51 protein-coding genes and 1 pseudogene (1 of these 52 only partly in view) are annotated in these 57,671 nt (G+C 63.0%); 31 read left to right on the top strand and 21 right to left on the bottom strand.

Annotation, left to right across the window (positions count from 1 at the left end):
- A protein-coding gene (locus KJQ96_RS13560) for an ABC transporter substrate-binding protein (RefSeq protein ID WP_249734021.1) crosses the window boundary here: on the bottom strand, positions 1-1,065 show its 5' portion. The gene continues 549 nt to the left of window position 1, outside the view; only the first 1,065 of its 1,614 coding nucleotides appear in the window; the start codon lies at positions 1,063-1,065; the stop codon falls past the left edge of the window.
- Between the two features lie 204 nt (positions 1,066-1,269).
- Here KJQ96_RS13560 and KJQ96_RS13555 point away from each other — a divergent pair, with 204 nt between their 5' ends.
- From KJQ96_RS13555 to KJQ96_RS13525, 7 genes are all read left to right on the top strand, one after another.
- Positions 1,270-2,928 carry an ABC transporter substrate-binding protein gene (locus KJQ96_RS13555; protein ID WP_213287078.1) on the top strand — a complete coding sequence of 553 codons (1,659 nt, stop codon included), beginning with the start codon at positions 1,270-1,272 and terminating at the stop codon, positions 2,926-2,928.
- Between the two features lie 214 nt (positions 2,929-3,142).
- Positions 3,143-4,096, top strand: coding sequence for an ABC transporter permease (locus KJQ96_RS13550; RefSeq protein WP_213287077.1), 954 nt, complete (start codon positions 3,143-3,145; stop codon positions 4,094-4,096).
- A gap of 101 nt (positions 4,097-4,197) precedes the next feature.
- Entirely contained in the window at positions 4,198-5,076 is an 879-nt protein-coding gene (locus tag KJQ96_RS13545) for an ABC transporter permease (protein ID WP_035728661.1), read from the top strand.
- A gap of 3 nt (positions 5,077-5,079) precedes the next feature.
- A complete protein-coding gene (locus KJQ96_RS13540) occupies positions 5,080-6,171 on the top strand; it encodes an ABC transporter ATP-binding protein (protein WP_213287076.1) in 1,092 nt (363 codons plus the stop codon).
- Positions 6,168-6,365 carry a hypothetical protein gene (locus KJQ96_RS13535; RefSeq protein ID WP_213287075.1) on the top strand — a complete coding sequence of 66 codons (198 nt, stop codon included), beginning with the start codon at positions 6,168-6,170 and terminating at the stop codon, positions 6,363-6,365. Before KJQ96_RS13540 ends, KJQ96_RS13535 begins: the two co-directional genes overlap by 4 nt.
- Positions 6,362-7,774, top strand: coding sequence for an amidase (locus KJQ96_RS13530; RefSeq protein ID WP_213287074.1), 1,413 nt, complete (start codon positions 6,362-6,364; stop codon positions 7,772-7,774). The genes KJQ96_RS13535 and KJQ96_RS13530 overlap by 4 nt, the downstream gene beginning before the upstream one ends.
- Entirely contained in the window at positions 7,771-8,751 is a 981-nt protein-coding gene (locus KJQ96_RS13525) for an ABC transporter ATP-binding protein (RefSeq protein WP_213287073.1), read from the top strand. Before KJQ96_RS13530 ends, KJQ96_RS13525 begins: the two co-directional genes overlap by 4 nt.
- Before the next feature lie 31 nt (positions 8,752-8,782).
- Here the strand turns inward: KJQ96_RS13525 and KJQ96_RS13520 are convergent, their stop codons facing one another.
- A complete protein-coding gene (locus KJQ96_RS13520; protein ID WP_213287072.1) occupies positions 8,783-9,109 on the bottom strand; it encodes a hypothetical protein in 327 nt (108 codons plus the stop codon).
- A 53-nt stretch (positions 9,110-9,162) separates the two neighbouring features.
- Here KJQ96_RS13520 and KJQ96_RS13515 point away from each other — a divergent pair, with 53 nt between their 5' ends.
- The 3 genes from KJQ96_RS13515 to KJQ96_RS13505 all read left to right on the top strand — a co-directional run bounded on the left by KJQ96_RS13515 (position 9,163) and on the right by KJQ96_RS13505 (position 12,975).
- A complete protein-coding gene (locus KJQ96_RS13515; RefSeq protein ID WP_213248718.1) occupies positions 9,163-9,432 on the top strand; it encodes a GlsB/YeaQ/YmgE family stress response membrane protein in 270 nt (89 codons plus the stop codon).
- A 493-nt stretch (positions 9,433-9,925) separates the two neighbouring features.
- Positions 9,926-11,671 carry a type I secretion system permease/ATPase gene (locus tag KJQ96_RS13510; protein WP_213287071.1) on the top strand — a complete coding sequence of 582 codons (1,746 nt, stop codon included), beginning with the start codon at positions 9,926-9,928 and terminating at the stop codon, positions 11,669-11,671.
- The gene (locus tag KJQ96_RS13505) at positions 11,668-12,975 is read left to right on the top strand and encodes an HlyD family type I secretion periplasmic adaptor subunit (RefSeq protein WP_213287070.1); all 1,308 of its coding nucleotides are present in this window, start codon (positions 11,668-11,670) and stop codon (positions 12,973-12,975) included. The genes KJQ96_RS13510 and KJQ96_RS13505 overlap by 4 nt, the downstream gene beginning before the upstream one ends.
- Positions 12,976-13,029: 54 nt before the next feature.
- On the opposite strand, the gene KJQ96_RS13500 is transcribed toward KJQ96_RS13505, so the two are convergent.
- A complete protein-coding gene (locus tag KJQ96_RS13500; RefSeq protein WP_213287069.1) occupies positions 13,030-13,512 on the bottom strand; it encodes a CinA family protein in 483 nt (160 codons plus the stop codon).
- A 140-nt stretch (positions 13,513-13,652) separates the two neighbouring features.
- Here KJQ96_RS13500 and KJQ96_RS13495 point away from each other — a divergent pair, with 140 nt between their 5' ends.
- The 8 genes from KJQ96_RS13495 (at position 13,653) to KJQ96_RS13460 (ending at position 20,547) form a co-directional block, all read left to right on the top strand.
- On the top strand, positions 13,653-14,732 hold the full coding sequence (locus KJQ96_RS13495; protein WP_213287068.1) for an amidohydrolase family protein: 1,080 nt from the start codon (positions 13,653-13,655) through the stop codon (positions 14,730-14,732).
- Entirely contained in the window at positions 14,729-15,832 is a 1,104-nt protein-coding gene (locus KJQ96_RS13490) for an amidohydrolase family protein (RefSeq protein ID WP_213287067.1), read from the top strand. The genes KJQ96_RS13495 and KJQ96_RS13490 overlap by 4 nt, the downstream gene beginning before the upstream one ends.
- Positions 15,832-16,245, top strand: a complete 414-nt coding sequence (locus KJQ96_RS13485) for a Rieske (2Fe-2S) protein (protein WP_213287066.1) — start codon at positions 15,832-15,834, stop codon at positions 16,243-16,245. Before KJQ96_RS13490 ends, KJQ96_RS13485 begins: the two co-directional genes overlap by 1 nt.
- Before the next feature lie 472 nt (positions 16,246-16,717).
- A complete protein-coding gene (locus tag KJQ96_RS13480; protein WP_213287065.1) occupies positions 16,718-16,870 on the top strand; it encodes a hypothetical protein in 153 nt (50 codons plus the stop codon).
- Positions 16,870-17,859 carry a C4-dicarboxylate TRAP transporter substrate-binding protein gene (locus KJQ96_RS13475; RefSeq protein ID WP_213287064.1) on the top strand — a complete coding sequence of 330 codons (990 nt, stop codon included), beginning with the start codon at positions 16,870-16,872 and terminating at the stop codon, positions 17,857-17,859. The genes KJQ96_RS13480 and KJQ96_RS13475 overlap by 1 nt, the downstream gene beginning before the upstream one ends.
- A 10-nt stretch (positions 17,860-17,869) precedes the next feature.
- Entirely contained in the window at positions 17,870-18,364 is a 495-nt protein-coding gene (locus tag KJQ96_RS13470) for a TRAP transporter small permease (RefSeq protein WP_213287063.1), read from the top strand.
- Positions 18,365-18,380: 16 nt separating this feature from the next.
- Positions 18,381-19,673, top strand: coding sequence for a TRAP transporter large permease (locus KJQ96_RS13465; protein WP_213287062.1), 1,293 nt, complete (start codon positions 18,381-18,383; stop codon positions 19,671-19,673).
- A gap of 283 nt (positions 19,674-19,956) precedes the next feature.
- Entirely contained in the window at positions 19,957-20,547 is a 591-nt protein-coding gene (locus KJQ96_RS13460; protein ID WP_213287061.1) for a DedA family protein, read from the top strand.
- A gap of 47 nt (positions 20,548-20,594) precedes the next feature.
- Here KJQ96_RS13460 and KJQ96_RS13455 read toward each other — a convergent pair whose 3' ends face one another.
- The 7 genes from KJQ96_RS13455 to KJQ96_RS13425 all read right to left on the bottom strand — a co-directional run bounded on the left by KJQ96_RS13455 (position 20,595) and on the right by KJQ96_RS13425 (position 30,437).
- Positions 20,595-22,571, bottom strand: coding sequence for a glycosyltransferase (locus tag KJQ96_RS13455; protein ID WP_213287142.1), 1,977 nt, complete (start codon positions 22,569-22,571; stop codon positions 20,595-20,597).
- Positions 22,571-23,779 (bottom strand): hypothetical protein, encoded by a 1,209-nt coding sequence (locus KJQ96_RS13450; protein ID WP_213287060.1) that lies wholly within the window; start codon positions 23,777-23,779, stop codon positions 22,571-22,573. The genes KJQ96_RS13455 and KJQ96_RS13450 overlap by 1 nt, the downstream gene beginning before the upstream one ends.
- A 14-nt stretch (positions 23,780-23,793) precedes the next feature.
- The gene (locus tag KJQ96_RS13445; protein ID WP_249734019.1) at positions 23,794-25,266 is read right to left on the bottom strand and encodes an HlyD family secretion protein; all 1,473 of its coding nucleotides are present in this window, start codon (positions 25,264-25,266) and stop codon (positions 23,794-23,796) included.
- Between the two features lie 346 nt (positions 25,267-25,612).
- On the bottom strand, positions 25,613-26,728 hold the full coding sequence (gene tcuB / locus KJQ96_RS13440) for a tricarballylate utilization 4Fe-4S protein TcuB (RefSeq protein WP_213287059.1): 1,116 nt from the start codon (positions 26,726-26,728) through the stop codon (positions 25,613-25,615).
- A 32-nt stretch (positions 26,729-26,760) separates the two neighbouring features.
- The gene (locus KJQ96_RS13435) at positions 26,761-27,792 is read right to left on the bottom strand and encodes an esterase (protein WP_213287058.1); all 1,032 of its coding nucleotides are present in this window, start codon (positions 27,790-27,792) and stop codon (positions 26,761-26,763) included.
- A 157-nt stretch (positions 27,793-27,949) separates the two neighbouring features.
- Positions 27,950-29,341 (bottom strand): FAD-dependent tricarballylate dehydrogenase TcuA, encoded by a 1,392-nt coding sequence (gene tcuA / locus KJQ96_RS13430; RefSeq protein ID WP_305829449.1) that lies wholly within the window; start codon positions 29,339-29,341, stop codon positions 27,950-27,952.
- Between the two features lie 196 nt (positions 29,342-29,537).
- Positions 29,538-30,437 (bottom strand): transcriptional regulator GcvA, encoded by a 900-nt coding sequence (locus KJQ96_RS13425; RefSeq protein WP_213287056.1) that lies wholly within the window; start codon positions 30,435-30,437, stop codon positions 29,538-29,540.
- A gap of 114 nt (positions 30,438-30,551) precedes the next feature.
- On the opposite strand from KJQ96_RS13425, the gene KJQ96_RS13420 reads away from it, so the two are divergent.
- Both KJQ96_RS13420 and KJQ96_RS13415 read left to right on the top strand, forming a co-directional pair.
- Positions 30,552-30,755, top strand: a complete 204-nt coding sequence (locus tag KJQ96_RS13420) for a DUF1127 domain-containing protein (protein ID WP_213287055.1) — start codon at positions 30,552-30,554, stop codon at positions 30,753-30,755.
- A 71-nt stretch (positions 30,756-30,826) separates the two neighbouring features.
- Positions 30,827-31,459: a GNAT family N-acetyltransferase gene (locus KJQ96_RS13415; RefSeq protein ID WP_213287054.1), complete on the top strand. Its 633-nt coding sequence runs from the start codon at positions 30,827-30,829 to the stop codon at positions 31,457-31,459.
- Between the two features lie 62 nt (positions 31,460-31,521).
- Here KJQ96_RS13415 and KJQ96_RS13410 read toward each other — a convergent pair whose 3' ends face one another.
- Positions 31,522-32,352 (bottom strand): enoyl-CoA hydratase, encoded by an 831-nt coding sequence (locus KJQ96_RS13410; protein ID WP_213287053.1) that lies wholly within the window; start codon positions 32,350-32,352, stop codon positions 31,522-31,524.
- 146 nt (positions 32,353-32,498) lie between these two features.
- Complete coding sequence (locus tag KJQ96_RS13405; RefSeq protein ID WP_213287052.1) at positions 32,499-33,200, bottom strand: SDR family NAD(P)-dependent oxidoreductase; 702 nt, start codon at positions 33,198-33,200, stop codon at positions 32,499-32,501.
- Positions 33,201-33,371: 171 nt separating this feature from the next.
- Between KJQ96_RS13405 and KJQ96_RS13400 the strand changes: the two genes are divergently transcribed.
- Positions 33,372-35,141 (top strand): acyl-CoA dehydrogenase family protein, encoded by a 1,770-nt coding sequence (locus tag KJQ96_RS13400; protein ID WP_375293164.1) that lies wholly within the window; start codon positions 33,372-33,374, stop codon positions 35,139-35,141.
- A gap of 51 nt (positions 35,142-35,192) precedes the next feature.
- Positions 35,193-36,281, top strand: coding sequence for a Zn-dependent alcohol dehydrogenase (locus KJQ96_RS13395; RefSeq protein ID WP_213287050.1), 1,089 nt, complete (start codon positions 35,193-35,195; stop codon positions 36,279-36,281).
- 158 nt (positions 36,282-36,439) lie between these two features.
- On the opposite strand, the gene KJQ96_RS13390 is transcribed toward KJQ96_RS13395, so the two are convergent.
- The 5 genes from KJQ96_RS13390 to KJQ96_RS13370 all read right to left on the bottom strand — a co-directional run bounded on the left by KJQ96_RS13390 (position 36,440) and on the right by KJQ96_RS13370 (position 42,776).
- Positions 36,440-36,793, bottom strand: coding sequence for a nuclear transport factor 2 family protein (locus KJQ96_RS13390; protein ID WP_213287049.1), 354 nt, complete (start codon positions 36,791-36,793; stop codon positions 36,440-36,442).
- Between the two features lie 150 nt (positions 36,794-36,943).
- Entirely contained in the window at positions 36,944-38,416 is a 1,473-nt protein-coding gene (locus KJQ96_RS13385; RefSeq protein ID WP_213287048.1) for an amidase, read from the bottom strand.
- A gap of 107 nt (positions 38,417-38,523) precedes the next feature.
- Entirely contained in the window at positions 38,524-39,705 is a 1,182-nt protein-coding gene (locus KJQ96_RS13380) for an alpha/beta fold hydrolase (protein ID WP_213287047.1), read from the bottom strand.
- 166 nt (positions 39,706-39,871) lie between these two features.
- Positions 39,872-41,410 (bottom strand): acyl-CoA synthetase, encoded by a 1,539-nt coding sequence (locus KJQ96_RS13375; protein WP_213287046.1) that lies wholly within the window; start codon positions 41,408-41,410, stop codon positions 39,872-39,874.
- A 193-nt stretch (positions 41,411-41,603) separates the two neighbouring features.
- A complete protein-coding gene (locus tag KJQ96_RS13370) occupies positions 41,604-42,776 on the bottom strand; it encodes an acetyl-CoA C-acetyltransferase (RefSeq protein ID WP_213287045.1) in 1,173 nt (390 codons plus the stop codon).
- Between the two features lie 160 nt (positions 42,777-42,936).
- Between KJQ96_RS13370 and KJQ96_RS13365 the strand changes: the two genes are divergently transcribed.
- The 7 genes from KJQ96_RS13365 to KJQ96_RS13335 all read left to right on the top strand — a co-directional run bounded on the left by KJQ96_RS13365 (position 42,937) and on the right by KJQ96_RS13335 (position 51,450).
- Positions 42,937-43,599 (top strand): TetR family transcriptional regulator, encoded by a 663-nt coding sequence (locus KJQ96_RS13365; RefSeq protein ID WP_213287044.1) that lies wholly within the window; start codon positions 42,937-42,939, stop codon positions 43,597-43,599.
- Between the two features lie 76 nt (positions 43,600-43,675).
- Positions 43,676-44,434, top strand: coding sequence for an SDR family NAD(P)-dependent oxidoreductase (locus tag KJQ96_RS13360; protein WP_065747553.1), 759 nt, complete (start codon positions 43,676-43,678; stop codon positions 44,432-44,434).
- A gap of 305 nt (positions 44,435-44,739) precedes the next feature.
- Entirely contained in the window at positions 44,740-46,611 is a 1,872-nt protein-coding gene (locus KJQ96_RS13355; protein ID WP_213287043.1) for an AMP-binding protein, read from the top strand.
- Positions 46,612-46,783: 172 nt separating this feature from the next.
- Positions 46,784-47,911, top strand: coding sequence for an acyl-CoA dehydrogenase family protein (locus KJQ96_RS13350; protein ID WP_213287042.1), 1,128 nt, complete (start codon positions 46,784-46,786; stop codon positions 47,909-47,911).
- 115 nt (positions 47,912-48,026) lie between these two features.
- Complete coding sequence (locus tag KJQ96_RS13345) at positions 48,027-49,274, top strand: acyl-CoA dehydrogenase (RefSeq protein ID WP_213287041.1); 1,248 nt, start codon at positions 48,027-48,029, stop codon at positions 49,272-49,274.
- A gap of 107 nt (positions 49,275-49,381) precedes the next feature.
- The gene (locus KJQ96_RS13340; RefSeq protein ID WP_213287040.1) at positions 49,382-50,629 is read left to right on the top strand and encodes an acyl-CoA dehydrogenase; all 1,248 of its coding nucleotides are present in this window, start codon (positions 49,382-49,384) and stop codon (positions 50,627-50,629) included.
- A 107-nt stretch (positions 50,630-50,736) separates the two neighbouring features.
- Positions 50,737-51,450 (top strand): nitroreductase, encoded by a 714-nt coding sequence (locus KJQ96_RS13335; protein ID WP_213287039.1) that lies wholly within the window; start codon positions 50,737-50,739, stop codon positions 51,448-51,450.
- Positions 51,451-51,626: 176 nt separating this feature from the next.
- Here KJQ96_RS13335 and KJQ96_RS13330 read toward each other — a convergent pair whose 3' ends face one another.
- The 3 genes from KJQ96_RS13330 to KJQ96_RS13320 form a co-directional block, all read right to left on the bottom strand.
- Positions 51,627-53,261, bottom strand: coding sequence for a hypothetical protein (locus KJQ96_RS13330; protein ID WP_213287038.1), 1,635 nt, complete (start codon positions 53,259-53,261; stop codon positions 51,627-51,629).
- Positions 53,262-53,490: 229 nt separating this feature from the next.
- Positions 53,491-53,751 (bottom strand): hypothetical protein, encoded by a 261-nt coding sequence (locus tag KJQ96_RS13325; RefSeq protein ID WP_213287140.1) that lies wholly within the window; start codon positions 53,749-53,751, stop codon positions 53,491-53,493.
- Positions 53,752-54,013: 262 nt separating this feature from the next.
- On the bottom strand, positions 54,014-54,790 hold the full coding sequence (locus tag KJQ96_RS13320) for an enoyl-CoA hydratase/isomerase family protein (protein ID WP_213287037.1): 777 nt from the start codon (positions 54,788-54,790) through the stop codon (positions 54,014-54,016).
- Between the two features lie 250 nt (positions 54,791-55,040).
- Here KJQ96_RS13320 and KJQ96_RS13315 point away from each other — a divergent pair, with 250 nt between their 5' ends.
- On the top strand, positions 55,041-55,706 hold the full coding sequence (locus KJQ96_RS13315; RefSeq protein WP_028351732.1) for a Crp/Fnr family transcriptional regulator: 666 nt from the start codon (positions 55,041-55,043) through the stop codon (positions 55,704-55,706).
- 17 nt (positions 55,707-55,723) lie between these two features.
- Entirely contained in the window at positions 55,724-56,602 is an 879-nt protein-coding gene (locus KJQ96_RS13310) for a DUF6537 domain-containing protein (RefSeq protein WP_213287036.1), read from the top strand.
- A gap of 140 nt (positions 56,603-56,742) precedes the next feature.
- Here the strand turns inward: KJQ96_RS13310 and KJQ96_RS13305 are convergent.
- A pseudogene (locus KJQ96_RS13305) lies at positions 56,743-57,397 on the bottom strand (TAXI family TRAP transporter solute-binding subunit); the annotation flags it as partial.
- Positions 57,398-57,671 lie beyond the last annotated feature (274 nt).

The raw sequence follows: 57,671 nt of genomic DNA, 5'->3' as shown, positions 1-57,671 counted from the left end.
CTTCGCCGCCGCGACATCATATTTGAGCTCGAAGGACGGCTTGCCGAACCACGGGCTCGACGGGTCGACCTGGCCCTTGGCGGGTTTCGCCAGACCGTTCATCAGCCCGACCACCGCCTCGCGGTCGATCGCGAGGTTGAGCGCCTTGCGCAGGCGGATGTCGGTCCAGGGCGAGCCGGGCAACACGCTCAAATGATAATTCCAGACATGCGGCGTGACGTTGTCGACGATCTTCATGCCGGCGGACTTGAGCTGCGGCACCGCGTCGGGCGCCGGGGTCTCGATCAAATCGACCTGGCCGGCCAATAGCGCGTTGGTGCGCGTCAGCGCTTCCGGCATCGGGATCAGCACGATCTTGTCGGCCTTCGGAAGCCGCTTCTTGTCCCAATAGTCGGCATTCCTGGTCAGCTCGGCGAGTTCGCGCGGCACGAGTTTTGTCAGTTTGAACGGCCCGGTGCCGGAAGGCTGGCTGGCGAACTTGTCCCAATCCTTGCCAAGCTTTTCATATTGCGCCGGGCTGGAAACCAGAAACCACAGCATCTGGTACGGAAAGAAGGAGTCGACCGTCTTGGTCGTAATCTCGATGGTGGCGTCGTCGATCTTGGCGTAGCTCGCGACCGAGGGCAGGCGGGTCTTCACCTGCGCGCTCTGCCGCTTGTCGAACTGCGGTGCCTTGTCGTTGAGCACCTTGTCCAGATTCCAGATCACCGCGTCGGCATTGAATTCGCTGCCGTCGTGAAACTTGACGCCCTTGCGAAGCGAGAAGCGCCATTTCTTCTTGTCGCTCTCATCGACCTTCCATTCGGTCGCAAGCCCCGGCACCAGTTTGCCGGGCCGGTCGGCGACGTCCATCTCCCACGCGACCAGCGGATCGTAGATCGTATAGGCGGAAAACTGATAGGCGCCGGCGCCGCGGTCGGGCTGGCCAGTGGTCAGCGGGATGTCCGCCATGGAAATGCCGTAGCGCACAACGGTCTCGGCCTGCGCCGAAATCGTTGAGATGCCAAGAGCTAAACCCACGGCCAGAGTTGCGGCAGGAAGAAGCATCGAATTTCGGGTGCGCATGAATTAGGCTCCATCGGGCGAGGTTTGGAGCTGAAAATGCAAGCTTGGTGCCAGCTTAGGCATTGGACTTGACTTGCATGCGCGCTTCACAAGGAGTTGTGCAGTCAAACGCATAGTCCGGAGGGAAGCACGCCGTTTGGCACAGGCGTTGCATACGGCTGCATAAGAATTAGTCACCAGGCGTTGAAAAGGGGATTGCTGCATATGCGTAACGACAAATCGAACAAGACGGCCACCGCGTGGCTGCTGGCAACGGCGCTGGTGGTCGGGTTGCCGCAACTCGCAAGTGCCGAAACGGTGCTGCGGATCGGCATGACGGCTGCCGATATTCCGCGCACGCTCGGCCAGCCCGATCAGGGTTTTGAGGGCAACCGCTTCACCGGGCTGACGATGTATGACGGCCTGACGATGTGGGACCTCTCATCCCGCGACAAGGCAAGCGTCATGATTCCGGGCCTCGCGACCGAATGGAAGGTGGACGAGGCCGACAAGAAGAAGTGGACCTTCAAGCTGCGCCCCGGCGTCAAATTCCATGACGGCAGCGACTTCAATGCCGACGCCGTGGTCTGGAACGTCGAGAAGGTGCTGAAGCAGGATGCGCCGCATTTTGACGCCAGCCAGGTCGGCGTCACCGCCTCGCGCATGCCGACGCTGGCCTCGGCGCGCAAGATCGACGACATGACGGTGGAATTGACCACCAAGGAGCCGGACAGCTTTCTCCCGATCAATCTGACCAACCTGTTCATGGCGAGCCCTGCCAAATGGCAGGCCTTCTATGACAAGGCTGAAGGCGCCGACGCCAAGGCGAAATCGCAGGCCGCGTGGGCGGCGTTCGCCAAGGACGCCTCGGGCACCGGCCCTTGGAAGATGTCGAAGTTCACGCCGCGCGAGCGGCTCGAACTCGTCAAGAACGAAGGCTATTGGGACAAGGGCCGCGTGCCCAAGGTCGACCGGATGGTGCTGCTGCCGATGCCGGAGGCCAATGCCCGCACCGCGGCCTTGCTGTCCGGCCAGGTCGACTGGGTCGAGGCGCCCGCGCCCGACGCGGTCAGGGAGATCAAGCAGCGGGGCTTCCAGCTCCAGGCCAATGAATCGCCGCACGTCTGGCCGTGGCAGTTCTCGCGCATCGAGGGCTCGCCCTGGAACGACATCCGCGTCCGCAAGGCCGCCAATCTCTGCATCGACCGCGAAGGGCTCAAGGAGGGGCTGCTTGCCGGCCTGATGGTGCCGGCGACCGGCACGTTCGAGCCCGGCCATCCCTGGCGCGGAAAGCCGACCTTCGAGATCAAATATGACCTGAAGGCCGCCCAGAAGCTGATGCAAGAGGCGGGCTACGGCCCGAACAAGAAGCTGACAGTGAAGACGCAGACCTCGGCGTCGGGATCGGGCCAGATGCAGCCCTTGCCGATGAACGAATATCTGCAGCAGGCGCTGGCGGAATGCTATTTCGACGTTCAGCTCGATGTTATCGAGTGGAACACGCTGTTCACCAACTGGCGCCGCGGCGCCAAGGATCCCAGCGCTAACGGCGCCAACGCCACCAACGTCACCTACGCGGCGATGGATCCGTTCTTCGCGCTGGTGCGCTTCCTGCAATCGTCGATGGCGCCTCCCGTCTCGAACAATTGGGGCTACATCAACAATCCCAAGTTCGACGAGCTGGTGACCAAGGCGCGCCAGACCTTCGACCCCGCCGCGCGTGATGCGGCGCTGGCCGAACTGCATGCGGCCTCGGTGGACGATGCGGCGTTCCTCTACGTCGCCCACGACGTCTCGCCGCGGGCCATGAGCCCGAAGGTGAAAGGCTTCGTGCAGCCGAAGAGCTGGTTCGTCGACTTCTCGCCGGTGTCGATGGCGCCGTGAGTCCAGGAGCGTAATGCTTGCTGACCCTCTCCCCTTGTGGGAGAGGGTGGATCGAATGAGCGGAGCTCATTCGAGACGGGTGAGGGGTTCTCTCCGCGGATACGCCTCCCTCATCTGAATTGCCCCCGTCCGCGGATGGAACCCCTCATTCGGCGCGGACCAAGGTCCGCGCCACCTTCTCCCATAAGGGGAGAAGGGAAGAAGAGAGTAACTCGTGTTCGCTTACATTGCCCGGCGTATCATCTACGTCATTCCGATCGTGATCAGCGTCGCGCTGGTGTGCTTCCTGCTGGTGCACATCACGCCCGGCGATCCCCTGGTTGCGGTGCTGCCGGCGGATGCGTCGCAGGAACTCGCCGCGCAAATGCGCACGGCTTACGGCTTCGACCGGCCGCTGCCCGTGCAATTCGGCCTGTGGCTATGGCGCGCGCTCCATGGCGATCTCGGCAGCTCGATCGCGACCGGCCGCCCGGTGCTGTCGGAAGTCCTACGCGCCGTCGGCAACACCGTCACGCTTGCGGTTGCCGCCGCGCTGATCGGCTTCACGCTCGGGCTCATGTTCGGCCTGATCGCCGGCTATTTCCGCGACACCTGGATCGACAAGGTCGCGACCTCCATTGCGATCGCCGGCGTCTCGGTGCCGCATTACTGGCTCGGCATGGTGATGGTCATCATCTTCTCGGTGCAGCTCAACTGGCTGCCCGCGGTCGGTGCCGGTCCCGGCGGCTCCGGTTCGTGGGGCTGGGACTGGGAGCACATGAAATACCTGATCCTGCCGGCGATCACGACCGCGGTGATCCCGATGGGCATCATCACCCGCACCGTCCGGGCGCTGACCGGCGACATCCTGAGCCAGGACTTTGTCGAAGCGTTGCGCGCCAAAGGGATGCGCGAACTGGACGTGTTCCGCCACGTCATCAAGAACGCCGCGCCTACCGCGCTTGCGGTGATGGGCCTGCAACTCGGGTACATGCTCGGCGGCTCGATCCTGATCGAGACCGTGTTCTCGTGGCCCGGCTCGGGCTTGCTGCTCAATTCCGCGATCTTCCAGCGCGACCTGCCGCTGCTGCAAGGCACGATTTTGGTGCTGGCGCTGTTCTTCGTCACGCTCAATCTGCTGGTCGATATCGCGCAGGCCGCGATCGACCCGCGCATCAAGCGGGGTTAGAGCATGATCCGGAAAAGTGGGCACCGGTTTTCCCTCGCGACAAACGCGGAACGCGTTTGCGCGGAGATCATGCTCCAACAAAGAGTCTACGCATGACCGTGATGTCGGATACCGCCCTGCAAGCCGCGCCCGCGACCAAGGCGCGCGGCTATTGGGCCACCGTCGGCCGCCGCATCGCGCGCGACAAGGTCAGCATGGTCTGCGCTTTCGTGCTGGTGCTGATCTTCGCCTCCGCACTTCTTGCGCCGTGGCTTGGGCTGGCCGACCCCTATCAGGGCTCGATGATCCGCCGGCTTCGCCATATCGGCACGCCGAACTATCCGCTCGGCACCGACGAGCTCGGCCGCGACATGCTGGCGCGGCTGATCTATGGCGGAAGGCTGTCGCTGATCATCGGCATTCTGCCGGTGATTTTCGCCTTCGTGATTGGCACCTCGCTCGGCCTCGTCGCCGGCTATGTCGGCGGCCGGCTCAACACCGCCATCATGCGTACGGTGGACGTCTTCTACGCGTTCCCGTCGGTGCTGCTGGCAATCGCGATCTCCGGCGCGCTGGGCGCGGGTATCGTCAATTCCATCGTCTCGCTGACCATCGTGTTCGTGCCGCAGATCACCCGCGTCGCCGAAAGCGTTACTACCGGCGTGCGTAACATGGATTTCGTCGAAGCCGCGCGCGCCTCCGGCGCCGGACCTTTTACCATAATGCGCGTGCATATGCTCGGAAACGTTCTCGGCCCGATCTTCGTCTACGCAACAGGCTTGATCTCGGTGTCGATGATCCTCGCCGCCGGCCTGTCATTCCTCGGCCTCGGCACAAAACCGCCGGAGCCGGAGTGGGGCTTGATGCTGAACACGCTGCGCACCGCGATCTATATCAATCCCTGGGTGGCGGCGCTGCCGGGCGTGATGATCTTTGCGGTGTCGATCTGCTTCAATCTTTTGAGCGACGGCATGCGCAGCGCCATGGACATCAGGAACTGACGCATGGGTGAGACGTCCACCTCAGTCGACTTGCTGGAACAGGTCGAGGACATCGGCGGGGCGGCGCAACCGCTGCTGCAGGTCACCGGCCTGACCAAACATTTCCCGGTGCGCGGCGACCTGTTCAGCCCTCGTAAAACGGTGCGCGCGGTCGATGATGTGTCGTTCTCGATCGCCAAGGGCGAAACGGTCGGCATCGTCGGCGAGTCCGGCTGCGGCAAGTCGACCACGGCGCGATTGCTGATGCACCTGATGAAGCGCGATGCCGGCGACATCGTCTATGACGGCATGCAGGTCGGCCGCGCGCTGTCCCTGCGTGAATTGCGTCGCGGCATGCAGATGGTGTTTCAGGACAGCTACGCCTCGCTCAATCCGCGCCTCACCATCGAGGAGTCGATCGCCTTCGGCCCCAAGGTGCATGGCATGGCCGACGCAGCCGCGCGCACTCTGGCGCGCGAACTGCTCGGCAAAGTTGGATTGCGTCCCGAAACTTTCGCCAACCGCTACCCGCACGAAATTTCCGGCGGCCAGCGCCAGCGCGTCAATATCGCGCGTGCGCTGGCGTTGTCGCCGCGGCTGGTGATTCTTGATGAAGCGGTGTCTGCGCTCGACAAATCGGTCGAAGCCCAGGTGCTGAACCTGTTGGCAGACCTCAAGCGCGAATTCGGCCTGACCTATCTTTTCATCAGCCACGATCTCAACGTGGTGCGCTACATCTCGGATCGTGTGCTGGTGATGTATCTCGGCGAAGTGGTCGAACTCGGCCCCGTCGACAAGGTCTGGGATGCGCCGGCACATCCCTACACGCGGGCGCTCTTGGCTGCGATGCCGTCGTCCGATCCTGATAACCGCACCGAGACGCCGCCGATCTCCGGCGATCCGCCCAATCCGATCGACCCGCCGTCGGGGTGCCGGTTTCACACCCGATGCCCGTTTGCGGAGCCGCTCTGCGCAGATGCGACGCCAAAACTCAGCGATGTCGATACAATGGGTCATCAGGCGGCGTGCTACATGGCCATACCCGGCTCCGGGCACAGCCGCGCGCCGGCCAAAGAAAATGCCAAGAAAAGTGACATGGGAGTAACCGCTGCATGACCAGACCCGATCCCAAACAGGTCAAGGTAATGACCGACGTCGCCGGCGTGCCGCAAGATGCGGAAGTTGCCGCCCGCATCGCCAATTCCATCGGCCCGGCGTTTGACGGGTTTACGCCCATTGCCGGCACGCTGCCGATGGATCTCGAGCCCGCGAGTTTCCTGCTGGTGCAGAACGCGAAGGTGTCGAAATGAGCGGCGAACCGGCCTTGATGTCAGCGGTCGCGATCGCCAAGGCGATCGCCGGCAAGAAGTTGTCCTCGCGCGAAGTGACGCAATCCTGCCTCGACCGCATCGCGCAATGGCAACCGCGCGTCAACGCCTTCATGTCGGTCGAGGCGGAGGAGGCACTTGCCGCGGCTGATGCCGCTGACGCCGCGCTCGCCAAGGGCCAAAATCTCGGTCCGCTGCACGGCGTCCCGATGGCGCACAAGGACATGTATTACGAGGCCGGCAAGGTGGTCACCTGCGGCTCCAAAATCCGGCGCGATTTCGTTGCGACGACGACCTCGACCGCGTTGCAGCGCCTGAAGGACGCCGGCTCCGTCAGGCTCGGCTCGCTGCAGATGGTCGAGTTCGCCTACGGGCCGACCGGCCACAACGTGCATTACGGCGCAGTGCGTAACCCCTGGAATGTCGATCACATCACCGGCGGCTCGTCGTCCGGCTCCGGCTCGGCGGTCGCGGCGCGGCTGACCTTTGCCGCGCTCGGTTCGGATACCGGCGGCTCGATCCGGATGCCCGCGCATTTCTGCGGCGTCACCGGTTTCAAAACCACCGTCGGCCTGATCAGCCGCGCCGGCGCGATGCCGCTGTCGCAATCGCTCGACACCGTCGGCCCGCTGGCGCAAACCGTGGAGGACTGCGCGCTGCTCGTAGGGCTGATGGCGGGTGCGGATCCCGAGGACCCGACCACGTCCACGCGGCCGGTGCCGCACTACATGACCGCGACCACGGGCTCGATGAAAGGCCTGAAGATCGGCGTGCCGACCGCCTTCTATGTCGACGACCTCGATCCCGAGGTCGCGCGCGTGCTCGACGAGACCATCGCTAGCCTCAAAAAAGAGGGCGCCGAGATCGTCAAGGTCGAACTGCCGGACCAGCGCCAGCTCACGGCCGCCTGCCAGATCGTGCTCGCCACCGAGGCGGCTGCCTTCCACAAGCGCTGGATGATCGAGCGTCCCCAGGATTACGGTAGTCAGGTCTTGATGCGGCTCCAGAACGGGCTCGCCATTCCGGCCGTGACCTACCTCGAAGCGATGCGCTGGCGCGGTCCGGCGCTTGCCGCCTACCTCGCGGCGGTCGAAGGCACCGACGCCGTGATCGCACCGGTCGCGCCGATGCCGGCGGCGACGATTGCCGAAAGCGATATCGGCAACAGCCTCGATGCGGAAGCCGTGATCCAGCGCATCACGCGCTTCACCCGACCGATCAACTATCTCGGCCTGCCGTCGCTTTCGATTCCCTCAGGCTTCACCAAGAGCGGCCTGCCGGTCGGCATGCAGTTGATCGGCCGCCCCTTCGATGAGGCCGGGCTGGTGCGGATCGGCGCGGCGTTCCAGTGTGCGACGGATTATCACCAGCAGGTACCCGAACTGGCATGAGCAACCTCGTCGATATCCGCGACCTCAACATCCGCTTCACCGGCGAACGTACGGTTCATGCCGTCAACGACATCTCGCTCTCGCTTGGCGAGGGCGAGGTGCTCGGCCTGCTCGGCGAATCCGGCTCGGGAAAAAGCGTGACGCTGCGCGCGCTGATGCGGCTGTTGCCGAAAAAGCGGACGCAGATTTCGGGCACCGTGAAGGTGTTGGGACGCGACGTGCTCGCAATGAACGACGAGGAGCTGTCGGCGTTTCGCGGCCAGACCGTCTCGATGATCTTTCAGGAGCCCGCGCTGGCGCTCGACCCCGTCTACACGATCGGCCGCCAGATTGCGGAAACCGTGATCCGCCACGAAGGCAAGAGCGAAAAGGAGGGACTCGCGCGCGCGCTGGAAATGCTGGAGGTGGTGCGGATTCCCTCCGCCAAGCGCCGCTTAGAGGCCTATCCGCACGAAATGAGCGGTGGCATGCGGCAGCGCGCCATGATCGCGCTGGCGCTGGCGTGCAAGCCGAAAATCCTGCTGGCGGACGAGCCGACCACCGCGCTGGACGCCACCGTGCAGATTCAGATCCTGCTGCTGCTCCGCGAATTGCAGCGCGAGTTCGGCATGTCCGTGATTTTCGTGACCCACGATATCGGCGTCGCCATCGAGATCTGCGACCGCGTCGCGGTCATGTATGCCGGCCAGATCGTGGAGCAGGGCCGCTTGCGCGACATCGTCCGCACCCCCGTGCATCCCTATGCCAAGGGGCTATTGGCCGCGACCGTCCACGGTGCAAAACGCGGCCAGCGGCTGGAGACCATCCCGGGCACGCCGCCCTCGCTCGACAAGGCGCCCGTCAGTTGTTCGTTCGCGCCACGCTGCACGGTTGCGCAGCCGCGCTGCAGCGAGCGTCTGCCGCCGAATGTGCAGGTATCGCCGGATCGAACGGCGCGTTGTGTGCTGGCGGAGGCGGAAGTTTCTGCTGCGACCTGAAGTGACGCGGTTTCGGCTGCGTTCCCTGGAGTCAGCCACCCAATCCGGGATCAGCCCACTGCTCGATTTGCGCCGGTCCCACGACCTGCTTCGGTTGATGCGGATTGAGCGTGCCAGCGCTGGCGGACCAGCCCTTGGCCAAAATTTGCATTGCAAACAGCTTGGCGTCGATTTCAGATTTGAAGGTGCGGGTCGAGCGAGCCGTGCTCTCCGCAGTATCGTCCGTCGTGTCCGGACCAAAAGTCACATACCAAATATCGCCCTGTTTCATGCCGACATAACGCATGTGAGGCAAAAAAGTTTCACTTCGCAGCCGCAGTTGGAAGGCGCGCGGATTGCGGCTCGTCACATCGGACAATCGTGGATACGCTGTCGTGCGGCCTGCGCCGCAAAACCCCGGGGGCTTCACACATGCAGATTTCCAACGAAGGCATTCTCGTCATTCTGTTTGTCGGCCTGGTGGCCGGCTGGCTCGCCGGCAAGATCGTGCGCGGCACCGGCTTTGGCATCATCGGCGACATTCTCGTGGGCATCGCCGGTGCGCTGCTTGCGAGCCTGCTGTTTCCCAAGCTCGGCATCCGTATCGGCACCGGCCTGGTGTCCGAGATCGTCTACTCCACTATCGGCGCCGTCATCTTGCTGCTGATCGTCCGGCTGTTGCGGACCGGCGGGCGGTTCTAGCGCGGCGCTATTTTGCGCGGCCACCGCATCTGCGATCCAACGCAGGAGGGCCGTGCCTTGATCAGCGGCGACATGCCGAGCATCACGCCAAGCTCTGTTCGGTAACCTCAAGCATCGCCGTCGGCGGACTGGACCCACGGCATTGCCCATTCCGCCCGCCCTGCCGGCGAATGGGTCGGCGTTCGCGCGCGAGCCCGATGGCGGCCGGCGGGCGGGCTGGGCGCCGGAACCGGCGTCCTGCTCGATACCAACGGCGAGATCGGCCGGGTGTCGATGTCAGTGATTCTGGTGCCGTTTCCACAGCCAACCAAGCCAGTACCCGTGGTGGGACCGGCGCCGGCGTCAAAATTAGCTGCCCCAAACCCGCCAACCTCCCTCTTTACCCCTTCATGGGGGTGAACTGGATCGGGGTTAACGTGACTTAAATAGACGGTGCTCACAAACATCGGTAAAACCTGCACGTCACCTGATCCTTTTGAAGAGACACGCATTTATGGCAGCCGCTCCCGGCGTCCGGCGTTCCGAACTTGGTGAGGCGCTGCGCGCCTGCCGCAACGCTTTTATCGGCGTCGGCGTCATGAGCTGCATGATCAATCTGCTGTATCTCACCGGCTCGATTTTCATGCTGGAGGTCTACGACCGCGTGCTGCCGAGCCGCAGCGTGCCCACCCTGGTCGGCCTCGTGATTCTCGCGGCCGGGCTATACATCGCGCAAGGTGGCCTCGATCTGATCCGCGGGCGGATTCTCGGCCGGATCGGCACCGCGCTCGATGAGGCCATCAACACGCGCGTGTTCGAGACCGTGGTGGGGCTGCCGCTGATGGTCGGCAGCCGCAACGAGGGCCTGCAGCCGCTGCGCGATCTCGACAATGTCAGGTCGTTCCTCGGCAGCATGGGGCCGGGCGCGTTCTTCGATCTGCCGTGGCTGCCGTTCTATCTCGCGATCTGCTTTCTGTTCCACTGGATGCTCGGCGTCACCGCGCTGGTCGGCGCCGTCATTCTGGTGACGCTGACGCTGATTACCGAGTTCCTGTCGCGCACACCGGCGAAGGAGGCGATGACGCTGGCCGCGCGGCGCAGCGATCTCGCCGCCACCAGCCGGCGCAACGCCGAAGTGTTGGTGGCGATGGGCATGTCCGGACGGCTGATGAAGCGCTGGAGCGAGGCCAACGAGACCTATCTGGCGGGCAATCAGCGCGCCAGCGACATCGCCGGCGGCCTCGGCGCGGTCGCCAAGGTCCTGCGCATGATGCTGCAATCGGCGGTGCTCGCGGTCGGCGCTTACCTCGTGATCCATCAGGAAGCCACCGCCGGCATCATCATCGCGGGCTCGATCTTGAGCGCGCGGGCGCTGGCACCGGTCGATCTCGCCATCGCCCACTGGAAAGGTTTTGTCGCCGCGCGCCAGAGCTGGCATCGCCTGTCAAAACTCCTGCAGCAAATGCCGCCGGCAAATGAACAGACGCTGTTGCAGGCGCCCACGAAGCGGCTCTCGGTCGAGGCGGTCAGTATCGTGCCGCCGGGCGACCAGCGCGTCATCGTGCAGGACGTCAGCTTCGCCGTCGAGGCCGGGTCCGGCGTCGGCGTCATCGGTCCGAGCGGTTCCGGCAAGTCGTCGCTGGTCCGCGCGCTGGTCGGCGTCTGGACACCCGCCCGCGGCAAGGTGCGGCTCGACGGCGCAGCGCTCGACCAATGGTCGTCAGACGTGCTCGGCCGCCATATCGGCTATCTGCCGCAGGACGTCGAATTGTTCTCCGGCACCGTGGCGCAGAACATCTGCCGCTTCGACCCCGAGGCGAAATCGGAGGCGATCATTGCCGCCGCCAAGGACGCCGGCGTGCACGATATGATCATCAAGATGCGCGAAGGCTACGATACCCAGATCGGCGAGCAGGGCACTGCGCTGTCGGCCGGGCAGGCGCAGCGCGTGGCGCTGGCGCGCGCGCTCTATGGCATCCCGTTCCTGATCGTGCTCGACGAGCCGAACTCCAATCTCGATAGCGAGGGCGACGAGGCGCTGACCCGCGCCGTGCGCGCCGCCCGCGAGCGCGGCGCCATCGTGGTCGTGGTGGCGCACCGGCCGATCGGCATCGAGGCCGTCGATCAATTGCTGGTCTTGAAAGACGGCCGCATGCAGGCGTTCGGTCCCAAGGAAACCGTGCTCGGCCAGGTGCTGCAGCGCGTCCCGCCGCCGCCGATCAAGATCGTGTCCGAAGCGGGAGCTGCGAAAAAATCATGACCGCGGACCTGAAAGGCGCGCGCCGCTCGATACGCTCGCATCTCATCGTAGGTCTGGCGCTGATGCTGGTCATTGCCGGCGGGTTCGGCGGCTGGGCCTCAACGGTGCAGATCTCGGGCGCGCTGATCGCGCCGGGTTCGGTGGTGGTCGATTCCAACGTCAAGAAGGTGCAGCACCCGACCGGCGGCGTGGTCGGCGAGGTCAGGGTGCGCGACGGCGACGTGGTCAAGGCGGGCGACGTCGTGGTGCGGCTCGACGAGACCGTGGTCAAGGCAAGCCTTGCCATCGTCGTCAAGACGCTGAACGGCCTGTGGGCGCGGGCGGCGCGGTTGGAGGCCGAGCAGCGAGGCCTCGACAAGATCAAGTTCCCGCCGCAGCTCTCCGATCGCGCCGACGACCCTGACGTCCGCGACATCATCGCGAGCGAAACCAAACTGTTCGAGGTTCGCGTGTTCGGGCGCGCCGGGCAGAAATCGCAATTGCGCGAACGCGTGGCCCAGCTCAATGAAGAAATCGCCGGCCTCACCGCGCAAGAACAGGCCAAGGAAAAGGAAATCGCGCTGGTCGAGAAAGAGCTGGTCGGCGTCCGCCAGCTCTACGAGCAGCGCCTGATCCAGATATCGCGCCTGACGATTTTGGAGCGCGATCTCGCCCGGCTGTCGGGCGAGCGTGCGCAATACATCGCCGCGCGCGCGCAGGCGCGGGGCAAGATCACCGAAACCGAACTGCAGATCATCCAGATCGACAAGGACGTGGTCAGCGAAGTCTCCAAGGATCTGCGCGAGACCAACGACAAGATCGGCGAGTTCGTCGAGCGCAAGGTCACCGCGGAGGATCAACTGCGCCGCATCGACATCCGCGCGCCGCAGGACGGCGTCGTGCTGCAGTCGACCGTGCACACCGTCGGCGGCGTCATCACCGCGGGCGACGCCATCATGATGATCGTGCCGAAAGCCGACGATCTCTCAGTCGAGGCCAAGGTCAATCCGCAGGACATCGACAAGCTGCAGATCGGCCAGAAGACGCTGCTCAGGCTCTCCGCCTTCAACCAGCGTACCACGCCGGAACTCAATGGCGTGGTGACCCGCGTCTCCGCCGACGTCACCACCGACCAGCGCACCGGTCAGAGCTACTACACCATCCGCGTCTCGATGCCGCCCGATGAAGTCGCCCGCCTCGGTGAGGTCAAGATCATTCCGGGCATGCCGGTGGAAGCCTTCGTGCAAACCGGCGATCGCACCATGTTCTCCTATCTGATGAAGCCGTTCAGCGACCAACTGATGCGCTCGTTCCGGGAACGGTGAGGCCTACGTTGAATGTCGCCACTCGGTCGTCCCTGCGAACGCAGGGACAACGTCTCATTTCGACAATTCATTTAACAGCAGATTCAACGCCGTCGTCGCAAACTCTTGCATATTGGCCTGTCGATCATTGCTCCCGGTCTCCAGCGTGAATACCGATTGCGATGGCCCCGCCACCGCCATGCAGCTATGGCCCGCGGCATCGCCGTAGCGGTTGCCGGTTGGTCCCGTTGCGCCGGTTTCCGACAATCCCCAGTCGGTCGCGAAGCGTTGGCGGACTTGGGCGGCGAGCAATTTCGCGTATGGTTCAGACGCCGAGCGGATGCCCTTCATTGCCTCGTCCGGAATATCCATCAGCAGCCGACGCGCGTCGCGGGTATAGACCACGGCGCCGCCGAGGAAATAGGCCGATGCGCCCGGCACCGACAATAGCGCCGCCGAGATCAGGCCGCCGGTGGAGGATTCCGCCACCGAAATCGTCTGTTTCCGCGCGATCAGTTGGGTCGCGATCTTTTCGGCGATCGTAACAAGCTCTTTCATTTCAACTCCTGCGCACACGCCATTGGTCCAGTCATGCCTTCCTAACACAGGAGGGTTACGCTTGCCGAGTTGCCGCGCGCGCGCCGCCCTGATTGAATGCCTCAAACAACTGCGTCCACGCGGCCATACGAGGAAACACCATGACGTCGCCGATCGCGGGTGGCGTGGACTGCGATCTGCATCCCGCCGTTCCGCATCTGACCAGCCTGTTGCCCTACATGAACGACTACTGGCGCGACCAGGTGACGACGCGCGGCATGACCGATCTGGTCTCGCAATCCTATCCCACCCATTCGCCGATCTCGTCGCGGCCGGACTGGCGGCCGGCGCAGGGCAAGCCGGGCGCCGATCTGGTCGACATGCAGAAGCAGGCGCTCGACCGGTTCGGCGTTCGTTTCGGCATCTGCAATCCGCTCTACGGCGTGCAGATGGTGTTCTCCGAGGACATGCAGGACGCGTTCTGCCGCGCGCTGAACGACTGGCTGGCCAAAGAATGGCTCGACAAGAACGATCGGCTGCGCGGCTCGATCGTGATCCCGACGCAAAGCGTCGAGAAGTCGGTCGCGGAGATCGAACGCTGTGCTGAGGATAAGCGCTTCGTCCAGGTGCTGATGCTGGTCATGGGCGACATGCCGCTCGGAAAACGCGCCTACTGGCCGATCTACGCCGCCGCCGAACGGCTGGGCTTGGCCGTCGGCATGCATGCCGGCAGCGCCTATCACAACCCGCCGACATCGATCGGTTGGGGCTCCTACCACATCGAGGATTACGTAGCCCAAGCGACCGCGTTCCAGACTCAGCTCACCAGCCTGATCGTGGAGGGCGTGTTCGCCCGCCATCCGAACCTGAAAATGGTGATGCTGGAATCAGGCTTCACCTGGTTGCCGGCCTATCTCTGGCGGCTGCACAAGTTCTGGCGCGGCATCCGGATGGAAACGCCGTGGGTGGATCGCGCGCCGCTGGAGATTGTGCGCAGCAACATCCGCTTCTCGCTGCAGCCGGTCGATGCGCCGCCGGATCCGGCAACCCTGAACCGCCTGTTTGACCATATGCAGTCGGACGAATTGCTCCTATTCTCGACCGACTATCCGCACTGGCAGTTCGATGGCGACGAGGTGCTGCCGCCGGGATTGTCGCCCGATCTGGTTCGCAGGATCATGATCGACAATCCGCTCGCGACATACGGCCGGCTGCAGGTAGTGAAGGAGACGACGCCATGAACGTCCAGCTCCGCCCAGAGTCTTCGGCTTCCGTTAGCATCAAGACCGCGATCGCCGATTGCGACATTCACCCGGCGCGCGCTACCAAGGACGAACTTTATCCTTATCTGGCGAAGCGCTGGCATTCGCATCTCGAAACCTACGGCATTCAGGCCTATCACGGCATGATGGAAGGCCCGCCCTATCCGAAGGCGCAGCCGAACGCCTCGCGGCGCGATGCCTGGCCGCCGGAAGGCGGGCCGCAGGGCTCCTCGCTGTCCTTCATGCAGAAGCAGCTTCTCGATCCCTACAATGTCGCGCTCGGCGTGCTCAATCCGCTCGCCAGCGGGCAGGGACTGCGCAACCAGGATCTGGCGGGCGCGATCTGCTCCGCGATCAACGACTGGCAGATCGAGAAATGGACCAGCAAGGACCAGCGTCTGAAGGCTTCGATCGTCGTCGCCAATGAGGACGGCCCTTCCGCTGCGGCCGAGATCCGCAAGCGCGCGGGCGATCCGAATTTTGTGCAGGTGCTGCTGCTCTCGCGCAATGTCGAGCCGCTCGGCCAGCGCCGCTACTGGCCGGTCTACGAGGCCGCGCAGGAGATCGGGCTTCCGGTCGGCGTTCACGCCTTCGGCTTCGGCGGCAATCCGCTCACCCCCTCGGGGTGGCCGAGCTTCTACATCGAGGAGATGGTCGGCCATTCGCAGTGTCAGCAGAACGCGCTGGCGAGCCTCGTGCTCGAAGGCGTGTTCGAACGCTTCCCGAAGCTGAAGATGGTGATGATCGAGGCCGGCTTCGGCTGGGCGCCGTCCCTTAGCTGGCGGCTCGACAACACATTTGAGAGGCTGCACAGCGAGGTGCCGCATCTGAAGCGAAAACCGTCGGAATATATTCGCGACCATATCTGGTGGACCACGCAGCCGATGGAAGATCCGGAGCGCCGCGATCACCTGTTCCAGACGATCGAATGGATCGGTTGGGACAAATTGCTGTTCGCGACCGATTACCCACATTGGGATTTTGATGAGCCGTCGCGCGTGTTGCCGGCCGGCGTCAGCGAAGCCAACCGGGAAGCGTTCTATTTCGGCAACGCGAAGAAGCTGTACGGAATTTCTTGATGGTTCGACACGTCATTGCCCCGGTGGACGAATTGCCGCCGGGGACACGAAAATTCCTCGACATCGACGGCCGGCCGATCGCGATTTTCAACATCAAGGGCGAGTTCTTCGGCCTGCTGAACCGCTGCCCGCATCAGGGCGCGGCCTTGTGCGAGGGCCCGTTGATTGGCCTCGCGCAATCCTCCAACCCCGGCGAGATCGAGTATACAAAACTCGGCGAAATCATCCGCTGTCCCTGGCACGGCTGGGAATTCGACATCCGCACCGGCCAGTCCTACTGCGACCCGAAACGCTTCCGCGCGCGGGCCTATCCCGTCAACGTCGAGCCGGGATCGGCCGTGATGAAGGGCCCGTATGTCGCCGAGACCATCGCGGTCTCGGTGGATAGCGATTACGTGGTGGTCGATTTGTAGCGGCCTTCATTCCGGCGCGTCGAAGGCGCGAACCTGGACGTGCAATTGTACGTCCGGAAATCCCAAGATCCTGCTCAGGCTCTTCGAAAACGTCCTGGCTCTTTGCTGATTCCATTGAGTAGATGCCAAGGCATTCAGCAACGGCCAAGGGACCACGTATCCCGGCAGAGGCTAAGGTTCAAACCGTCCTGAGCGAAGTGGCAAGGCAAGGAGCAGTGCGTTAACGGCCCATGGTTGCAATGCACAAGTCGGATGCCGCACATCGCGTCATTCGCTGCGCTGCAAGCCGGTCGACATGACGTTTCCCCGAGGCTGATCAGCGAACCGGTCGGCCGCGATCGTCTCGAGCACCTGCAATCCAAGCTCGAGTCACTGATGAGTTCCCCTCTGCGGCGGCGGTTCTTCAGCCGCGGACAATGCTCTGGTCCGCGTCTTTCTCGGAGCGTTGACCGGCCGTGGAACGGACTTTGCCTTGGCGGAATTTACCCTCGAAAGCAAGCTCAACCTGATTTCATTTGGTTTAAGCATCGGCCTCGGCGGCAAACCATCGTCAGAATGGCCGCCGCAAGAAAAAGACGGGAGGCAAGGGGCGGCACGCCGGCACGAAGCCGCAGGGAGGATGTGATGAAAAATTTGGCCGTAATTACGTATGCTGCGCTCGGCCTGTGGGCGCTCGGCTATTCGAATGTTTTGGCTCAGGCACCGAAAACATTCACGCTAAAATTCAATCACGTGCTTGGCCCGAAGGAGCCATACCACGACGGCTTCCTGAAGTGGGCCAAAGCCGTCGAGCAGCGCACCAATGGCGGTCTCAAGATCGATGTCTTCCATTCCGCGCAATTGGGGCTTGAGGAAGACATCATCGAGCAGATCAGGCAGGGAGCCAATATCGGCCAGAACACCGACGCCGCGCGTATGGGAAACTACGTTCCCGGCATCGCCGTGATGAACGGACCATATTTCGTCGAGACGCTGGAAGAAGTTGCCAAGCTGCGCAAAGCGCCGACCGTCGCAAAATGGCAGGAAGAACTTGCGACCAAGTTCGGGCTCAAGGTGGTGTCTTTCAACTGGGTGCAAGGCTATCGACATTTCTTTACCAACAAGCCGATAAAGACGCCGGATGATCTGAAGGGCCTGCGCATCCGCACGCCGCCGGCGCCAATTTGGCAAGAGTCGATACGCGCGCTTGGTGCCGTGCCGGTAGCGATGGCATTCGGCGAGATGTACCCGGGACTGCAGCAGCGGGCGATCGATGGTGTCGAGCTGGTTTACAACAACATTCCGGGTGGCCGCTTCTACGAGGTGCTTAAGGTCGCGAATGAAACAAGGCACATCATGCTGATCAACTTCGAAGTCGTCAGCGCCAAATGGTTCGACAGCCTGCCGAAGGAGTATCAGGACGCGTTGGTGGAAGAGGCCGATCGAGCCGGAGAGGAGACATCGCGTCAGATCCTGAGGCTGGAAGCCGAAGTCGAGCAGCAATTGAAGTCTCGCGGCATGACGATCAATAAGGATGCCGATCTCGCCGCTTTCCGGAAGGCCGGCGAAAAGGCGTACGAGGTCCTGAAGATCACCGACGCCAAGAACGCGGTGCATAAGGAAATCGGCAAGTAGGTTCCGCCAAATGCAGAAAATCTACCAGCGTGTATGCGCCGCCGAGGCATGGATCGCCTCCGTGTTTCTCATCGTGATGGTAATCCTTATCTTTCTTGGCGGCGTTATGCGGATGCTTGGCCATCCGATCAACTGGTCGACGGATGTTTCGACCGCCCTGTTCGCCTGGGCCTGCTTTCTGTGCGCCGATATTGCCTGGCGGAAAAATAGCATGATGGCCATCGAAGTTTTCGCCAGTCGCCTGCCGGACAAGCTCCAGACGACCCTCCGTATGGTGAACTACGCATTGATCACCGCGTTTCTGGTTTACCTACTCGTGATGGGCGCCTATTTATCGTGGATCAGTCGGGTACGCAGCTTCCAGGGCATTCCGGAAGTCAGCTACTCCTGGGTCACAATGAGCTTGCCGGTCGGCGCGGCGCTGCTGATCGTGACAACCGCGCTCAAGGTCCGCGGAGAATTCCGGGGCGAGCGCGCCGAATATCGCGCCGTCGACGTCATATAATCCGACGCGCATAGCCATGCTGATCGTAATCATTGCGTTCACAGTACTGATGCTGATCGGAATGCCAGTTGCCTTCGCGATTGGAATTGCCGGCGCGCTGTTCTTCATCCAGCATCCGGAACTGCCGGCAACAATCCCGATACAGGTAACGGTAACCGAGACGCAGAATTTCGCGCTGCTTGCGGTTCCGCTGTTTATCCTCGCCGGCAATTTTCTCAACAACTCCGGCATCACGACCAACCTGCTCAAGCTGGCCACGGTACTGACAGGAAGAATGCACGGCAGTCTGGCGCAGACCTCTATTGCACTCTCAACGCTGATGAGCGGGGTGACGGGATCCTCGATTGCGGACGCCGCCATGAATGCCCGCATCATCGGCTTGCAGATGCTCAAGCGCGGCTATGCCCGCGGCTACGCGGCCGGCGTGATTTCGTACGGTTCTCTGCTGGCGCCAATCATTCCCCCCGGGATTGGTTTCATACTGTATGGCACAGTCGGCCAGGTCTCGATCGGACGGCTGTTTGCCGCCGGTATTATTCCGGGCCTCATGCTGTGGGCAGCTCTCGCCATTGCGATCGCCATCACCGCCCGCCGCCGCGGCTACGGGCCGGAACGCGAGACGCGGGCGACCGGGCGTGAAATCCTGCTGGCGTCGTGGGGTGGCATCTGGGCAATCCTGTTTCCCATCATGCTGTTGGCGGGATTGCGCTACGGCGTCTTCACGCCATCGGAGATTGGGGCCTTCGCGGTCATCTATGCGGTGGCGGTGGGGTTCTTCGCTTACCGGATGCTGACGTTCGCGGGTTTCCGTGAAGCCATCGAGGGCGGCCTGGTCGATGTCGGGGCCGTGATGTTCCTGCTCGCGCTCTCGGCGATCTTTGGTTACGGCATCGTGTTTGAGCGAATACCCGAGGTGATTTCGGATTGGATGCTGGGTGTGACGGAAAACGCGCACGTTGTAATGGTGCTCATCGTGCTCTTCATCCTGATCGCTGGCACCTTCATGGAGGGCTCGGTGCTCATCATCATGCTGACGCCCATCTTCCTTCCGCTGGTGACGAATTACGGCATTGATCCGGTCCATTTCGGGCTCGTGTTCATTATTGCTGCGACGATCGGAAACTACACGCCGCCCGTCGGCGCCGCCATGTTCGTCGCCTGCCAGGTGCTGCGTTGTCCTATCAGCGAGTACACCCGGGACTCGACGCCGTTCTTGATCGCCGTCACCGTGGTGACCTTGATACTGATCTTTGTCCCCTCAGTGGTCTTGCTTGTCCCTGATATGATCTTCGGTGCCGATTTGCGATGAGATCGAACGGACGGCCGCTCCTGGCACATCGCGTCATTTTGCCGGGCTGCGGAATTGGTCGCTGTCGGGGAATGAACATCGATCAAGCCGCACCGATCAAGCACGATCAGCGGGTACGCGTCCTAACCCGTTTTACGGATCGCTTCCCTTGCAAACACGCTCGGCGTGCAAAGCTGGCGCTTGCGGGCGCGCCTATTGGCTTCCACATGCTTCCGCGGAGTGATAGCGTTCCGACCGAACCCGCTCATCCCGGGAATATCTTAAGGAACTGGGCGGGCCTACATTGCTTTTTCCTACCGATCTGACCTCGTTTCTCGAGCTCATCCGCCAGCACGGCGATGTGGCCTACAGCCTGATGTTTGCCTATGCGGCCTCGCATAGCCTGCTGCTTGCGCTATTTGCGGGCTACGCGGCGCACTCGGGTGCGCTGGGTCTTGGAACGCTCATCGTGGTCTGCTGGTTCGGCAGTTTCGCCGGCGACGTCATTCGCTTCTGGATCGGGCGGCGTTACGGCCTCCGCCTGCTCGATCGTTTCCCGCGGTTTGAGCGCCCCGTCCAGACCGCAGTCCGGCTGACAGAGCGCCACTATGTCTGGATGATCCTGTTTCATCGCTTCCCGCACGGTATTCGCGGGATCGCGGGGTTTGCCTACGGAATATCGCGGCTGCCCTGGTCGACCTTCCTTGCGCTCAACTTCGTTGCGGCAGGTCTTTGGTCCGGCGCCGTTGTCTCGGCCGGCTATGCCTTCGGTCAGTTCTCGGAGAAGTCGATCAACAATGCCTCTTCGGGCCTGGGTATCGTGATGTTGGTCGCGTTTCTCGGCCTGTCATGGTTGCTCAGCAGGAAGCTCGATCAGATCGCAGAGCGGTACTGAAGCAATGCGCTCGCCTGTACTGATGTCGATGGGGCACGCATACCGCCTCAGGCGCCGAGGAATCCCCGTCGCAGCAATCCGGCCAGCGCGCCGCGCAGGCTGGCTTCACTGGCGATGTTACCGCGAGATGTGCTGAAAAGCCGAACTACCAGCCGCTGATATTGTTCGGCCGTAGGTTCAAGGCGCGCCAGCACCGTCTCGCGGAATCGCGAGACCATTGATATGTCGGTCCATCCCAATCCTTCCAGATGAATCTGATATCGCCAGCCGGCAAGCTCGAGGGCGTTGCCGGCCGGACCCGAAAAGCGCACCGAGGTCGGTGACACCGCGAGCAGGCGACACGAGAGGATTTTCCCTTCGCCCGACAGCCAGGCGGGCTCATCGGTTTCGAACATGTCGCCAGGACGGGGCAATTCGAAGCAGACGAGAAACGCGATGAAGGCGATCAGCATCGCGATGCCGGCCCACAGCAGATTAAAGAAGTCGAGCGAGGAAATCTCGCTGGCCGCATAGGGCGAGATGAACGCCCAGAGGATGCTGGCGGCAGAACTTGCGGCGATCAGTCCAAAGATCGCTGCAAGCGTCCAATGCACGCGTGGCGTCGAGCGGTCGCCGCCCTTGTCGGTGATCTTGAACGGGCGGCCGAACGGCTTGACGATAGCGCTCAAGAGCGTCGCGGTCACCGCAAAGCAGGTGACCGCGTGGGTGGCCTCCATGAATAACGGCAGCGTCCGCCCGCGCGAGATCCAGCCCATGTAGATGATTTGACCGAGCAGCGCCGGCAGGCCGTAGCGCAGGAAGGTATGGTAGTCGGCTTCGAAGGCGGGCAGGCCGCCGAACCAGTAGATCGTCGGCGCGATCAGCAGCAACACCATGAATGGCTTGCTGAGCCAGTTCAGCACCCCGTGAAAATAGTGCCAGCGCTGTGTGAAGCTGAAGCCGCGGCCGAATAGCGGGCCATTGCCGAGTAGAGCGACCTGTATGGTGCCAAGGCACCAGCGAGCGCGCTGGGTGATGTATTCGGGGATGCCTTCGGCGGAAAGCCCGAAGCTGATTGGTTCGTTCAGCCACCAGGTACGGTAGCCGTGCGCAAGCATCGTGTAGGTGAGATTGATGTCTTCCGAAATCGCTTGCTGCGGGAAGCCGCCGATCTCGTCAAGCCGGTCGCGGCGAACGACAAAGGAAGTGCCGACGCAAAACGCGCAGCCCCACGCGTCCTTGGCAGGCTGAAAGACGTCGAAGAAGAAGCGTTGATCGTCGACCCAGCTTTTTCCGGCGAGCAGATTGTGCTGGATCGGGTCCGCGTTATGGTAAAACTGCGGCGTCTGCACGATCGCAACTTCCGGATCGGACAACAGCAGGCCGACCGTGCGTTTCAAAAAATCCTGCCGTGGGGCAAAATCGGCGTCGAGCACCAGGATGACGGGCGCATTGGTCTCGCGCGCGGTCGCCATCAGCCCGTTATTGAGATTGCCGGCCTTGGCGCCGTTGTTGTCTGGCCGCGTCACATGATGCGCACCGACTTGTGCGCAATACTCCCGCAGCCAGTCGCGCCTGGTGTCGTCGAGCACCCAGACCGTCGCATTGGGATAGTCGAGCGCCAGCGCGCTGAGGATCGATCGTTCGAGGATTTCGAGCGGCTCGTCATAGGTGCAGATGAAGATGTCGACGGCGGGGAAGCCACGCGGCCCGGATAGTTCACGTTGCGCCGCGTCGGCCTGCGCGGAGCGATCGGTGCTGCGGAACAGGATGACGATCGAGATCAGCGTGTAGAGAATGGCAAGAAATTCAAACGAGATGAACAGCCGCGGCCACAGGCTTTCGGCCGATAGCGCAAACGGCGGCAACGTATCGTTCCATCGCCAGAGCGCATAGAGGATCAGAAGGGATGAAGCCGTGATGCCGAACAGGATACGGTCCTTGGCATGCAGCGGATCCAGCAGCCGCGCCATCGCCAGAAGCCCAAGGAGGATTCCCATATCCATGGTGACGATCGATAGGTCATCGCCTGCGCTCGGGAACATCATCGTATCTTTTCCCCGGTGAACGGGTTCCAACCTGTTTCAGCCAGCGCCGCCCATGCGGTCGCGCCGAGGTGCGGGCGGCGGTAGTAGAAGAAGTCGGGCACGGTGCCGGTGGGATCGATCGACAACCCCGTCGTCAGTCGCGCGGTGCGTGCGGCGTTGAGTAGACCGGAGCGCGTTTGATCGGCCTTCAAATTGGCCAGCAGCCGATCGCTCTGCCGTGTGTCGCCGCTGATCCGGTAGGCCAATGCCGCCTGCGCCATTCCCTCGACCCAGACGCCGTCGCGGTCGCCGTTGAAATCGAAACCGCCATCCACCGCCAGGTGAGTTTGCGCGAAATCAAGCGTGCTTCGCCAGGCCGCAGGCGCATCCGGCACGGCCATCCATGGCCAAAGCTGAGCGTCGAGCGCGAGCAGGCCTTCATCCGCAAGACTGCCGTCGGGCTTGGTGCCGAGCAGGAAGTGATTTCCGCGGAAGCTACGGTCGAGCAGCCGCCGGGCCCGCCCGGCCGCGTCGGCGTATTTTGGCTCGCCGGTCAGGCGTAACAACCAGCTCGCGGCGGCGTGGACGTCGGCATTGTGCTCGGTCGACATCCAGGTGAGCGTGACCTGCTGCGGATCGTAGCCATGAACGCCACCGCAGAACCCATCGCCGCAGGCGGTGGTGGCGATGACCCAATCGATCAGGCTTTTGGCATCGTTGAGATACTGCCGATCGTGCGTCGCCTGATGCAGCGTCAGCAGCGCCAAGGCCGCCCATGCAACGTTGCCGGTCGAGGTGCCGTCCTGCGCCGCATCCTCGGCCCAGATCCTGGCGTGCTCATCCCACCATCCCGGCAGATTCGGAGCCCCGCTGCCAACCGGGCCGGCGCGATAGGCGTTGCGCACCCGATGATCGTGAAAGGTCCGGTCGTTGCGGGCCGCCCGGCTCAATGCGTTACCGATCGGTTTGGCATCCGGCACGTTGCCGCAGGCGATCAGCGCAATGACGGCGAGCGCGTTGTCATAGACAAACGCCGTCGTGGCAATGCCCGCCGGCAGGCTCGCTTCGCCAGCGCCGGGTTCATAGCTGCGAATGAAGACGGCGTCAGCCTCGCCGGTCAGCGGTGCCACCGCCTTGTTCAGCCCGGCGCAAAACGGGCCGCCGCTCTTTTCCGGCTGCTTGCTCGCAACCGGCGTCGAACCCAGGACCATTGCACATAACGCCATCCCGATCGCGTGCTTCATCGCGATACGAGCGTGCCAGTGCGGGACCACCAGTTTTCATCGGCCTTCGGCGCCTCGGGTTGGGCCATGCCGGAACGGCGTGTATCCGCATCGATCGGGTGGCTTTGCGCGGTCTCGCTGTTGCGGCCATCGTCATGCGTCCACGAGGCCATGAGATTGCCGAGCCGCCGCCAGGTGACCGACATCGACGGCACAACGCCGTCGTCGCGCGTAACGGTGACCCACTGGCCGACCGGGCAGGCCGCATTATCCGAAGCCTGCGTTTCCCGCACCGGCGCGCCAGCCTCGTTCGCGCCTTCAGGCGTAATGATCGCATAGAGCTCGCGCCGCTCGGTTTGCGGAAACGGCACGGCAAAGCGCTCATCGACCTTGTCGCTGGTCTTCGGTAACACCGCGCTGATGATTCCGGTACGGAACGTGCTCCCGTCAATGCGGACACGGGTGCCGGGCATCATGTTCTGTCCTTGCCGGTACGAAAAAATGGCAACCACGAAGCGCTTGTCGCAATCAACGACGGAGCTGATGGTATCGCCGGGGTTGACGTGACGCCCCATCGCAGCGCCGATGGTCAGCACCTTGCCGGGGCCGCGAGAAACGACGTCCGCTCCTGCCAGGCTCGCAAGCCGCCTCTGCTCGGCGTCGATCAGGCGCTCCAGGTCGCCGAGGACGGCAGACTGCTGCCGCTCCTCGATCTCCATGCGCTGGGCGTCGAGATCGATGTCCCTGCGCTTTTGAGTCAGATTGTTGAGCACAATCAGTTCCTCTCCGACATAGATGCCCCTGTTCAAGGCATCGAGCTGCGCAATCTTTTGATTGAGCTTGGCGCGCTCCGCGTCCGCATTGTGCATGGCCGCGGCATATTGCTGCGTGGTCGGCCTGAGCATGTCCATACTTGCCGTATTGCGCGTCACCATGTTGCTTTGCCGTTCTACCAAAACCTTCTTTTCGCCGCTCTGGGCATTGGACTGCGACACGCGGGCGCGCAGCTCCTCGATCTGCGACTGGAACTGCATCTTGAGCTGCTCAGTTTGGCTGGCGAGTTCGGCCTCGAGGGAAGCAACATAGGCGCGGTCGGATGCGCCCTTTGCCCGCGTCGCGTCGAGCTTCTGGCGCGCATCGGATGATTTTTCTTCCAACGAGATCAGAGTGCTGCGATCGACCCTTGGATTGCTGATCTGCGCCAGCTTATCGCCGTCGCGGACGTCGCGGCCGGGAAGCGCCGTCAGCGTGTCGATTTCGCCGCCGATCGGTGCAGTCAGCAGCGTCACCGGCGCGTTGACAACGGCGCGGTCCGATTGATCGGCGGTAATCGGCGGAGCCACGGCCGTCACCATCAATGCCGACAACAGCCCGGCGACACCGACGGCGGAAACTCTCAGGATGGTCGGGTGGCGCCGGGCTCTCGGTGGGAGGCCGTGGTCGATTCCGGAGGAACGTGCAGTCGCACCGGCGTTGAATAGATTGTTCATCAGCTCTCTCTCGGTTGGTGGCGCCCGAAAGAGCGCTTCCTCATGAACCGGCTCCGGTTCCTCCGGCAGCCTTGTTAATGCACTGCAAACAATGCAGGGCGCGATTGGTTCAGGTCAGTTCGGGAGAAAGCTGCAAAAACTTTCGGCGAGAAATGCGCAGTGAACTCGCGTTTCCGGCGATCACGTCTGCGACATCATCATCATCATCATCATCATCAACGAACGCCGCGCTCCCAACATCACCGCTACCGCACGAGAGGTCTGTTCCCTCCCCGCAAGGGGAGAGGGAGCCGACTGCCGACGTGGCGAGACGGTCCGCTCGCAATGACGTAGAAAGACAGCGATCTTACTCCGCCGTCCCCTGTGCCATCGCTCTTCGTTCCATCGCATAGCGCACCAGGGCGGCGAAACGGTAAATGCCGTGGACGAACTTGCCATAGGGCATGGTGACGAACAGCGAAAACACCACGCCGAGATGCATCGCCAGCAGCGGTCCCATTGCTGCCGTCTCGCGCAAGATCAGCAACACCATGCCTGTGAGACTCGTTAGGAACAACATCGCGATGAACGCGACATCCATGCCGTAACGCGCTTCATCGACCAGGATGGAATCGCGCTTCCATCGTTCAGCGAGCAAACCGATCGGCCCGATCAACAGCCCGATGCCGCCGAGCGTGCCGAGCACGACGGGCAGATCCCACCACGGATACGGCGCCTCGCGCGCCAGCAGATAGTGATACAGCGTTGCGACGCAGGTCGAGGCAAAGCACAGCGCAAAACCGTAGAAGGTGAAGTGATGATAGAGCCTGCGGCGGTCGGTCGGGCGGTCGTCCTCGTTGAAACAGCCGACGCCGCCGCCATCGAGATAGCGCAACTCGCCGGCGTCCCTGATCGCCTGCAGCACTGCGGCCGCATCGGTCTTCATGCCGATGGGCTCGCCGATGTCGCGCCAGAAGGCCCGCACGCCCATCGCCAGCGCTGCGATCGCGTAAAGGAACGCCGCGCCGAACAGGGCTGCCATCGCATTGTGCGGCATCAATTTGTAGAACGCGCCCGGACCGGTGTGCGTGCCAAACAGCACCTGGCGATCGTGTAAAGCAGCGAAGCCGAAAATGAATGCGGCGACGCTGAGCGCGGCAACAAGACTGATGACAAGTCCGTTGCGTGCGAACGTGCCCGCGAAGGCGCGTGGCCATGCATAGGCCGCATAAGATTCCGCGCGCGCCACCGCGAGCGTCCTCGGCACATTGACGTTGAATTCGTGCGGCGGCGAGAACTGGCAATCGGTATAGCAGGCGCCGCAGGCGTGGCAGAGATTGGCGAGATAATTGAGATCGCCGTCGGAGAAAGCCCGGCGCATTTCCATCGCTGGAAACACTGCGCAGAGGCCCTCGCAATAGCGGCAGGAATTGCAGACCGTCATCAGGCGGTCGGCCTCCTCCAGAATCTTCGTTCCGTGCATGATGCGCTGCTTCCTGCCTCGCGGCCAACCGGCTATTTCGTCAACCCCTTGCCCTCCAGCCACTTCTGGATCAGGGCGGCGACCTCGGCGTTGTTCTTGTCCATCATCACCATGTGCGAATTGCCCTTGATGCCTGCTTGCGGCAGATCGACGACATCGACGCTGCCGCCCGCCGCCTTGATCGCGTCTGCAAACGCGAGGCCGTTGGCGCGAATCTTCGGCCAGCGCGAATCCTTTTCGATGTAGTCGCCATAGACGATCAGCGTCGGAATGTTCTTCAGCGCGTCGACCTTGGCGAGATCGCCGACGCCGGCCGGCTCGATCGCAATCAGCGCCTTGACCTTGTCGGGCCGCGCCTGCGCCACCTTGAAGCCGAAACTGCCGGCCTGGCTGTGGAACAGGATGATGGAAGGACCGACGCGGTCGATCTCGGCGATATAGGCGGCGATGATCGCATCATCGGTGGTGGTCCAGCGCGGCACGTTCTGCTTGACGAAGTTCTCATAGCCTTCGTTCGGAAACTGGCTGCCCGGCATCAGCTTCCGCTTGGCCGGATCGGGATTGTAGGAGCCGACGCCGTCGCCGATCCGAAACCGCTCGAACGGATTGGCTGTCGTGAGGAATACCGGCTCACTCTTGAAGATGTCAGGGTATTGCGCCCAGCCGGCGCGGCCGCGCTCGACCGCGTCGGAATTGTAGACGGCCCAGCCCTTGCGCTGAAAATAGTTCAGCCAGCCCTCGCGCCCGTCGGGCGTCGTCTCATAGGTGACGCCGGTGAGCCCGCCGCCATGCCACATCAGCAGCGGATAGGCGCCCCTTTCGTTCGCGGGCAGAAAATACTGCACATACATCTGCTCGACCTGATAGGTGCCGTTGGGATCGACTTTTGCCGGCACACCGCCGGGGGTGAAGGTCACTTCCTTCACCGGCTTGCCGGAAATTTCGACCAGCCGGCCGCCGACATGGAACGAACCCATGTCGCGCAGCGCGATCGGCTCGGCGGCGTGGGCCAGCGTCGCGTTCATCAGAACGACTGCAGCAGAAATAATCGCAAGGCGAGTCATGATCTCTCCTTCTGGGTTCTCCCTCTCCCTGCCCTTCGCGGGGAGAGGGTTGGGGGTGAGGGGCTCTCTCCACACACCATGCTCGCGGAGAGAGCCCCTCACCCGGATCGCTTCGCGATCCGACCTCTCCGCGTAAAGAGCGGGGAGAGGTAACTCGTCAATTCCGCGCATTCTTCGCCGCTTCCCGTCCCGCGACCCGTCCGAACACGCTGCCGATGGTCATCCCGATACCGGCCGCATAGCCCTTGCCGAGTACGTTGCCGGCCATGATCTCGCCGGCCGCGAACATGTTGGCCGAAGGCTTGCCGTCCTTCATCACCATGCGCGCCTGCCTGTTCACGCGGGTGCCGAGATAGGTGAAGGTGATGCCGGGCCGCACTGGATAGGCGAGGTAAGGCGGCGTCTCGATCCGGCGCGCCCAATGCGTCTTCGGCGGCGTGATGCCCTCCGTGCGGCAATCGTCGAGAATGGTGTGATCGAACGTGCCGGACCTAACCGCGGCGTTGAATTCGACGATGGTCTTCTCCAGCGACGCCGGATCGAGTTCGAGCTTGGCGGCTAACTCGGCAATACTCCCGCCTTCGATCGGCGGAAACAGCGTCGGCATAAAGCTGTTGCGAACGGATGCATCAAAGATGATGTAGGCGATCTGGTCCGGTTGCGCGGCCACCAGCCGCCCCCAGATCGCGTAACGCTTCGGCCAGATATCCTCGCCCTCGTCGTAGAAGCGCTGGGCGTGCTTGTTGACGACGATGCCGAACACGACCGAGTCGTGGCGGGTGATGATGCCGCCGTCGAATTTCGGTGCGCGAGCGTCGATCGCAACCGCATGGCATTGGGTGGGATCGCCGATATCCTGCACGCCCTTGTCGAGCAGCATTTTCAGGATCGAGCCGCGGTTATAGGGCGTGCCGCGGATCAGGAAATTATCCGCCGCCTCGCCCCAATATTCCTTCAGCCATTCGATATTGGCTTCAAAGCCGCCGGCGGCTGCAACCAGTGCGGAAGCGCGGATTTCGCTCGTGCCGTCGATCGGCTGCTTCAGCTTCGCCGACAGAAACATGCCGTGCTCGATCTCGAGGTCGATCACCTCGGCATCGTAGACGATTTCGACGCCAAGTTTTTCCGCGGTGAGATAGAGCGCGTTCAGCATCGCCCGCCCGCCGCCGAGGAAGAACGAGTTGGTGCGGCCGAGGCTCAGCGTGCCGCCGAGCGAGGGTTGCCAGCGCACGCCCTGTTCGACGATCCAGTTCAGAATGTCCTTGGACTCCCTGATCATGAATTTCGCCAGTTCCTCGTCGGTCTGACCACCGGTCAGCCGCAACAGATCGTCCCAGAACTCCTCTTCGGTGTACGGCCCGGTGAGAATGTCGGTCGCGGCATCGTGCGCGCAACGCATGTTGCGGGTATGGCGGGTGTTGCCGCCGCGATAAAATTTCGGAGCGCCTTCCAGCACCAGCACGGAAGCACCTGCGCGCCGGGCGCTGATGGCGGCGCAGAGAGCAGCATTGCCGCCGCCGATCACCAGCACATCGAACTTCTGATTCAAATCGGCCATGCGCTCTTGTTGTCGTTGTTGGCCTCAAAAATCAAACCGGCGCTCGGCCAGGCAAATCCATCCGCCCCCGCGATTTTCTAGCCTGATGCAACGGCCGCGTCACGCCTCTCGTGCGCCTGCATCAGTAATCAGCATGGCCGCATGCGACGATGTCGCATGCACCTGGCTCTGCGGAATATCAGCACGCTCAGGGACGGTTCTGAACGGAGGCGAGCAGCCATTGCCGGAAGGCTGCGAGCTTCGGCGGATCGGCTCTACCCGCCGGCGAGACCAGATAGAAACCGGCATCGACCGGGAAAGCCATCTTGAAGGGAACGACCAAGCGTCCTTTGGCGATGTCCTCCTGCACATAGGCGGTGCGGCCCATCGCAACGCCGAGGCCGTCGATCGCGGCCTGCACCGTCATGAAGATCATGTCGAAGGTCACGCCGGGCTGTTTGGAAAAATCGGCCGGCAGCCCGGCCGCCGTCAGCCACAGCCGCCAGTCGTCGCTGTTCGCGTTGCTGGTATGCAGCAGCACGTGATCCCGGAGGTCTTCGGGGCATTTCAGCGGCTTGTTCCCCTTGAGCAGCGCCGGACTGCACACCGGAAAGAGTTCGTCCGCCATCAGCCAGTCGGCGCGAACGCCAGGCCACTGGCCGCGGCCGTAGCGGATCGCGGCGTCGACCTTGTCGCGCTGGAAGTCGACGAGGTTGATCGAGGTCGTGATGCGAACGTCGATCCCCGGTTGCGCTTCCTGAAAAGCCGTGAGGCGCGGCAGCAGCCATTTGGCGGCCAGCGAGGCCAGCGTCGACACCGTCAGCACATGGTCGTCGTCTTTCCGCAGCAGGCGATCGGTCGCGAGCCGGAGATCGTTGAAGGCGGCGCGGATGCCGGGAAGGTATTCCTGCGCTTCCGCCGTCAATGTCAGTGAGCGGTTCTGGCGGACAAAGAGGCGGACCCCGAGCTCTTCCTCCAGCCGCTTGATCTGGTGACTGATCGCGGTCTGCGTGACGTTCAGCTCGGAGGCGGCCTGCGTGAAGCTCAAATGCCGGGCGGCTGCCTCGAAGGCGCGCAGGCCATTCAGCGACGGCAGTCTGCCGGTCATTCCCGATCTCCCTAATGCATGAGTTTATATCATCCGAAACGGTACAAAGTGTCGTTTGTGAATGGCCCCGATAGCGCAGATGTTAGCGCCAACAGATTACTACAGGAGCCAAAAATGTCCACTTACACGCATGAATCGATGATAAATCATCATGGACCGGGGATTTTGAGCCGATTGGCCGAGACCCTCCACGTCTGGCGGCAGCGCTACCAGTCCCGCCGCGAGCTTGCCAAGTGGTCCGAGCGGGAGCTGCACGACATCGGCGTCTCCTGGAGCGACGTCGCCTACGAGGCCGAAAAACCGTTCTGGCGGGCTTAAGTAGCAGCCGGCCGGCGCCGCCTTGTCTGGGGACGCCGGCCATTTTCATTGAGGACCGACGGGAGCGCGCAATGACCAGGTTGCGTTTCGACGATCTCAGGCAGTATTCGGACGTGCTGCGCTCGCGACATGGCCAAGCCGTGACCGTGCGTTTCGTCGAGCCGCGCGACGCCGAGGCGCTGCAGAACTATTTCCGCGCGCTCTCGACGCGCTCCCGTTACAACCGCTTCCTCGGCGCCGCCAGCGAACTGCCGCCGTCCGAACTCGAGCGCTTCATCCATGTCGGCGAAGCGGACCGGTTCAGTGTGGTCGCGACCATGCCGGCCGACGGCCGCGAGACCATCGTCGGCGAAGCGCGCTATGCCTTCGACAGCCAGACTGCTGCAATCGAATTCGGTCTGTCGATCGACGATCGCTGGCAGGGGCACGGCATCGGCAAGGCGCTGTTGAAGAACCTCGAATGCCGCGCCGCCGCGTTCGGCGCCGAACGCATCTTCGGCGACACGCTGCGTTCCAACGATGCCATGATCACGCTCGCCCGCAAGTTCGGCTACGGCTTTACCAATACCCCCGGCGACTGGAGGCTGACGCGCTTTCAGAAAGAGATCCAAAATCACGTTCGTATCGAACCGCAGGAAATCCCATGCGCCAGTTGGCGGCTCGCCGCCGTCTCTCCCCGCGCAATGTCCTCGCCTGCGGTTTGACCACTGAGCCCGGTTCTGGCCGCGCCGGAACCGGGCCATTTTCCACCCGCGGAAAAGGGGACTCAGCTTCCCCTGAACACCGGCTTGCGCTTGTCGATGAAGGCTTGCACCGCTTCCTTGTGATCGGCGGTGGTGGTCAGGCGGACGAGACGCTCGGCCTCGTGGTCGCGCGCAGTGGCGAAGTCGAATTGCAGCGCTTCGTCGAGATTGTCCTTGATGTAGCGCAGCGCCAACGTCGGGCCTTCGGCCATCGATTTGGCAAGCGCGAAGGCTTCAGTCTGCAGCTTGTCGTCGGGCACCACGCGGTTGACGAGACCGATCGCCTCGCATCTGGCGGCATCGACCTTGTCCCCGGTAAACATCAGTTCGCGCGCCCGCGAGGTGCCGACCAGCCGCGTCAGCAGCCAGGCGATGCCGTAATCGCCGGAGAGCGCGACGCGGACATAGCCGGTGGAGATGAAGGCCGATTGCGCCGCTAGTCTGATATCGCAGGCCAGCGCGAGCGCGAGGCCAGCGCCGACCGCGGGGCCGGGCAGCGCCGCAATCGTCGGCTTGCGCACCGAGGCCAGCGCGCCGGTAAGCAGGCGCTGCCGCTCCTGCAGGTCGGCGACCTTCTCGTCGTAGGACATCTCTAACTTCTTCTTGTCGCGATGCGCGCCCATGCCCTTCACATTGCCGCCGGCGCAGAACGCCGTGCCCGCGCCGGTGAGCAGGAGCGCACCGACCTCGGGGTTCTCGCCGCAGGCCTTGATCATGCTGCGAAGCGCCGGCGTCAGCGTGTCCGAGAACGCGTTGCGCGCCTCGGGGCGGTTCAGCGTGACGATGGCGACGCGGTCGCGGATCACGCAGAGCAGTTCGTCAGTGCCGGTGTCCAGTTTGGTTTCGGTGGTCATGGTGGCCCCTGTGTCGTTGTTTTTCCGTCATTGCGAGGAGCGGTAGGGTGCGCAAAGCGAAGCGTGCCCACCATTCAAGTCGCGCGCTCAGCGATAGATGGTGGGCACGGCGCAAGTGCCTTTGCCCACCCTACGCTTTCACGCCTCTAAAACTTCTCCACCCAGGGCCGCAGCTCCACTTCCCACGTCCAGGCGCTGCGCGGTTGCTGCAGCACGTTCCAGTAGCTCAGCGCAATCGCGTCGGGATCGAGCATCGAATCCGGCCGATCGGCAGGCTCCGTACGCGCAGCGCTGCGGATGCCGCCGTCGATGACGAAATGCGCCACATGGATGCCCTGCGGCGACAATTCGCGCGCCATGCTCTGGGCCAGCCCGCGCAGTGCAAACTTGCCCATCGCGAACGGCGCCGACTGCGGATAGCCCTTCACGCTGGCGGAGGCGCCGGTGAACAGGATCGCGCCGTACTTGTTCGGCAGCATGCGTGTCGCGGCCTGCTGGGCCACCAGAAAGCCGCCGAAGGCGGAGACCGCGATCGCATTCGCAACTTCGGCCGGAACCAGGTCGGTGAAGGCGCCGCGTGCGCGGCCGCTGGCATTATAGACGACGAGATCGGGCGTGCCGATCTCGCGCTCGACCATGCCAAAGAGACGTTCGACTTCCTCCGCCTCGGTAGCATTGCAGGCAAAGGCGCGGGCGCCGGTCTCGGTGCAGAGCGCGCCAAGCTTCTCGATCTTGCGCGCGGCAAGCGCAACCTTGATGCCTTCGCGCGCGAACAGTCGCGCCAGCGATGCGCTCAATCCCTCGCCGACGCCAACAATCAGGGCAATCTTGTATTTTGGCAATTCCATGGGCGCAGTCCTCGGATGGTGGGAATTAGGTAATCTAGGAACCCGATTCCGCCTGGCAATCGTCCGCCATGGCGGCCCTCCAATTATGGTTGTTGACGGCACGTCCGCCCGCGTTATCGATAGTTGACCAACATCGGGCGGAACGAACAAGGGCTAAAAATGCATCCACTCATGCAAGACCGCGCAGCCGCGTCAGCCAATCAGCCGGGATTGCTCGCACCTGATACGACGGGGATGAATTTCTACCGCGCCGATCCGGCGTTGGCGGATCTGCTTCGCCTGCATCTGCCGGACGCGCTGTTTCGCCATATCGAGCCGCATCTCGACCGGCTCGGCGAATTGGCCGGCGGCTATCTCGACGAATGCGCGCGGCTTGCCGACCGCCACACACCGGTGCTGCACCAGCGCGACAAGTTCGGCCGCGATATCCAGTACATCGAATATCACCCGGCCTATCGCGAGCTGGAAAAAGCCGCATTCGGCGAGTTCGGCATTCACGCGATGTCGATCCGCAAGGGCATCATGGACTGGCCGGATAAATACCCCGTCGTCGCCAAGCATGCCTTCACCTTCCTGTTCAACCAGACCGAATTCGGCATGGGCTGTCCGATCAACGTCACGGATGGTTGCGCGAAACTGCTCAACAATTTCGGCAGCGATGCGTTGAAGGCAAAATATCTCGACGGCCTGACCCAGACCGACATGAGCAGGCTGACTCAAGGTGGCCAGTTCATGACCGAGAAGGAAGGCGGCTCCGACGTCGGCACGCTGACGACGCGGGCCGTGCAGGAGGGCGACCACTGGCGGCTCTACGGCGAGAAATGGTTCTGCTCCAATGCCGACGCCAAGGTGGTGATGCTGCTGGCGCGGCCGGAAGGCGCGGGGCCCGGCACGCGCGGCGTCGGCCTGTTCCTGATGCCGCGCTTCCTCGATGACGGCTCGCAGAATCACTACCGGATCGTTCGCCTGAAGGACAAACTCGGCACCCGTTCGATGGCGTCGGGCGAGATCAAGTTCGAGGGCGCGATTGCCTACGCCGTCGGCAAGCTCGACCGCGGCTTCGTGCAGATGGCCGAGATGGTCAACTCCTCGCGGCTGTCCAATGGCGTCAAGTCCACCGCGCTGATGCGGCGCGCGCACCATGACGCGATGACAGTGGCGAAGAACCGTGTGGTGTTCGGCCAGCGCATCATCGACCTGCCGCTGGCGCGGCGGCAGTTGATGAAGATCATGCTGCCGACCGAGCAGGCGCTGTCGATGAGTTTTCTCACGGCCGACGCGCTCGATCGCGCGGAAGCCGGCAGCCAGGACGCGGCGGCTTTGTTGCGTATCCTGACGCCAACGCTGAAATTCCGCGCCACGCGCGACGCGCGAAAGGTCTGCGGCGATGCGTTGGAGATGCGCGGCGGCATCGGCTACATCGAGGAGTTTGCCACCGCGCGGCTGCTGCGCGACGCCCATCTCGGCTCGATCTGGGAAGGCACCGGCAACATCGTCGCAATCGACGCGCTGACCCGCGCGATCGGCCGCCACGGCGCCGACGCCGCGCTCGCGGCCGATCTGCACGCCCGCCTCGACGACAGCACCAACGTGCCGCAGGCCTGGCGCAACCGGCTGCGTGAACTGACCGACCGTGCGGTCGGCTTTGCCCGCGAGGTAGCCAGCCGGACCGACAATGAGGGCGATGCGCGGCGCGCCACCAGCCTGCTCTATCATGTCGCCAGCGCTGTCGCGCTGGCCTGGGAGGGTGGGCGAATTCACGAGGTGCGCGGCGACGCCAGGCGGCTGTTGCTATCGCGGATGGTGGTCGACCATCGCGTCACGCCGGGCGATCCGTTCCGGCTTGCGGAAAATGCCACCCAACGCGCAATTGCCGGCCATCTGCTCGGCGAACGCAGCGTCGGCATGGCCGAGGTTGGCGAATTGCTTGTCGCAGCGTAGGCTGCAGCCAGTACTGGTTCAAAAAATAACAGAATTGAAGGGGAAGCACCGATGAAGGCCGCCGTTCTGCATGAAGTCAACCAGCCGCTGGTGATCGAGGAGGTCAGCGTGCCGAATCCCGGCCCGCGCGAAGTCCTGATCCGCACGCGCGTCGCCGGCCTCTGTCATTCCGACCTGCACTTCATGGAAGGGCTGTATCCGCATCCGTTGCCGGCGGTGCTCGGCCATGAATCGGCCGGCGTCGTCGAAAAGGTCGGCTCCGACGTCACCTATGTAAAGCCCGGCGATCACGTCGTGACGTGTCTTTCGGTGTTCTGCGGCACCTGCGATAACTGCACGACCGGCCGCACCGTGCTGTGCACCGACACGACCGTGAAGATGCTGCCCGGTCAGTCGAACCGGCTGTCCTGGGCGCGTGAGGAAAAGCTCCATCAGTTCCTCAACCTCTCGTCATTCGCCGAGCAGATGCTGGTGCACGAAAACGCCATTGTCAAAATCCGCAAGGACATGCCACTGGAGCTGGCCGCCCTGATCGGCTGCGGCGTCATCACCGGCTATGGTGCGGTCGTGAACACCGCAAAGGTGCAGGCCGGCGAAACGGTGGCCGTGATCGGCTGCGGCGGCGTCGGCATGGCCGCGATCAATGGCGCCGCGATCGCCGGCGCCGGCCGCATCATCGCGATCGACACCAATCCGGCCAAGCTCCAGTTGGCCACAAAACTCGGCGCCACCGATATCGTCGATCCCTCCCGCGGCGATGTGGTGCAGCAGGTGCGCGAACTCACCGGCGGCGGCGTGCATCACTCCTTCGAGGTGCTGGGCCGCAAGGAAACCGCCGAGCAGTCCTTTGCGATGCTGGCGGCCGGCGGCACCGCGACCATCGTCGGCATGATCCCGTTCGGCCAGAAGATCGAGCTGCACGGCTTCGATTTCCTTAGGGAGCGCCGCATCCAGGGCTCGTCGATGGGCTCAAATCATTTCCGCGTCGACATGCCCCGCCTGGTCGAATTCTACATGCGCGGCAAGCTGCATCTGGAGGATTGGATCTCGGCCAAGCTGAAACTCTCCGAAATCAACGAAGGTTTTGCCAACATGAAAGCCGGCAAGACGCTCCGCAGCGTGATCATGTTTGATGCGTGAGGCGTAGTTCGCAATTGCATCCGTTGTCCCTGCGAGCGCCGGGACCCATACGGTGCGGCCGATCGTAGGGACACAAGGGGAGACGGCTTTTCTCGCAACGCCCGTCAGTGGTTATGGGTCCCTGCTTTCGCAGGGACGACGCGGGGTTAGATATTGGCCTACCGCGACACGTGCGCTGATACCGCAAGCCACTTGCCATTCTGCTTCGCCCAGCAATCGGTATAGCGCCCATGGGCCTGCTGGCCGTCCGCGGTCGTATAGCTGGTGGCGGCGTGGATGATGGCGAAGTCGCCGAGCACACGGATTTTGACGTCGTGCGCGGTGAGGTTCTTGATCGTCACCGGCACTGCGGTTTGCCTGAGAAAGGCCGCGCGGTCGACCAGGGTCTTATCAGGGTTTGAGCAATAGAAGTCGGCGGCCAGGATTTCATCGAAGCGCTTGACATCGGAGTTTTGAACCGAGTTCACGTAGTCGCGGTTCAGCGCGGTGAGTTCGTCGATGTCCTTGCTCATGGATTTTCTCCCTCTATCCTTTCGTCATTGCGAGCCAACGAGTTGCGCGAATGCGCGCCCGATGACAAGCTCAGCGAAGCAATCCATCGTGCCGTTCGGGAAAATGGATTGCTTCGTCGCTTCGCTCCTCGCAATGACGGAGTTGGTGTCTCAATCATCAAACATCGGCGGCGGCTTGAAGCCGCCGAATTCGCGCTCGATCAGTTCCGCCAACGTCAAGGGCGTCCGGTCCTCCAGCCACGGCCCGACGATCTGCACACCGACCGGCAATCCGTTCGGTGAAAAGCCGGTCGGGATCGCGGTCGCGGGCAGGCCGGGTAGGGTGGCGATGCCGGGCCACGAAAGCTGATCGGGATAGACGTAATCTTTGCCGTCGATCTCGATGCTGCGTTTTTCCTGGTCGTCGGAATGGTCGTGCGGATAGGCCGGGGTCGGCATGATCGGGCAGATCACAGCATCATAGGTCTTGAACAGTTCGCGCCATTGCGCGCGCAGGCGCGCACGCGCGACGTCGTCCATCAACCAGTTGCGGTGGCTTTGCGCCATGCCCCGCAGGCGTTCGGCAGCAAGGCTTACATCGCTCGGCGGTAGCGCGGCGGCGGCGGCCTGCGCGCCGGCATAGATTTCCGGCGAGAAGGAAGCGGCGAGGAACGACATCAGCATCCGCATGTAGAGCCGGGACGTCTCGGCAAAGTTTGGCAGCAACGGGCTGTTGCGATCGACCTTGGTGCCGGCCTTTTCGAGGTTGGAAGCGAGCACGTGGATCGTGCCGCGCACCACCTCATCGGTCGGCATGACCGGGTCGGTATCGACCACCAACACGCGAAAATCTTTCAGCGCGCCGTGGCGCGGCGGCGGCAGGGCGAGCTGGTAGCCCTTGCCGGCCTCCAGCGGATCGGGACCGGCGATGGTGTCGAGCAGCAGCGAGAGATCGGCGGCGCTGCGTGCCATCGGGCCGATCACGGCAAGATCGCGGTCGAGCGGCAGCGGCTGAAACGGTGGCGGCGTGTGGCCGCGCCCCGGTACCAGCGCAAACGTCGGCTTGTGCGCGTAGACGCCGCAATGAAAGGCGGGCACGCGCAGCGAACCGCCGATGTCGGAGCCGAGCGATAGCGGGCCATAACCGGCCGCGAGCGCGGCCGAGGAGCCGCCGGACGAGCCGCCCGGCGTCCGGCCGAGATCGAACGGGTTGTTGGTGGTGCCGTAGACCTCGTTATAGCTCTGCCAGTCGCCGAGGCCGAACGGGACATTGGTCTTGCCGAGGATGACGCCGCCGGCGTCCTTGACGCGCGAGATCGACAGCGCGTCTTCCGTCGGCGTGAAATCCTTCTGCGCCGGAATGCCCCAGGTCGTCGGCAGCCCCGCGATATTGTAGGACTCCTTCACGGTCAGCGGGAGGCCGAGCAGCGGCTTCTTCACGCCGCGAGCCAGTTCGGCGTCGGCGGCGCGGGCGGCGGCAAGGCCTCGCTCGAAATCGCGAACGCAAATTGCGTTGATCTTCGTATCGTGCCGCTCGATCCGGCCGATCGCGTCCTCGGCCAGTTCGACGGCCGAGACCTTTTTCGCGGCAAGTGCCGCGGACAATTCAACGGCGGTCTTGAAGCTCCATTGCGATTTGGCCAAGGCGTACGCTCCGCTCTGTTTTTCGAATACGGCGCGGATGATGCTCAGTTTGGGCGCGTGCAGCAAGAGCAATAGCTGTACAGCGGCGGTCCTCTCTTGCCGATACCCTACTGGGTCGCCCTTGTCTTTGCGTTTTCCTTTGCTTGCTGCAGGAATTGCATCAGCAACCGGCTCACTTCGCCGGACTGCTCCTGCTGCACCCAGTGACCGGCACCGTCGACGAGATGGCAGCCGATCATGTTGGTGCAGGCTCTCGATTGCATCGCCTCATAGACGCCGGGTCGCTGATAGGTGCCCCAGTCCTGCCTGCCCGACATGAAAGCGGACGGCACGTCAATGGTGCGGCCGGACCATATCTGCAATTCCGGCACGAACGCGCCGGAGGTGCCGCAGCGATACCACTGCAGCCCGCCCTGGAATCCGTTGCGCTCGTACTCGGCGCTGTAGAAGGCAAGCTCACTGTCCGGCAGCCATTTGTTGGCGGCGATTTGCGCGGCCGACGGCATTTCCTCGGCAACGGTGGCCGCCATGTCCTTGGCGAGGTCCATCACATAGTAGGTCGGCAGCTTTGCGATCTCTTCCGCGCTCCAGGACTTCAGCGGGTAGGGCTGGTTGGCTTTCCAGTCGGCGCTCTTGTGGTGGTAGTAGGCGCGCAGGAAATCATGCACGCCCTGCGGCGCGCGGTGCATGTCGTCATTGGCCTCGCGCATCGAATAGTACCATTGATAATGCTTGCGCGGGCGCGGCAGCGCGGCGAGATCGCGATGAATGGGATCTTCTGCTGCGGGCTTGGCCGGCCCATCCACCGTATTGAAGGGCAGCGAGGGCGGCCCACCGAACGGCGCGCTCATCATGACGACCGAGCGAAACACGTCGGGGCGGATCAATGCGCACCATGCTGCGACCGATGAGCCGAAATCATGCCCGATCACGGCATCGACGCTTGCGTAACCGAACGCCGACACCAGCCCCAGCGCGTCGCGCACCAGATTGGGGAGGCGGAACGAGGCGAGATCGCCGTCGTAATCCGGGTCCCATCCGGTGGTGCGGCCATAACCGCGCTGGTCCGGCGCGATCACGTGATAGCCGGCGTCGGCGAGAACCGGCATCACCTTACGCCAGGAATAGGCGAGTTCGGGAAAGCCGTGCAGCAGCAGGAGGCACGGACGGCCGGGTGTCTCGAAGCCGGCTTCCAGCACGTGCATGCGCAAGCCGTTGATGCCATCGACATAGCGCGAGCGGATGGTGGATGGCAGCGGGATCTCGGGGAGGGAATCTGTTGTGCTCATCCGGCGGACCTCCTTGTCGTCCCGGACAAGCGAGCGTAGCGAGCGCGATCCGGGACCCATAAACACAAATGTTTGCAGCGATAAGAGGCTGTGGCCCCAGCTTTGTAAAGCGGTCAACAGCGGTGGTTATGGATCCCTGCGTTCACCGGGACGACAATAGAGAGATTTACGTCTTCGCCTTCGGCCAATACCGGTCGCGCAGATGGCGCTTCACCAGCTTGCCGGTCGGCGTGCGCGGCAGCTCCGCCTCGAAGTCGATGCTCTTCGGACACTTGATCGGCGACAGATGTTTTCGGCAGAACACGATCAGTTCGGCCTCGAGATCCTTGCCGGCTTTTACCATGTCGTGGGGTTGCACCACGGCCTTGACCTCCTCGCCCATTTCCTCGTTCGGCACGCCGAATACGGCGACGTCGGAGACGGCAGGATGGGTGATCAGGATGTCCTCGGTCTCCTGCGGGTAGATGTTTACCCCACCGGAGATGATCATGTAGCTCTTGCGGTCGGTGAGATAGAGATAGCCTTCCGCGTCGAGGTAGCCGACGTCGCCGAGCGTCGACCAGCCCTTGGCGTTGTAGGCCTTCTTGGTCTTCTCGGGATCGTTGTGATAGGTGAAAACAGGCGCATCGGCGAAATAGACCGTGCCGATTTCGCCGGTCGGTCTCTCCTCGTCATTCTCGTCGAGGATTTTCACCTTGCCGACCACGGCGCGGCCGACGGTGCCGCGATGGGTCAGCCATTGCTGCGAAGTTGAAACGGTGACGCCGTTGCCTTCGGAGCCGGCGTAATATTCGATCAGGATCGGTCCCCACCATTCGATCATTTTCGCTTTGACATCGACCGGGCAGGGGGCGGCGGCGTGGATCGCGCCTTTCAGCGTCGAGACGTCATAAGCCGCGCGCACCTCGTCCGGCAGCTTCAGCATGCGCACGAACATGGTCGGCACGAGCTGCGACTGCGTGACCTTGTACTTCTCGACCAGCCTCAAGAATTCCTCGGCGTCGAAATGCTCCATGATGATGGAGGTGCCGCCGAGCGTGATCGCCATCATGTTGAAGCGCAGGGGAGCTGCGTGATAGAGCGGCGCCGGCGACAGATAGATGCTGTCGGACGACATGCCGCACATGTCGGCGCAGAGAATTTTCAGGAGCGGATTCGGCACGTCGATCGCCTTGCCCTCGAGCTCCTTCTTGATGCCCTTGGGCCGGCCGGTGGTGCCGGACGAATACAGCATGTCATAGCCGGCGACCTCGTCCGCAATCGGCGTCACAGGCATTGCGATCGCTTCCTTGTCCCAGGAGCGGAATCCCGGCGCGGGCTCGTCGACCATAAAGAACAGCGGCTCGCCGGGTTCGCCCTTGATCAGGCCTTTAACCTTGTCGGCGCATTGCGGCGTGGTGATAAAAACCTTGGCGCCGCAATCCTTCACGATATAGGCGATCTCTTCCTCGGTGAGGTAGCGGCTGATCGCGGTGTAATAGAGCCCCGAGCGCTGCGCCGCCCAGCAGATTTCCATGAATGCCAGGCGGTTTTCCATCAGGAATGCGATGTGGTCACCGGCCTTCAGCCCGAGCTTGCGGAACAATTGCGCGCCCTGGTTCGATAGCTCGTCAAGCTCGCGATAGGTGATCGCCTTGCCGGTCCCGGCCATCTGATAGGCGATCTTGTTCGGCGTAGTGCGGGCATGGATGGAGGGGTGGGTCACAAATGTTTCCTCGGGTGATTATTATTTTTCGTCGCCCCTGCGAACGCAGGGGCCCATAACCACTGATGTGAATTTTTAAAGCGAGCTGGAGCTCCAGCTCGGCGTAACCACGACCATCTGTGGTTATGGGTCCCGGCTCAAGGCCGGGACGACCGTCGTTTGTGCGGCCGCAGATGCGGACCTTGCTTGCAGCTTACAGCCTTTCCACGATCGTCACGTTCGCCATGCCGCCGCCTTCGCACATGGTCTGCAGGCCGTAGCGCTTGTTGTTCTGCCTCAGCGCATTGACCAGCGTGGTCATCAGCTTGGTGCCGGAGCCGCCGAGCGGATGGCCGAGCGCGATCGCGCCGCCGTTGACGTTGAGCCTGTCAGGATCGGCGCCCGTCGTCTTCAGCCACGCCACCGGCACGGCCGCGAAGGCTTCGTTCACTTCGAACAGGTCGATGTCGTCGATCGACATGCCGGCCTTCTCCAGCGCCCGCTTGGTGGCGTGCAGCGGGGCATCCAGCATGATCACGGGGTCGCCGCCCATCATGGTCATGTGATGGATGCGCGCCAACGGCTTCACGCCGAGCGACTTCAGGCCCTTCTCGTTGACCACCATCACGCCGGAAGCGCCATCGCAGATCTGGCTGGCGCTGGCGGCGGTGTGCTTGCCGTTCTCGGCGATCAGCTTGACGCCCCGGATGCCGTCGAGGCTCGCGTCGAAGCGGATGCCTTCGTCGATATGGTGGGTGTCAGTCGAGTTGTCGGCGCGGGTAATCTGCAGCGGAACGATTTCATCCCTAAACTTGCCGGCTTGCGTCGCAGCAATCGCGCGCTGATGGCTGTTGTAGGAGTACTCGTCGAGCTGGTCCTTGGAGAGCCCGTACTTCTCCGCCATCATTTCCGCGCCGGTGAACTGGCTGAACACAATGTTCGGATATTTCGCCTCGATACCCGGGCTCTTGTAATGGCCAAAGCCGTTCTTGGCCGGCAGCGACGAAGCAAGCCCCATCGGCACCCGCGTCATCGATTCCACGCCGGCGGCGATCACGATGTCCATCGAACCGGCCATCACCGCCTGCGCCGCAAAATGCAGCGCCTGCTGCGACGAGCCGCACTGCCGGTCGACCGAGGTGGCGGGCACGCTCTCAGGCAGCTTCGAGGCCATCACGGCGTTGCGGGCGACGTTGTTGGATTGCTCGCCGGCCTGCATCACGCAGCCCATGATCACGTCCTCGATCTGGGCCGGGTCGACGCCGGTGCGGTCGACCAGCGAATTGAGCACGGAAGCGGCGAGATCGGCCGGGTGCCAGCCTGCGAGACGTCCGCCCTTGCGGCCACCGGCAGTGCGTGCGGCGGCGACGATATAGGCCTCGGCCATGTCTGTTCTCCCTGAATGTTGTTTGTGGCTTGGAAAGATGGGCCGGATTTAAGGGGGGCAGCGGGATTTAGTCAATCAATCAATTAACTCTTGAGTGCAGCCGCGGCATGCGCTTATGTGCGGCCAGATTTCCCGCCCCTCAGCAGTGATGGGATGACAGTTGAATACCAGCGTACCGGCCAGGCTCCCGAGCGGCAAAAATACCACCGCCGAGAAGCTGCTCGTGGCGGCGAGCGAGCTGATGATCGAGCGCGCCTCGATCGAGGTCTCGCTGTCCGACATTGCGCAGAAGTCGGGCGTCAACGCCGCGCTGGTGAAATACCATTTCGGCAACAAGGACGGGCTGTTGCTGGCGCTGCTGGCCCGGGACGCCGCGACCGAGATGTCGCAGCTCGAATATCTGATCAGCCAGCCGATCTCGCCGACGGCAAAGCTTCGCCTGCATATCGGCGGCATCATCCGCGCCTATCACCAGTTCCCCTACATGAACCGGCTGATCCACTATCTCCTGCACGAGAGCAGCCCGGAAGCCGCCGACGAAGTCTCGCAATTCTTTGTTGCGCCCTTGCTGGATTTTCATCGCCGCCTGCTCGCCGAGGGCGTCAAGGCCGGCGAATTCCGGAATATCGATCCGGTGCTGTTCTACACCAGCCTGATCGGCGCCTGCGATCACCTGTTCTTCGGCCGCCACGCGATGTCGCGCGCGACCGGGGTCGGCCCGGTCACTGACGAAGTCTGCCGCGAATACATCAAGCACATGGAAGCGCTGATCTGCGGCGGCATGCTGGAAGCAGGGAAGGGGCCAATAGCGAGTAGCGAATAGCGAATGGATCCATTCGCCACTCGCTATTCGCCATTCGCCAACTAGAGAAGAAAACACCCAAGGAAAGGTTCTCAAAATGCAGTTGAAAGACGTTGCCGTTCTCATCACCGGCGGTGGCTCCGGCTTAGGGGCAGCGACCGCCCGCGCCATGGCCGCGAAGGGCGCCAAGATCGGCGTGCTCGACCAGAACAAGGAGAATGCCGAGAAGGTCGCGGCCGAAGTGAAGGGTGTAGCCCTTCATGCCGACGTCACCAGCGAGGAGCAGATGAAGGCGGCGATCGCCAAGGCGGAAGCTGCTCATGGTGTCGCGCGCGTGCTGATGAACTGCGCCGGCATCGGCGGCTCGCAGCGCGTGGTCGGCAAGGACGGCGTCTATCCCTTGGAAAAGTTTGTCCGTATCATCAACGTCAATCTGATCGGCACCTTCAACGCGCTGCGATTGTTCGCCGAGCGGCTCGCCACCGCGGCCCCCGTTGGCGAGGAGCGCGGCGTCGTCATCAACACCGCTTCCGTTGCGGCCTATGAAGGCCAGATCGGCCAGATCGCCTATTCCGCCTCGAAGGGCGGCATCGTCGGCCTAACCTTGCCGGCGGCGCGCGATCTCGCGAGCCTGAAGATCCGCGTCAACACGATTGCCCCCGGCATCTTCTTCACGCCGCTGTTGATGGGCCTGAACGAAGAGGCCCGCAAGAGCCTTGGCGCCCAGGTGCCGCATCCGGCCCGCCTCGGCGAGCCCGACGAATACGGCGCGCTCGCGGTGCACATCGTCGAGAACGCGATGCTCAACGGCGAGACCATCCGTCTCGACGGCGCCATCCGCATGGCGCCGCGGTAAGGCACGCACTACCGTCGTCCCCGCGAAAGCGGGGACCCATACTCCGCGGCGGCTCTTGTTGCAGAAGGTCTCTGCCACCATGCCTCATCGATACGGCACGGCGTATGGGTCCCGGCTCGCGCTTCGCTTGGCCGGGACGACGATGGATGGGAGATCCGCGTGACTCAACCGCTCTTGATCGAACACCAAGACGGCGTCAACTGGGTCACGCTCGACCGGCCTGTCTTCCTCGAAAAGCGAAAGCCTGTCTATATCAGGCGATGACGACAAGATCCGCAAAGGACAAGAATTCCGGGAGACGCAATATGAGTGGGAGTGCAGCAAAGGTGCTGACAAAGCCGGCCTTCCGCAAGGTCGAATGGCTGCCGCGCGACATCGCGGTCGAGTGTCGTCCCGATGGCATCATCATCCTGAAGTCGCGCATTCCGCTGCAGCCTTACGAGAAGCACATTCCGGCGGCGCTTTCGAAATGGGCGAAGCAAGCGCCGGAGCGCATCTGGCTGGCGCAACGCGGCGGCGCTGAGCGGCAATGGCGGAAAGTCTCCTATGGCGAAGCCAAGCGCGTCGTCGACGGGGTGACGCAAGGCCTGCTCAACCTTGGCCTCGAAGCAGGCCGTCCCGTCACGATCCTCTCGGGCAACTCCATCGAGCACGCGCTGATGACGCAGGCCGCGATGCAGGCCCGCTTGCCGGCCGCGCCGGTGTCGCCGGCCTATTCGCTGATGAGCCAGGATCATCTCAAGCTCAAATATCTCTTCAGCCTGATCAAGCCTGCGGTCGTGATGGTGCAGGACGGTCCGACCTTTGCGAAGGCGCTCAGGGCAATCGACCTGGCCGGCGTCACTGTGGTTCACGTCGCGCGCCCCTGCGAAGGTATCAGAAGCGTGTCGTTTGCCGAGCTCGCGGCAACGCCGGCTACCAAAGATGTCGAAGACTCGATTTCAAAGATCACGCCAAAGACCGTCGGCAAGCTCTTGTTCACCTCGGGCTCGACCGGCATGCCGAAGGCCGTCATCAACACCCAGGAGATGATGTGCGCCAACGCGGCGATGATGATGCAGGTGCGCCCGCGCGACCCGAACGGGCCGGTTTCCACCTATCTCGATTGGATGCCCTGGAATCACACCATGGGCGGCAATGCGCTGTTCAACCCGGCGCTGATCGACGGCGGCACGCTCTACATCGACGACGGCCGCCCGATGCCCGGCCAGTTCGACGAGACCATCCGCAATTTGCACGAGATCTCGCCGACCTATTACGCCAACGTCCCCGCCGGCTATGCCGCGCTCGCCGCTGCGATGGAGAAGGATGACGCGCTGTGCCGCAGCTTCTTCAAGAACCTGACCGTGATGGCCTATGGCGGCGCGCGGCTGCCGGACGATCTTTACGACCGCATGCAGGCGCTAGCGGTGAAGACCACCGGCGAGCGCATCGTGTTCTACACCGGCTGGGGCTCGACCGAGACCGCGCCGACCTCGACCGGCACCTATTGGGACACCGAGCGTGTCGGCCTGATCGGCCTGCCGTTTCCCGGCGTCGAGCTGAAGATGGTGCCGTGCGGCTCCAAGTACGAATTGCGCCTGCGCGGCATCAACGTCACGCCGGGTTATTTCGGCCAGCCTGAATTGACGAAGAAGATGTTCGACGAGGAAGGTTTTTACTGCATCGGCGATGCCGGCGTGTTCGTCGATGACAACGATCCGCTGCAGGGCATCATCTTTGCCGGGCGCGTTGTCGAAGACTTCAAGCTCACGACCGGCACCTTCGTCCATGTCGGCTCATTGCGCACCGACGCCATCGCGGCCGCGACGCCGGTCGTGCACGACGCTTTGGTCACGGGGCAGGATCGTCCGTTCATCGGACTTTTGGCCTGGCCCAATCTGCACGCCTGCCGGCAGATCGTGGGGAATCCCGATGCGACGTTTGAGCAGGTGGTCAAGCATCCCCAGGTGATCGCCTGCCTGAAGCGTGGCTTGGAAGCGTATAATGCTTCCGCCACCGGCAGCAGCATGCGGATTACCCGCGCCATGCTGATGGCCGAGCCGCCCTCAATCGACGGCAATGAACTCACCGACAAGGGCTACATCAACCAGCGCGCCGGCCTCGAACGCCGCGCCGCGATGGTGGAGAAGCTTTACGCCGACAAGCCGGGAGACGACGTGATTGTGCTGCAATGAGAATCACGCTCCATCGTCGTCCCCGCGAACGCGGGGACCCATACTCCGAGGCCTTTCAATGTTAGGTTGGAGCTAGTTCCGGATAAAGCATAACGCCGGTGGTTATGGGTCCCCGCGTTCGCGGGGACGACGAGCCAAAGAGATACACCACACACAACGCGAGTAACACGCCATGAACTTCGATTTCTCCGACGAACAAAAACAGATGCGCGACGCGGCGCGGAAATTTCTCACTGAGAAATGCCCGCCGAAGGCCGTGCGCGAGGTGCTCGACGGCAAGGCGCCGTACGACAAGGAATTATGGAAAGGCCTCGCCGAAATGGGCTTCCTCGGCGTCGCAATTCCCGAACAGTTTGGCGGCGCGGGCGCAGGCCATCTCGAACTTTGCGTGATCGCGGAAGAAATGGGCCGCGCGAATGCGCCGGTGCCGTTCTCCTCCACGGTCTATCTCGCCGCCGAGGCGCTGCTGCTGGCCGGCTCCGATGCGCAGAAGCAGAAATGGCTGCCGAAAATCGCTTCCGGTGAGGCGATCGGCACGCTGGCGCTGTTCGAAGGCAAGGGCAATCCGTCACCGAAGGCGATCAAGCTGCAGGCTTCCGGCGGCACGCTCAACGGCGTGAAGAGGCCGGTGCCGGATGGCGCGATTGCCGATTTTGCCGTCGTTGCCGCGCGTACCGGTTCAACCGGTCGCGATTCCGATATCTCGTTGTTCCTGGTCGACCTCAAAGCCGGCGGCGTCGAGGCGAAGCCGCTGACCAATATCGATCCGACGCGCGGGCAAGCCGAGTTCACCTTCACGAAAGCGAAGGCCGAACCGCTGGGAGCGGCCGACGACGGCTGGAGCATCCTCACGCAAGTGCTCGACCGCGCCGCCGTGCTGCTGGCGTTCGAGCAGGTCGGCGGCTCCGATCGCGCACTGGAAATGGGCCGCGACTATGCGCTCGACCGTATCGCGTTCGGCCGGCCGATCGGCTCGTTCCAGGCAGTGAAGCACATGCTTGCCGACATGTACGTCTCGGCGACGCTGGCTCGCTCGAATTGCTATTACGGCGCCTGGGCGCTCTCGACCAACGCGTCGGAATTGCCGGAAGCCGCAGCGGCCGCGCGCATCAGCGCGACGCAGGCGTTCCAGCACTGCTCCAAGAACAATATCCAGGTTCACGGCGGCATGGGTTTCACCTGGGAGTTCGACTGCCACATGTACTACCGCCGCGCCAACGCGTCAGCGCTGACGCTCGGCAGCCTGTCGTATTGGGAAGATCAGTTGATTGATCGCATGCGCAAGAAGAACGCGGCCTAAGCTTGTGAGAACCGTAGGATGGGTAGAGCGCAGCGAAACCCATCAAACCGCGGGCTGAGGATGATGGGTTTCGCTTCGCTCTACCCCTCCTACGAAGCCGCCGAGGATTGAAAACATGAACTTCGACGACACCCCGCAGGAAGCCGCGTTCCGCGCCGAAGCCAGGGCGTGGATACGAGCAAACGCGCCGAAGCAATATGAGGAAGAACTTCGAAAGTCCTCGCTCGGCCGCACCGTGCTGAAGGGCGCCAACATTCTCGAGGTCGCGAAGGCCTGGCAGAAGAAGAAGGCCGAAGCGGGGTGGGCCTGCCTGCACTGGCCGAAGGAATATGGCGGCCGCGGCGCCTCGCCGATCGAGCGGGTGATCTGGCAGCAGGAGGAGGGACCGTTCGGGAAGCTCTCCGGCATGTTCATCATCGGCCACGGCATGTGCGGGCCGACCATGATGGCCTATGCCGGCGAGGAGCAGAAACGCAAATATCTGCCGCCGCTTGCTTCCGGCGAGAAGATCTGGTGCCAGCTATTCTCCGAGCCCGCCGGCGGCTCCGACGTCGCAGGGCTTCGCACCCGTGCCGAGAGGAAGGGCGACGACTGGATCATCAACGGCCAGAAGATCTGGACCTCGGGCGCGCATTATTCCGATTACGGCATCCTGCTGACGCGCACCGATCCCAATGTGCCGAAGCACAAGGGGCTGACCATGTTCTTCCTGGACATGAAGAGCCCCGGCGTCGAGGTGCGGCCGATCAAACAGGCCAGTGGCCAGTCCGACTTCAACGAAGTCTATTTTACCGACGTGAAGATCCCGGACTCGCAGCGACTTGGCGCCGTCAATGACGGCTGGAACGTCTCGCTGACCACGCTGATGAACGAGCGCATGTCGATCGGCGCCGGCGTCGCGACCGGCTTCCCTGAACTGTTCGAGTTCTGCAACAGCCTAGTGCTGGAAGATGGCCCCGCAATCGAGGATCGCAGCGTTCGTTCGAGGCTGGCGAACTATGCGGTGAAGGCCAGTGGCCTCCGATACACCAGCATGCGCGCGATCTCGGCGCTCTCCAAGGGCGAGCGTCCTGGGCCGGAAAATTCCATCGGCAAGCTGGTGGCGGGATCGATGGTCCAGGAAGTCGCGATGTATGCGCTCGACCTGCAGGGCGCCGCCGGCGTGCTGAGCGGGCCGGAAGACGCCGAAGTCGCCGGCAAATTCCAGGCGATGCTGCTGCGCGCGCCGGGCACCCGCGTCGAAGGCGGTACCGATGAGATCATGCGCAACATCATCGCCGAGCGCGTGCTTGGCTTGCCGGGTGATATCCGGGTCGACAAGGACGTGCCGTTCAACCAGATCCCGACCAAGGGAAGGACGTAACGAATTTGTAGGGTGGGCAACACGTAGGCGTTGCCCACCGCGTCACACTCAGATGGTGGGCTCGCTTCGCTTAGCCCACCCTACGCAGAACAAAAAAGGAAGACGCAATGAACTTCGACGATACGCCGCAAGAGGCCGAATTTCGTAGCCTCGCCCGCAAATGGATCGACGCCAACGCGCCGAAGCAATACGAGGCGGAGCTTTCAAAATCCTCGCTCGGCCGCATCCGGCTGGAGAAGGAAGACATCGTCGACGTCGGCAAGGCCTGGCAGAAGAAGAAGGCCGAAGGCGGCTGGGCCTGCCTGCATTGGCCGAAGGAATATGGCGGCCGCGGCGCCAGCCCGATCGAGAAAGTGATCTGGCAGCAGGAAGAGGGCGTCTACGGCAAGCTGACGCAGCCGTTCCAGATCGGCGAGGGAATGTGCGGCCCGACGGTGATGGCGTTCGGCAGCGAGGAGCATAAGCGCCATTATCTGCCGAAGCTCGCTTCCGGCGAACACATCTGGTGTCAGCTTTTCTCCGAACCCGCCGGCGGCTCTGACGTCGCGGGGCTTCGCACGCGCGCGGAGAAGCAGGGCGACAACTGGATCGTCAACGGACAGAAGATCTGGACCTCAGGCGCGCACTACTCCGACTACGGCCTCTTGATCACGCGCACCGATCCCAATGTGCCCAAGCACAAGGGCCTGACGATGTTCTTCCTCGACATGAAGAGCAAGGGCGTCGAGGTGCGGCCGATCAAGCAGGCCAACGGCATGCAGGAGTTCAACGAGGTCTATTTCACCGATGTGGTGATTCCCGACAGCCAACGGCTCGGCGCGGTCGGCGACGGCTGGAACGTGTCGCTGACCACGTTGATGAACGAGCGGATGTCGATCGGTTCGCGGCTTGCGACGGGCTTCCCCGAGATGTTCGAGTTCTGCTCCAACCTGATGACCGATGACGGGCTTGCGATCGACGATCCCGCGACGCGCTCAAAACTCGCGAACTGGGCGGTGAAGGCGAGCGGGCTGAAATACACCAGCTACCGCGCGATTTCGTCGCTGTCGAAGGGCGAACGGCCGGGCCCGGAAAATTCGATCGGCAAGCTGGTGTCGGGTTCGATGCTGCAGGATATCGCCACCTATGCGATGGACCTGCAGGGCGCGGCCGGCGCGCTCACCGGCGCGGATGAGGAAATGGCGCGCGGTCAGTTCCAGCAGATGCTGTTGTCCTCGCCCTCGATGCGCATCGCCGGCGGCACCGACGAGATCCTGCGCAACATCATCGCCGAGCGCGTGCTCGGCCTGCCCGGCGATATCCGCGTCGACAAGGACGTGCCGTTTAACAAGATCCCGACCAAGGGAAGAGGCTAACCGTCATTCCGGGGCGCCGCGAAGCGGCGAACCCGGAATCCAGAGGTTTCGGATCGAGATTCCGGGTCGCGCTATGCGCGCCCCGGAATGACAAAAAGGGAAGCGCCATGGATGCGAAAGTGCCGAATACCCGTTACGAGACGGCAGACCGCATCGGCATGCTCGAAGACCTCCTGAACGAGCGCTACTCCGTGCGCGCGTTCCTGCCGCGAGACGTGCCGCGCGAGACCATCGAGCATATCGTCAAGGTCTCGCAGCGCACGGCCTCATGGTGCAATAGCCAGCCCTGGCAGGTGCTGATCGCCAGCGGCGAGGCCAAGGAAAAGTTTCGCAAGGCGATCTATGCCGAAGCCGCCTCCGGCGCGAAAGATGATCATGATTTCCCGCCACCGCGCGAATATCTCGGCGTCTATCTCGAACGCCGCCGCGAGAGCGGTTTTCAGCTCTACAACACGCTTGGCATCGCCAGAGGCGACAAGATGGCCTACGCCAAACAGGCGCTGGAGAACTACAATTTCTTCGGCGCCCCGCATGTCGCTGTTATCCACACCGATGAGCCGCTCGGCATCTATGGCGCGGTCGATTGCGGCGCCTATGTCTCGAATTTCATGCTGGCGGCGCAGGCGCTCGGCCTCGGCACCATTCCGCAGGCAGCATTGGCGCGACATTCCGGATTGATCCGGCGTCACTTCAATCTGGCGGATGACCGGCGCGTGGTCTGCGGCATTTCCTTCGGCTATGCCGACCACGCCCACAAGGTCAACAGTTACCGCACCTCGCGCGCGAGTGTGGCGGACACGGTTACGTTTGTGGACGAGTAGCCCTTCTCCCCTTGTGGGAGAAGGTGGCATAGGCGGCCTATGGCCGTCTCTTAGAACGCCGATGCTTTGCATCGGCTATGGCGCCGGATGAGGGGCCTCCATCCGCGGAGACAACCCCTCACCCGTCTTCGCTTCGCGAAGCCACCCCCTCCCACGAGGGGAGAGGGGCAAAATGTTCAAACTCCGCGACCCAGCAGCTCCTCGGTGACCTCGTCGGAAAAGCGTTTTCGCATGCCGGCGACCATCACCCACTCGGGATCGCCTGGAATCGCCGTTGCGCCCGGCATGCCGTGATCGAGCAGGGCGCGTGCGCAGCCGAGCCAATCGCCGCCCTCGACCGGTTCGTTGCAGGACGCCCAACCCAAGGTGCCGCAGGCATTGTCGCCGTGGCCGTGCTGCTCGGTCCAATCAGCGCCGTGTTCAAGCAGGAAGCGCGTCAGCGCGGTATCGCCGCGGAACACCGCGAGGTTGAGCGCGGATGCTTCCCAGTCGCCGCCGCGCACCGCGATCGGCCAGCCGAGCCTGACCATCATCTTGACGACGTCATCGGCGCCGGCCGCGGCCATGTCAGGCAGTAATCGCAACTGTGCCGGCGACAACGAGGCCGGCAGGTCCGGCCGCCGCGAGCGGATCGCTCGCGCATCGGTTTCGTCGCCGCGCGCGCATGCGGCGACGAAGCGCTCTTCGTCGGAAACATCAGGTTCGCCCTCGCGCAGCAGGACTGCAACATCGGAGAGGCCGAACTGCAGCGCCAGCCTGTAGGGACTGATGCCGTCAGCGGTTGGCCGAAACCGATCGGCGCCAGCCTCCAGCAATGCCTTCACATGGCGGGGGCGCCGGCGGTAGATCGCCCATGCCAAAGGTGAGCCCCAATCGGTCAGCGGCTCGTTCCGCGCCGGCTCGTTCGGATCGCCGCCATGCTGCAGCAACAGTTTTAGCGCGGTGTCGTCTTCGAGATCGATCGAGCGGTAGATCGCGTTGCTCTCCGCGATCCGCGCGCCGTGCTCCAGCAATAGCTGCGTGCACGCCGGACTCTCCAATGAATGATAAAGCGATTCGCCGTCATTCGGATCCGCTCCCGCTTCGAGCAGCAATTTGGTCAGCACCGGATCATGGTTGCTGCCGGCCGCGCCATAGAGCGTCGAGAGCGGATAGCGTTGGTCGGGCTCGTTCAGCGATCCAGGCGGCCAGCGGCTGTAGATGTGCTGGTTGACGTCGGCGCCATCAGCGATGAGCAATTGCACGCAGCGATGCAGGCGCTCGCGAAATTCTTCCACGCGCAGCAGGCTCGAATGCGTGACCGCGAACAGCGGCGGTAATCGCAGCGGGCCGCCGGGACGGTTGATCAAGGCCGGATCGGCCTGTGTCGCTCGCCGCAGTGCGCTTTCGTCGCCGGTCGCGCAGGCGAGATAAGGATCGCCCGCGACGAGTTCGGGATCATCGGCCAGGATGCGCAGCGCGACGCGCGGGTTGGCGCGGTTGGCCGCGCCGCTGACGTCGCCGGAATAGATGAGCTGAGCCCAGTGCAGAACGCGAGTGGCGCGCTCGTTGCGCGCTGCCATCTGCACTTCGACGTATTGTTTCAGGTCGGGCCAGGAAGCAAAACCGTGCTCGCGGGCGAGGCATGATTGCGCGTCATGCAGGCGAAGTTCGAGAGATGCAATATCGCCGTCGCTGCGGCCGGCCGCCGCCGGCAGCGCATGCCGAAACCGCGCCATCGCCTCCGGGTTGCGGCTTCGATAGAGGCGGATCAATTCCTTGGCTTGTTTCTTCAGATGATCGAGATTCAATCGATCGGGAGACCGGTTCATCAGACACCTCCGTGCATGACATCGCCGACGGCCCGCAATACCGGCTGCACAAAGGCTCTAGGTGTCGCTCGAAAGCTGCAAGTGGGTTCAACCCTTCCCGCGGGCCCGGGCGCGGCTTGCACCGCAGGCGCCACAATATGGCTGCAGCAGGCAGGGGTCAACGTATCAGGCAAGCGGAAAATCCCGGTCGCTGGCGCGACCGGGATCTTTCTTTCAAACGCTAGTTCGATCAGTAGGCGCAGACGTTCACGGTGCGCAGGCGCATGCCACGGCGGGTTTCGACCCAGCGCTGCTGCAGGCAGCCGTTGAAACCGGTGTCGACATAGACGCCGCCGAAGCCGACGCCGATGGCAGGACCCCAACCGTAGCCATGGCCCCAATGATGGCCCCAGTGAGGGCCGTGGTAGAAGCCGCCGGCGGAAGCGGGCGCTGCAGCGGCAATGGTCAGCGAGGCGGCGGCAATCAGTCCGAGGGTAACCTTGCGAAACATACTCATTTTCTCCAGTTGCTTGGCACGAAGCCGTTGTTGCGTCCCTGCCCATCAGTCGGATCAGGCGCGGCTTGCGTTCACGGGCGACGGGGAGAATCGTGTTTCAGGAGTGTTTCGTGGTGATCGCACTAAGCGAATATCATGTCCCGGACGCGGCGCGGCATGAAATGACCGATGCTGAGCCGGGACCCAGTGGACCCCGGCATGCAGCGCACCACGCCGCGTGGACGGCGCGCTGCGCAGAATCCGGGGAACGCGGGCCTCAGAATTTCGGCGGCCGCTTTTCCGCGAATGCATCGATGCCTTCCTTGATCTCGGCGCTGCGCATGCTCTCGCGGTGGCGGAGGTCGGCGGCCTCTTCGTCAAGCTTGCCGCGGGCGAATTCGTTGATGACGCGCTTCATGCCGCGCATCGCCAGCGGCGCGTTGCCGGCCAGGATAGCGGCGAGACGATCCACTTCCTCGTCCAGCATCGCCACCGGCACTATGGCAGTGAGGTAACCGATCCGCAGCATTTCCGGCGCGGTGATTTTTTGCGCGGTGAGAAACAGCATCTTTGCATTGTCGACGCCGAGCCGCGAGACGTAGCGCTTAATTCCGCTCTTGTAGTAGTGCAGGCCGAGCCGTGCCGCCGGCATGAACATTTCGGCCGTATCGACCCCGATACGGAAATCGCAGGCCAGCGCCAGGTCGGTCGCGCCGCCATAGACGCCGCCATTGAGCCGGCAGATCGTCGGCACGCCGAGGTCCTCGAGCCGATCGACCACTGCTTCGAATGCCGATCCCGCGCTCGGCTGTTCCTTCTCGCTGATCGCTCGGTCCGCGACCGAATTGAGATCATAGCCGGCGCTGAACGCGCGGCCGGTGCCGGTCAGCACCAGCACGCGGATCGCGGGATCGGCCTCGATCCGGTCGAACAGTTTCATGAGTTCGCCGAGATCCTCGCTCTGCAGCCGGTTCAGATGTTTCGGCCGGTTGAGGCGGATGGTGGCGCGCGGGCCGCTGATATCGAGGACTGGTGCGCTCGCCGCTTCGGACATTCTGTTCTCCATTATTCTTTTGTCTGTCTTGGCACGCCGTCGGGCCGGGAGGACCGCCAAATGCCTTGTTAAAACCCAGGCCGCGGCCGGCACTGTCCAGCAAGCGTCATTGCGGTGAATTTTACCCCGGAAAGGTGAGAATCCCGACAAATAGTCGCGTTTTCCTCGTATACCAAAGCAAGCCCGCGGACATTACGATAGCGGGTGCGTGAATTTAGATCACTCCCTGAAGAAAATTGGTTGGCCTCCAATGGATACGTCTCATCTGGCACAACACGCGGGAACGGCCGGTGCGCTGTTTGCCACGATCTTCGTCGTTGCCACCACGACGATGAAGACCATGATCCCGTTGCGGGTCTTCGGTATTCTCGCCAACGTCATCCTCATCATCACCGCAATTCCCGCCCGAAACTACCTGGTCATGGTGGTGCAGTTGATCATGCTGCTGGTTAATTCCTATCGGCTGCACCAGATGTTGCAGTTGGTGCGCGACGTCAAAAAATCCGTCAACAGCGATCTGTCGATGGAATGGTTGAAGCCGTTCATGACCGAGCGCCAATGCCAGGCCGGCGAAATCCTGTTCTACAAGGATGAGAAGGCCGAGGACATGCTCTATATCGTCAGCGGCAAGTTCAAGCTGGTCGAATCCGGCATCGTGCTGCCGGTCGGCGCCATCGTTGGCGAGCTCGGTATGCTGTCGCCGTCGAACATGCGAACCCAGACGCTGGAATGCGTCGAATCCGGCCTCATCCTCAGCGTCAGTTACACCAAGGTTGAGGAGCTCTACGTGCAGAACCCGGCCTTCGGCTTCTATTTCCTGCGGCTGTCGAGTGCCCGGCTGTTTCAGAATATTGAAACGCTTGAGCGGCGACTGGCACAGCAGTCTGCGCCGGCAGCCGAGCCGAAACCCGCGTAGAGGCCGGAGCCCAAGGAGTGTCAGACCGCGGTATTCTGTCGTCGTTGCGTTATCTCTTCGCCGATTTCATCGGCGACGATGACGACGAGCCGCCGTTCCTGCCCGAAGGACTGCCGGAGCCGGTGATGGCGGTGGCGAGCGAGGCCATCCATCTCCTCATCGACTATCAGGGCCCGGGCTACGCCCGCCTCTATGTCGACCGGCTGCGGCGGTTCATCGGCAAGCGAGGCGTTGACGACGTGATGCTCGGCGAAATAGCGCGGCTGATGGCGATGCGCATGAGCTATCAGGACCCGATCCGGATCGCGCAGCTCAAGCTCGCCGAACTGCACGGCCCGCCCGGTGCGTCGGCCGGGTCCGTCGAGGTCAAAAAATTCCGGCTTGAAGAGCTGATCGGCGCGCTTCCCGCCGTCATCGCCGAATACCTGCTCGATGCGCTGGAGTGGGTGGGATGGACGCACAAGCGTGTCTCGATCCGCTTTAGTACGGCAAGTCGCTTTGGCATTCGCCGCCTCAAGATCGAGGCGGGGCTGCGGCGATGGCGGCTGCTTTCAGTGCGTTACGCCAAGGAGCGGGTCTGGGTCGAACGCTGGCTGCACATGATCGACCGCAGCCTGACCAAACAGCCCCAGGCCGCGCCCACGATCATCCAGACCGCGACCATGATCGAGGGCTATGGCGACGTCTATCGGCAGGGCATGGCGGACTGGAACGCGATCATCGACGGGCTGGCCAAGCCGACCTTCGATGGCGTGCTGGCCTTGTCAGATCTCGCCGGCGCGATAGCCGAAGCGCGCGCCGCCGTCTCGCCCGACCCGCGGCAGACCGCGCTTAAACGCAAGATCGCCGAGATAAGGGCACGGGTGTCCGCCGGTGCGGATACGGCAGTTCGTTAATTGTAGGTGGGCAAAGCAACCGGTTCGCGCGAATGCGCGCCCGATGACGGGCTCCGCGTGCCCACCGTCAGGACCTCCCGCATGGGTAGATGGTGGGTACGTCGCTGGCGCTCTCTTGCCCACCTTACAAGAACTCGGGTTTACGCGCTTTGCGCGGTCTTCACGACCACGACCTTGTCGTCCTGCGGATGATCATGCGCGGCATGCCGCTTGAGATGTTCGCGGCGCAGGCCGATTTCGTCGCGCACGAATTCATAGCCGAGCTTGAGGGTATCCAGCCCATCGCTACTGATGGTGCCGTCGCGCAAGCCGATCACCAGCCGCGCAGGATCGCTTCCAGCCGTCCTGCAGTTCGTCGAGCGCGTCGAAAGAGTTGGCGTATTCGCGTTCGCCGATATCGAGGATCGCCGTCGCGAGTTGGCTGGGCTTTTCCGGTGCGATCCGGGTGACTTTGGCGTAGATGGCGGCAAAGATCGAGCCGATGACGCTGAGCGCCAATAGCGCCACATACATCAAATCGCTGTAGCGCTCGACAAAGGACTTGGTGTCGTGGTTGATGTATTCGGCAGCGCCCGGATGCGCCACGACGAAGGCGTCCTTGTCGGTCTCTGCCGGCTCGATCTTGGAGGCGAAGCCGTCGGGTAGCGCAAGCTCGGCCTTATTCTCGTAGATGATCCGCGCAAGATCGCCCACGGTGGTGGTCGAGAGCTTGGATTGGGCGACCAGCAGCCATTCGAGCCCGATCGTCTCAATGTCTTCCGCAGGGACGGCTGGGGAGGCGGACAGCATTCCGGCCACCCCACACCACGGCGGTGAGGACTAGCGTCAGGATGGAAAACAGCAGGATCTGGGTCCGGTTGCTCTTGACCGCCCGCATGCGGCGACGCGGCATTTTCGGATGCGGCGTTGGGGCTTCAGCACTCATGGCTCGTACCCGGGGGCAGGGGCGTTGCGCCGGCTGAGCTGGCGTCGCGGGCCGTCCGAATGAATTCGTAAATATATACAAAAGAATGATAATTTTGCCCGCCAGCCGATGGTAGCCCTCTCCTAGGGGATTGCAGACCGCGCC

Origin of the sequence: Bradyrhizobium sp. sGM-13, assembly GCF_018398875.1 — a bacterium.
In the GTDB taxonomy this organism is placed as follows: Bacteria; Pseudomonadota; Alphaproteobacteria; order Rhizobiales; family Xanthobacteraceae; genus Bradyrhizobium.
The sequence above is the reverse complement of the archived record's forward strand: the minus strand, read 5'-3'. Positions and strand labels throughout refer to the sequence as shown.

Bases quoted from the DNA above. Each gene is read 5' to 3' on its own strand.
- KJQ96_RS13470 (WP_213287063.1), top strand. From the start codon at position 17,870: ATGCAGAAAATCTACCAGCGTGTATGCGCCGCCGAGGCATGGATCGCC.
- KJQ96_RS13400 (WP_375293164.1), top strand. From the start codon at position 33,372: ATGCAAGACCGCGCAGCCGCGTCAGCCAATCAGCCGGGATTGCTCGCA.
- KJQ96_RS13315 (WP_028351732.1), top strand. From the start codon at position 55,041: ATGGATACGTCTCATCTGGCACAACACGCGGGAACGGCCGGTGCGCTG.
- KJQ96_RS13425 (WP_213287056.1), bottom strand. From the start codon at position 30,437: ATGACCGGCAGACTGCCGTCGCTGAATGGCCTGCGCGCCTTCGAGGCA.
- KJQ96_RS13345 (WP_213287041.1), top strand. From the start codon at position 48,027: ATGAACTTCGACGACACCCCGCAGGAAGCCGCGTTCCGCGCCGAAGCC.
- KJQ96_RS13545 (WP_035728661.1), top strand. From the start codon at position 4,198: ATGTCGGATACCGCCCTGCAAGCCGCGCCCGCGACCAAGGCGCGCGGC.
- KJQ96_RS13435 (WP_213287058.1), bottom strand. From the start codon at position 27,792: ATGACTCGCCTTGCGATTATTTCTGCTGCAGTCGTTCTGATGAACGCG.
- KJQ96_RS13415 (WP_213287054.1), top strand. From the start codon at position 30,827: ATGACCAGGTTGCGTTTCGACGATCTCAGGCAGTATTCGGACGTGCTG.
- KJQ96_RS13335 (WP_213287039.1), top strand. From the start codon at position 50,737: ATGGATGCGAAAGTGCCGAATACCCGTTACGAGACGGCAGACCGCATC.
- KJQ96_RS13325 (WP_213287140.1), bottom strand. From the start codon at position 53,751: ATGTTTCGCAAGGTTACCCTCGGACTGATTGCCGCCGCCTCGCTGACC.
- KJQ96_RS13505 (WP_213287070.1), top strand. From the start codon at position 11,668: ATGACCGCGGACCTGAAAGGCGCGCGCCGCTCGATACGCTCGCATCTC.
- KJQ96_RS13340 (WP_213287040.1), top strand. From the start codon at position 49,382: ATGAACTTCGACGATACGCCGCAAGAGGCCGAATTTCGTAGCCTCGCC.
- KJQ96_RS13515 (WP_213248718.1), top strand. From the start codon at position 9,163: ATGCAGATTTCCAACGAAGGCATTCTCGTCATTCTGTTTGTCGGCCTG.
- KJQ96_RS13355 (WP_213287043.1), top strand. From the start codon at position 44,740: ATGAGTGGGAGTGCAGCAAAGGTGCTGACAAAGCCGGCCTTCCGCAAG.
- KJQ96_RS13350 (WP_213287042.1), top strand. From the start codon at position 46,784: ATGAACTTCGATTTCTCCGACGAACAAAAACAGATGCGCGACGCGGCG.
- KJQ96_RS13485 (WP_213287066.1), top strand. From the start codon at position 15,832: ATGGTTCGACACGTCATTGCCCCGGTGGACGAATTGCCGCCGGGGACA.
- KJQ96_RS13555 (WP_213287078.1), top strand. From the start codon at position 1,270: ATGCGTAACGACAAATCGAACAAGACGGCCACCGCGTGGCTGCTGGCA.
- KJQ96_RS13500 (WP_213287069.1), bottom strand. From the start codon at position 13,512: ATGAAAGAGCTTGTTACGATCGCCGAAAAGATCGCGACCCAACTGATC.
- KJQ96_RS13360 (WP_065747553.1), top strand. From the start codon at position 43,676: ATGCAGTTGAAAGACGTTGCCGTTCTCATCACCGGCGGTGGCTCCGGC.
- KJQ96_RS13405 (WP_213287052.1), bottom strand. From the start codon at position 33,200: ATGGAATTGCCAAAATACAAGATTGCCCTGATTGTTGGCGTCGGCGAG.
- KJQ96_RS13540 (WP_213287076.1), top strand. From the start codon at position 5,080: ATGGGTGAGACGTCCACCTCAGTCGACTTGCTGGAACAGGTCGAGGAC.
- KJQ96_RS13455 (WP_213287142.1), bottom strand. From the start codon at position 22,571: ATGTTCCCGAGCGCAGGCGATGACCTATCGATCGTCACCATGGATATG.
- KJQ96_RS13380 (WP_213287047.1), bottom strand. From the start codon at position 39,705: ATGAGCACAACAGATTCCCTCCCCGAGATCCCGCTGCCATCCACCATC.
- KJQ96_RS13465 (WP_213287062.1), top strand. From the start codon at position 18,381: ATGCTGATCGTAATCATTGCGTTCACAGTACTGATGCTGATCGGAATG.
- KJQ96_RS13330 (WP_213287038.1), bottom strand. From the start codon at position 53,261: ATGAACCGGTCTCCCGATCGATTGAATCTCGATCATCTGAAGAAACAA.
- KJQ96_RS13530 (WP_213287074.1), top strand. From the start codon at position 6,362: ATGAGCGGCGAACCGGCCTTGATGTCAGCGGTCGCGATCGCCAAGGCG.
- KJQ96_RS13445 (WP_249734019.1), bottom strand. From the start codon at position 25,266: ATGAACAATCTATTCAACGCCGGTGCGACTGCACGTTCCTCCGGAATC.
- KJQ96_RS13370 (WP_213287045.1), bottom strand. From the start codon at position 42,776: ATGGCCGAGGCCTATATCGTCGCCGCCGCACGCACTGCCGGTGGCCGC.
- KJQ96_RS13475 (WP_213287064.1), top strand. From the start codon at position 16,870: ATGAAAAATTTGGCCGTAATTACGTATGCTGCGCTCGGCCTGTGGGCG.
- KJQ96_RS13495 (WP_213287068.1), top strand. From the start codon at position 13,653: ATGACGTCGCCGATCGCGGGTGGCGTGGACTGCGATCTGCATCCCGCC.
- KJQ96_RS13490 (WP_213287067.1), top strand. From the start codon at position 14,729: ATGAACGTCCAGCTCCGCCCAGAGTCTTCGGCTTCCGTTAGCATCAAG.
- KJQ96_RS13535 (WP_213287075.1), top strand. From the start codon at position 6,168: ATGACCAGACCCGATCCCAAACAGGTCAAGGTAATGACCGACGTCGCC.
- tcuB (WP_213287059.1), bottom strand. From the start codon at position 26,728: ATGCACGGAACGAAGATTCTGGAGGAGGCCGACCGCCTGATGACGGTC.
- KJQ96_RS13395 (WP_213287050.1), top strand. From the start codon at position 35,193: ATGAAGGCCGCCGTTCTGCATGAAGTCAACCAGCCGCTGGTGATCGAG.
- KJQ96_RS13320 (WP_213287037.1), bottom strand. From the start codon at position 54,790: ATGTCCGAAGCGGCGAGCGCACCAGTCCTCGATATCAGCGGCCCGCGC.
- KJQ96_RS13410 (WP_213287053.1), bottom strand. From the start codon at position 32,352: ATGACCACCGAAACCAAACTGGACACCGGCACTGACGAACTGCTCTGC.
- KJQ96_RS13510 (WP_213287071.1), top strand. From the start codon at position 9,926: ATGGCAGCCGCTCCCGGCGTCCGGCGTTCCGAACTTGGTGAGGCGCTG.
- KJQ96_RS13450 (WP_213287060.1), bottom strand. From the start codon at position 23,779: ATGGCGTTATGTGCAATGGTCCTGGGTTCGACGCCGGTTGCGAGCAAG.
- KJQ96_RS13525 (WP_213287073.1), top strand. From the start codon at position 7,771: ATGAGCAACCTCGTCGATATCCGCGACCTCAACATCCGCTTCACCGGC.
- KJQ96_RS13420 (WP_213287055.1), top strand. From the start codon at position 30,552: ATGTCCACTTACACGCATGAATCGATGATAAATCATCATGGACCGGGG.
- KJQ96_RS13390 (WP_213287049.1), bottom strand. From the start codon at position 36,793: ATGAGCAAGGACATCGACGAACTCACCGCGCTGAACCGCGACTACGTG.